At 62.7% G+C, this 41,851-nt stretch carries 42 protein-coding genes, 1 tRNA gene and 2 pseudogenes; 30 read left to right on the forward strand and 15 right to left on the reverse strand.

Going from position 1 to position 41,851, the window contains the following annotated elements; translation table 11 throughout:
• Positions 1 to 610, forward strand: a 610-nt coding sequence (locus RFN30_RS30735) for a hypothetical protein (RefSeq protein ID WP_320265753.1), incomplete at its 5' end; no start/stop codon positions are given.
• Positions 611 to 1,661: 1,051 nt separating this feature from the next.
• On the opposite strand, the gene RFN30_RS30740 is transcribed toward RFN30_RS30735, so the two are convergent.
• From RFN30_RS30740 to RFN30_RS30755, 4 genes and pseudogenes are all read right to left on the reverse strand, one after another.
• A complete protein-coding gene (locus RFN30_RS30740) occupies positions 1,662 to 1,883 on the reverse strand; it encodes a hypothetical protein (protein ID WP_320265754.1) in 222 nt (73 codons plus the stop codon).
• A gap of 143 nt (positions 1,884 to 2,026) precedes the next feature.
• Positions 2,027 to 2,251: a hypothetical protein gene (locus RFN30_RS30745; RefSeq protein ID WP_320223743.1), complete on the reverse strand. Its 225-nt coding sequence runs from the start codon at positions 2,249 to 2,251 to the stop codon at positions 2,027 to 2,029.
• A gap of 194 nt (positions 2,252 to 2,445) precedes the next feature.
• A complete protein-coding gene (locus RFN30_RS30750) occupies positions 2,446 to 2,592 on the reverse strand; it encodes a hypothetical protein (RefSeq protein ID WP_320223742.1) in 147 nt (48 codons plus the stop codon).
• Positions 2,586 to 2,815, reverse strand: a pseudogene (locus RFN30_RS30755) (IS6 family transposase); the annotation flags it as partial. The pseudogene RFN30_RS30755 and the gene RFN30_RS30750, both read right to left, overlap by 7 nt.
• 1,022 nt (positions 2,816 to 3,837) lie before the next feature.
• Between RFN30_RS30755 and RFN30_RS30760 the strand changes: the two are divergent.
• Positions 3,838 to 5,559 (forward strand): outer membrane protein, encoded by a 1,722-nt coding sequence (locus tag RFN30_RS30760; protein ID WP_320265755.1) that lies wholly within the window; start codon positions 3,838 to 3,840, stop codon positions 5,557 to 5,559.
• A gap of 112 nt (positions 5,560 to 5,671) precedes the next feature.
• Positions 5,672 to 6,061, forward strand: coding sequence for a hypothetical protein (locus tag RFN30_RS30765; protein WP_320223740.1), 390 nt, complete (start codon positions 5,672 to 5,674; stop codon positions 6,059 to 6,061).
• Between the two features lie 430 nt (positions 6,062 to 6,491).
• On the opposite strand, the pseudogene RFN30_RS30770 reads toward RFN30_RS30765, so the two are convergent.
• Positions 6,492 to 6,977 (reverse strand): annotated as a pseudogene (locus RFN30_RS30770) (DsbA family oxidoreductase).
• 125 nt (positions 6,978 to 7,102) lie between these two features.
• The gene (locus tag RFN30_RS30775) at positions 7,103 to 7,357 is read right to left on the reverse strand and encodes an NAD(P)-dependent oxidoreductase (protein ID WP_320223738.1); all 255 of its coding nucleotides are present in this window, start codon (positions 7,355 to 7,357) and stop codon (positions 7,103 to 7,105) included.
• Positions 7,358 to 7,618: 261 nt separating this feature from the next.
• Here RFN30_RS30775 and RFN30_RS30780 point away from each other — a divergent pair, with 261 nt between their 5' ends.
• The 14 genes from RFN30_RS30780 (at position 7,619) to ftsZ (ending at position 20,938) form a co-directional block, all read left to right on the forward strand.
• Entirely contained in the window at positions 7,619 to 9,649 is a 2,031-nt protein-coding gene (locus tag RFN30_RS30780) for a conjugal transfer protein TraG (RefSeq protein WP_320265756.1), read from the forward strand.
• Positions 9,650 to 9,767: 118 nt separating this feature from the next.
• Positions 9,768 to 10,181: a CopG family transcriptional regulator gene (locus tag RFN30_RS30785; RefSeq protein WP_320223736.1), complete on the forward strand. Its 414-nt coding sequence runs from the start codon at positions 9,768 to 9,770 to the stop codon at positions 10,179 to 10,181.
• Positions 10,178 to 11,146 carry a P-type conjugative transfer ATPase TrbB gene (gene trbB, locus RFN30_RS30790; protein WP_320223735.1) on the forward strand — a complete coding sequence of 323 codons (969 nt, stop codon included), beginning with the start codon at positions 10,178 to 10,180 and terminating at the stop codon, positions 11,144 to 11,146. The genes RFN30_RS30785 and trbB overlap by 4 nt, the downstream gene beginning before the upstream one ends.
• Before the next feature lie 11 nt (positions 11,147 to 11,157).
• Complete coding sequence (locus RFN30_RS30795; protein ID WP_320223734.1) at positions 11,158 to 11,469, forward strand: TrbC/VirB2 family type IV secretion system protein; 312 nt, start codon at positions 11,158 to 11,160, stop codon at positions 11,467 to 11,469.
• Positions 11,466 to 11,738, forward strand: a complete 273-nt coding sequence (locus tag RFN30_RS30800; protein WP_320223733.1) for a VirB3 family type IV secretion system protein — start codon at positions 11,466 to 11,468, stop codon at positions 11,736 to 11,738. The genes RFN30_RS30795 and RFN30_RS30800 overlap by 4 nt, the downstream gene beginning before the upstream one ends.
• A complete protein-coding gene (gene trbE, locus RFN30_RS30805) occupies positions 11,732 to 14,182 on the forward strand; it encodes a conjugal transfer protein TrbE (RefSeq protein ID WP_320265757.1) in 2,451 nt (816 codons plus the stop codon). Before RFN30_RS30800 ends, trbE begins: the two co-directional genes overlap by 7 nt.
• Positions 14,179 to 14,904 carry a P-type conjugative transfer protein TrbJ gene (gene trbJ / locus RFN30_RS30810; protein WP_320253951.1) on the forward strand — a complete coding sequence of 242 codons (726 nt, stop codon included), beginning with the start codon at positions 14,179 to 14,181 and terminating at the stop codon, positions 14,902 to 14,904. Before trbE ends, trbJ begins: the two co-directional genes overlap by 4 nt.
• Before the next feature lie 33 nt (positions 14,905 to 14,937).
• Positions 14,938 to 16,260 (forward strand): P-type conjugative transfer protein TrbL, encoded by a 1,323-nt coding sequence (trbL, locus tag RFN30_RS30815; RefSeq protein WP_320265758.1) that lies wholly within the window; start codon positions 14,938 to 14,940, stop codon positions 16,258 to 16,260.
• Positions 16,261 to 16,992, forward strand: coding sequence for a conjugal transfer protein TrbF (gene trbF / locus RFN30_RS30820; protein WP_320223729.1), 732 nt, complete (start codon positions 16,261 to 16,263; stop codon positions 16,990 to 16,992). It abuts the gene before it with no gap.
• Positions 16,982 to 18,010: a P-type conjugative transfer protein TrbG gene (gene trbG, locus RFN30_RS30825; RefSeq protein ID WP_320223728.1), complete on the forward strand. Its 1,029-nt coding sequence runs from the start codon at positions 16,982 to 16,984 to the stop codon at positions 18,008 to 18,010. The genes trbF and trbG overlap by 11 nt, the downstream gene beginning before the upstream one ends.
• Before the next feature lie 11 nt (positions 18,011 to 18,021).
• Complete coding sequence (locus tag RFN30_RS30830) at positions 18,022 to 19,269, forward strand: TraB/TrbI/VirB10 family type IV secretion system protein (RefSeq protein WP_320265759.1); 1,248 nt, start codon at positions 18,022 to 18,024, stop codon at positions 19,267 to 19,269.
• Between the two features lie 3 nt (positions 19,270 to 19,272).
• Entirely contained in the window at positions 19,273 to 19,536 is a 264-nt protein-coding gene (locus RFN30_RS30835; protein WP_320265760.1) for a DUF2274 domain-containing protein, read from the forward strand.
• 27 nt (positions 19,537 to 19,563) lie between these two features.
• Positions 19,564 to 19,842, forward strand: a complete 279-nt coding sequence (locus tag RFN30_RS30840) for a hypothetical protein (RefSeq protein ID WP_320265761.1) — start codon at positions 19,564 to 19,566, stop codon at positions 19,840 to 19,842.
• 103 nt (positions 19,843 to 19,945) lie between these two features.
• Positions 19,946 to 20,938 carry a cell division protein FtsZ gene (gene ftsZ, locus RFN30_RS30845; protein WP_320265762.1) on the forward strand — a complete coding sequence of 331 codons (993 nt, stop codon included), beginning with the start codon at positions 19,946 to 19,948 and terminating at the stop codon, positions 20,936 to 20,938.
• A 78-nt stretch (positions 20,939 to 21,016) separates the two neighbouring features.
• On the opposite strand, the gene RFN30_RS30850 is transcribed toward ftsZ, so the two are convergent.
• Positions 21,017 to 22,336 carry an integrase gene (locus tag RFN30_RS30850; RefSeq protein ID WP_320265763.1) on the reverse strand — a complete coding sequence of 440 codons (1,320 nt, stop codon included), beginning with the start codon at positions 22,334 to 22,336 and terminating at the stop codon, positions 21,017 to 21,019.
• Positions 22,337 to 22,450: 114 nt separating this feature from the next.
• Positions 22,451 to 22,540, reverse strand: a tRNA-Ser gene (locus RFN30_RS30855).
• Positions 22,541 to 22,942: 402 nt separating this feature from the next.
• Here RFN30_RS30855 and RFN30_RS30860 point away from each other — a divergent pair.
• From RFN30_RS30860 to RFN30_RS30875, 4 genes are all read left to right on the forward strand, one after another.
• Positions 22,943 to 23,644, forward strand: a complete 702-nt coding sequence (locus tag RFN30_RS30860) for a hypothetical protein (protein WP_320265764.1) — start codon at positions 22,943 to 22,945, stop codon at positions 23,642 to 23,644.
• A 219-nt stretch (positions 23,645 to 23,863) separates the two neighbouring features.
• Positions 23,864 to 24,184, forward strand: a complete 321-nt coding sequence (locus RFN30_RS30865; RefSeq protein WP_320265765.1) for a hypothetical protein — start codon at positions 23,864 to 23,866, stop codon at positions 24,182 to 24,184.
• A gap of 204 nt (positions 24,185 to 24,388) precedes the next feature.
• A complete protein-coding gene (locus tag RFN30_RS30870) occupies positions 24,389 to 25,378 on the forward strand; it encodes a BMP family lipoprotein (protein ID WP_320265766.1) in 990 nt (329 codons plus the stop codon).
• Between the two features lie 68 nt (positions 25,379 to 25,446).
• The gene (locus RFN30_RS30875; RefSeq protein ID WP_320265767.1) at positions 25,447 to 25,902 is read left to right on the forward strand and encodes a GNAT family N-acetyltransferase; all 456 of its coding nucleotides are present in this window, start codon (positions 25,447 to 25,449) and stop codon (positions 25,900 to 25,902) included.
• Here the strand turns inward: RFN30_RS30875 and RFN30_RS30880 are convergent.
• Entirely contained in the window at positions 25,897 to 26,307 is a 411-nt protein-coding gene (locus tag RFN30_RS30880) for a hypothetical protein (protein WP_320265768.1), read from the reverse strand. The genes RFN30_RS30875 and RFN30_RS30880 overlap by 6 nt on opposite strands.
• A 33-nt stretch (positions 26,308 to 26,340) precedes the next feature.
• Entirely contained in the window at positions 26,341 to 26,550 is a 210-nt protein-coding gene (locus tag RFN30_RS30885; protein ID WP_320265769.1) for a SlyX family protein, read from the reverse strand.
• A gap of 166 nt (positions 26,551 to 26,716) precedes the next feature.
• On the opposite strand from RFN30_RS30885, the gene RFN30_RS30890 reads away from it, so the two are divergent.
• From RFN30_RS30890 to deoA, 6 genes are all read left to right on the forward strand, one after another.
• Positions 26,717 to 28,249 (forward strand): ABC transporter ATP-binding protein, encoded by a 1,533-nt coding sequence (locus RFN30_RS30890; protein ID WP_320265770.1) that lies wholly within the window; start codon positions 26,717 to 26,719, stop codon positions 28,247 to 28,249.
• Positions 28,246 to 29,385, forward strand: a complete 1,140-nt coding sequence (locus RFN30_RS30895; RefSeq protein WP_320265771.1) for an ABC transporter permease — start codon at positions 28,246 to 28,248, stop codon at positions 29,383 to 29,385. The genes RFN30_RS30890 and RFN30_RS30895 overlap by 4 nt, the downstream gene beginning before the upstream one ends.
• Before the next feature lies 1 nt (position 29,386).
• A complete protein-coding gene (locus RFN30_RS30900; protein ID WP_320265772.1) occupies positions 29,387 to 30,358 on the forward strand; it encodes an ABC transporter permease in 972 nt (323 codons plus the stop codon).
• A 73-nt stretch (positions 30,359 to 30,431) separates the two neighbouring features.
• A complete protein-coding gene (gene cdd / locus RFN30_RS30905) occupies positions 30,432 to 30,824 on the forward strand; it encodes a cytidine deaminase (protein WP_320265773.1) in 393 nt (130 codons plus the stop codon).
• A complete protein-coding gene (locus RFN30_RS30910) occupies positions 30,821 to 31,627 on the forward strand; it encodes a purine-nucleoside phosphorylase (RefSeq protein ID WP_320265774.1) in 807 nt (268 codons plus the stop codon). Before cdd ends, RFN30_RS30910 begins: the two co-directional genes overlap by 4 nt.
• Positions 31,627 to 32,943, forward strand: a complete 1,317-nt coding sequence (deoA, locus tag RFN30_RS30915; protein WP_320265775.1) for a thymidine phosphorylase — start codon at positions 31,627 to 31,629, stop codon at positions 32,941 to 32,943. Before RFN30_RS30910 ends, deoA begins: the two co-directional genes overlap by 1 nt.
• 8 nt (positions 32,944 to 32,951) lie before the next feature.
• On the opposite strand, the gene RFN30_RS30920 is transcribed toward deoA, so the two are convergent.
• The 3 genes from RFN30_RS30920 to RFN30_RS30930 all read right to left on the reverse strand — a co-directional run bounded on the left by RFN30_RS30920 (position 32,952) and on the right by RFN30_RS30930 (position 35,360).
• Positions 32,952 to 33,518 carry a TIGR02281 family clan AA aspartic protease gene (locus RFN30_RS30920; RefSeq protein ID WP_320265776.1) on the reverse strand — a complete coding sequence of 189 codons (567 nt, stop codon included), beginning with the start codon at positions 33,516 to 33,518 and terminating at the stop codon, positions 32,952 to 32,954.
• A gap of 105 nt (positions 33,519 to 33,623) precedes the next feature.
• The gene (gene upp, locus RFN30_RS30925; RefSeq protein ID WP_320265777.1) at positions 33,624 to 34,253 is read right to left on the reverse strand and encodes a uracil phosphoribosyltransferase; all 630 of its coding nucleotides are present in this window, start codon (positions 34,251 to 34,253) and stop codon (positions 33,624 to 33,626) included.
• A 132-nt stretch (positions 34,254 to 34,385) separates the two neighbouring features.
• Positions 34,386 to 35,360 (reverse strand): adenosine deaminase, encoded by a 975-nt coding sequence (locus tag RFN30_RS30930; RefSeq protein WP_320265778.1) that lies wholly within the window; start codon positions 35,358 to 35,360, stop codon positions 34,386 to 34,388.
• 171 nt (positions 35,361 to 35,531) lie between these two features.
• Here RFN30_RS30930 and ubiE point away from each other — a divergent pair, with 171 nt between their 5' ends.
• The 3 genes from ubiE to coaBC all read left to right on the forward strand — a co-directional run bounded on the left by ubiE (position 35,532) and on the right by coaBC (position 39,472).
• A complete protein-coding gene (ubiE, locus tag RFN30_RS30935) occupies positions 35,532 to 36,308 on the forward strand; it encodes a bifunctional demethylmenaquinone methyltransferase/2-methoxy-6-polyprenyl-1,4-benzoquinol methylase UbiE (RefSeq protein WP_320265779.1) in 777 nt (258 codons plus the stop codon).
• Between the two features lie 42 nt (positions 36,309 to 36,350).
• Complete coding sequence (gene ubiB, locus RFN30_RS30940; RefSeq protein ID WP_320265780.1) at positions 36,351 to 37,925, forward strand: 2-polyprenylphenol 6-hydroxylase; 1,575 nt, start codon at positions 36,351 to 36,353, stop codon at positions 37,923 to 37,925.
• Positions 37,926 to 37,999: 74 nt separating this feature from the next.
• Positions 38,000 to 39,472 carry a bifunctional phosphopantothenoylcysteine decarboxylase/phosphopantothenate--cysteine ligase CoaBC gene (gene coaBC, locus RFN30_RS30945; protein WP_320265781.1) on the forward strand — a complete coding sequence of 491 codons (1,473 nt, stop codon included), beginning with the start codon at positions 38,000 to 38,002 and terminating at the stop codon, positions 39,470 to 39,472.
• Here the strand turns inward: coaBC and RFN30_RS30950 are convergent.
• Both RFN30_RS30950 and RFN30_RS30955 read right to left on the reverse strand, forming a co-directional pair.
• A complete protein-coding gene (locus RFN30_RS30950) occupies positions 39,469 to 40,953 on the reverse strand; it encodes an MFS transporter (RefSeq protein WP_320265782.1) in 1,485 nt (494 codons plus the stop codon). The two genes, coaBC and RFN30_RS30950, sit on opposite strands and share 4 nt — an antisense overlap.
• A 261-nt stretch (positions 40,954 to 41,214) precedes the next feature.
• Positions 41,215 to 41,688, reverse strand: a complete 474-nt coding sequence (locus RFN30_RS30955) for a DUF992 domain-containing protein (RefSeq protein ID WP_320265783.1) — start codon at positions 41,686 to 41,688, stop codon at positions 41,215 to 41,217.
• Positions 41,689 to 41,851: the final 163 nt, after the last annotated feature.

A 41,851-nucleotide genomic window follows, 5' to 3' on the forward strand; every position in this document is an offset into this window, starting at 1 on the left:
CGCCGGGCCGTTGCCGGCCGCAAGTTTCGCTTCGGCGCAGTTCTGGCAGGATGCGGAGCGGGTGGTCCACTCAACCGCGCAAAGTGTCGATCAGCCGCGGAGCCGCGCAGCGATTGGGCGCGCTTGCGAAGCTTCGAGTTCCATGCCGCCGCCGCGGGTCAACCTGCCCGCCACGGGATTTGGAAGCGCACCCGATGGCGTGAGCCTCCCTCACGTCGTCGCGGACGCATATCGGCCTGCGGCCAATCAACAGGGCGATCTGACCGGCGCGCGCCATACAACGCCGGCCGAGGCGTCGCACCAGGCTGCCGTCGTTCAGCAAACGCGCCGCCGCAAGCGCGGCCGCGAGCACCCGGACGAGGTGCTTTTTGCCGCCTACCGTGCCGAGGCGGCTAAAACAGCCAAGGTGGGTGAAAGCTCGATTGCTGGCGATATAGTGGCGCTGCGCAAGTTCAGCATATTTGGCTTGACGAGAACCACCAGAGCCAAATCAACGGTCGGATTGAGGACGGGCAGCTGTACGGTCTGGCGAAGGACTTTGCGGGCAACGATGCCGTACTGCTGGGCGACACCAAAGTGGCGTTGGAGCACAAAGACATCGCAATTATAGCCGTTCTGCTGCTGGGTGATACGGGTGGGCTCCAGGTGGGCTCCCAGCCGTCGTGCGAGCTGTGCCGCGGGCTGGTCGTTGAGCCGCCCGGCGGAGTCTTGACGGCACGCGGGTGCTGGTCAGGCGACTGGGGCAAAGGCGGCAGCCAGGCAGGCTGCACCTCGACAACCTGAGGCACTCCAACACCGACTCGGTCATAGGGCTGTTACACAGGAGTCGCGCTGCCGATCAGCCAAGCCTCCGATCAGTCCCGAGCCGAGCTAATGGCTTCCTTCAGAAGCAGAGAGCAATCTGACGCGGGGCGTTGAGTCTCGGTCGCTACCGTCAAGTAGATCAGCTATACGTGGGAGTGTCTGGCGCTGATCGCCGACACCTCGCTGTCGGGCCTGCGCGTCGTGCGCGAGCTCGACACCATCATCCGCTGGCCGGTGATCCTATTTGGATCGTAGTCGGTGCAAGCCAGGCGTGATGCCGCGCGATCTGGCATCCTGGGCGGATGGTGTCGATATTCCTGCTCGACGCCTATATTTGCTGAGTGAACGGCAGCGCGCTAGCCGGAGTTCCCCCCTTTGCGGCGTCCGCATAATACGCTTTTGCCTCTGCTTCGTCGGCAAAGGACCGCGTTGCGCGCGACTGGCTCGTGGCACGCTTGCGGTTCATGACGCGCCAATGGTGGAATGGTGCGAAGTGCGGGAAGCACTGAACGAGTGGCATTCGCAGAGCCCCGTCTCCACGGTACGCCTGATGCTCGTGCAGAACCTGCTGACGGCTGCGATTACGCGCGCGCCGGCCTGAGCGGAGGTAGCGCTGGCGCTCATGCGCGGACCGGACGCCGTCGCGACGGCCATGAGCCCGGAGGCGACAAAGGTTGTTGATGCCGTGGCCGCGGACGCTGCCGGCGTCGACGTCGCCAACATCAAGGCTCGGTCCTCGAATTCGTGGACGGTGAGACAGCTGCTAGTGCGGCGGACAAGATTGCGGCCAAGCTGCAGACCTCAGTCAACGAGACAAGGGCCCTGGCCCAGGCACTGGTGCCCGACGACGGTCCGGCTCATCGACCGTAAGCGACGCGAAAGATGAGGCGAGCACCGGCGAATCCGTCGGCATCGGCAAGCTCATCGAAATTTCCGACACCGACCTCGACGCGCTCGCGCGTGTCGCGCAAAGCGAGGTGGCACTCTTCGCCAGATTTGGCGATGACAGTTGCGCGGCGGACTCGCTGCCGTTGACGAGCCGCTCCGGCCGTTTCCTTCAATTGCGTTTTCTGGTTCATCCGTAAGTGAGCCGGGAATCCTGATCACCAGTTGCGCCGCGCACCATCGAAAAGTACTCGATTCAGTGCCGGCGACTTCCTTGTCGGGACGAAACGCGAAGTTGGTTCAGCAAAACCTTCAAGCATCGGCTATCGGCGCAATCTCAGTAGAACTGGCACATGCCGGCTGCGCTCGGCGTTGGTCGAGGAAGCGCGTCAATCCGCCGGGCTACTTCCCGGCCGCGACCGTCTCGTTGAGCACCGTGGCTAGATGGCAGGCCGCCGAGCGCCAGCTGCTGCACGACGACAGGCGAGAGATTGTCGAAATAGGCGTGGGCGAGGATCACCACATGCGGGTTGTCCGCCTCGGTCGACGTGCCCCTGGGCAACGCGCGATAGCGTCCTCCGCTGTTGGATGGCAGGCGGCCAGCCTAGAAACGGCGACCGGGGCGTGTCGCATCCAATGTCACACGTTCCGTCTCTGCGCGCCACCTTGAACAGTCAGCCCTGTCGAGGTTCGCTTCAGGCAGTGGCGACGGGGTACCCAGCGGCCGAGATGAGGCACGACAAAATGCCGTTTGAATTACCCGAGCTCGTGGATGGCAACGTTGGGAATGATCGCCTTGGCGATGTCGCATAGGTGCTGCTCAAGGGTGAGATAGATCACCTGACCGACGTTGGCCATTTCGCCGAACAGCCGGAAAACTTCCTCCGATCTGAGATGAGCCACTGCTTCTTGCCATTGATGGCCACCACACGTTCGTCGAGATGCCATTTGTCGCCCAGGCAGCTGGCTGACCGTCGCTTGATCTCCGGGCGAAATGCCGTCCGAATTTCTCCGCCCAGCTTCGAATGGTGTGATGCGTGACGATGATACCGCGGGTCGCCAGCATGTCCTCAACCATGCGCAGGCTGAGCGGAAGGCGAAAGTAGAGCCATACTGCGTGCGCAATGAACTCGGCGGGAAAGCGGTGGCGACGATAAGCGGATCATGAGCAACTTTCTGACATCGTCCATGTACGCACATTCTTCATCAGCCGTCAGTTAACTTTACGGGGCCTTCAGATCACCATGCTGAAGCAGAAGAAATTACCAAGGGCTCTAATCGCCTGGATGACAGTTCAGCGGCAGGACAAACCTAACAATTGTCCCACACACGACAATTGTGCGCCCTGTGGGTTGAGGCTCGTGCGCGAGAGCCATTTATCGATAAGCGACTGGACCCTATGGAACTTCCGAGTTTCTTTGAACCCCTTTACATATGTGGCACGAAAGTTGCTGTTCCTCCTTGCAGCGTGCTGACACCAGGAAGCCTGGCGTACGGCAACATGACTGGAGTGGCATCCGCCAAACCAGTTCAGGTACTCATACGGAAAAGGAATGCACCATGCAGAAGAAGATCGCAGAAACCACCACGGTCATCCGTACGACCGGCACGGTCTAAATGACCTAGCAGAGAGGCAATGCGCCACTGTCCTCAATCGAAAACGGCGAGCAATATGGTCGATTTTGTACAGTCGAATGCGTTTGCGTTGATTTCGGAGGCGGTTGGCGCCCACGCAATTACATCGGCGTGCTTTATGCGACGCTGGGCAAGCCTGGTGGCGATGCGCCGGACTATCCTGGATAGACCAGCGGATCAGATCCTGATGGGTCGACATCCGCTGTCTTTTTTGGGGCGCCGCGTCATTGGCGCGGTACCGGATCGCCGCCACATGGCCAAAATCGCAGCTTCGGGCCGATTAGGCCGAATACGCAGCCGCGTTCATGGCCAAAGCGGGCACGTCTTCTCGGCCTGCCGAACGCGATCCAATTTGTCGCCTAGATGACACATCGCCATCGAAAAGCGCTGGCAAGGCGAGTGGCTCAAGCTGGCACGGGTTTTGCCCAGCGGTTGTTGGAGCGGCGCCACGACCGCCAGCCTTGGGAGCTTCGTTGCCGATCGCGTCATGCGTCGTTTGTTTAGTGAGGTGAAATGCGATCTGGAGTTCTAATTTGGGGCGGGGCAATAGTTGCGTTCGCCGCATGCGGTGCAGCCAATTCGGCCAATCTCAACAGGATGGTCGAGCCGGGACCGGCGGTTTGGGACTGGACCGGAGGATATATTGGCGTCCACGGCGGCGGAGGCTATGGCGGCACGTCCTTCAGTGATCCTTATGGCCCATCGATTTATGGAGACGTCGTCAGCACTCCGGTGTTCATGGCCGGAGGCCAGCTCGGCTACAATTGGCAAAGAGATAGGTTGGTATTCGGCGCCGAACTCGACGCGAGCTACGCTGTCTCCGACGGCACAAACAGCTGTTTTGCCTTCTCAGGCACTGCTGTAATAGACACCTGCCATGCAGGTCCGAACTCCTTTTTCACAGCGACCGCACGTGCCGGGTACACGTTTGGCCCGCAGCGCCAAATGCTGGCCTACGTCAAGGCAGGCGTAGCTTGGCAAAACAATCGTGGCGAGATCGCCAACAACAACGAATTTTTGATGCAGGACTCCCCTGGGTTCGGACGGCACACAACACATTTCGATTATGGTCGCTTCGGTTGGAGTCTCGGAGCTGGCGTTGAGCAAGCGCTCTCGCCTGATTGGTCTGTCAAATTCGAGTACGACTATATGGGTTTTAGCGGGACGCGTTTAACGACTCCTTCGACCATACAGTACCCACCTCTTGGATTCGTCTCCACCAGCAGCAGCAATTTATCTAGTAGCTATCACGTGGGAAAGGTCGGCCTGAATTACCACTTTGGCGTCTACCCGCGATCTATGGGACGGAATGATACACTACTCTCGGACGGGGCGACAGAAGCCAAGCCTATTGTATATACAGGCGATTGGTCCTTCGAGGGTGGCTCACGGGCCTGGCTCAGCCGGGGGATATTTCAGTGGGATTACATCCTTGCGCCACCAACACTTGGGGATGAGAGCATCCCCAGCTCTAGGCTGACGTACAGGGGGTTGGACGGCATTTCGGGCGAATTTTTCGGACGCCTTGATAGCCCCTGGGGGATATTCTTGAAGGGCAACATTGGCGCCGGACGCTTCGACAAAGGACGGATGAACGACGAAGATTCGAGCATTGACAAACTCGCCTACAGCAACACCTTACACGGCCAAGCAAATGGAAAGTTCGCGTACTATACGGCTGATGCGGGCTTCAACTTTCTGCGCGGTAGCACCTATAAACTGGGTGCATTCGTCGGATGGACCTATTACGGCCAGAAGTCGGATTCGATCGGGTGCGTGCAGATCGCTTCGCCGTTCGGTCCATGCCAGGTGCCAACACAGCCTCTGATCACTGGCCGCCAAGAATCCGATTGGAATGCGCCGCGCATCGGCCTTTACGCCGAGACTATGCTGCTTGAGCGCTGGCGTGTGAGCGCAGATGTTGCTTACCTGCCGTGGACGGACTTCCGTGGTCGTGACGACCACCTTCTTCGGGCCAGACCAACTTTCTACGATCAGCGGGGGCAAGGTGGCGGGGGCGTTCAGGTCGAAGGAGCACTATCCTACTTCTTCAACAAGAATTTCAGCATCGGCATTGGTGCCCGGTACTGGGCAATGTGGACGAAGAACAACAGCAATGTTACCTATAACTGCATCTGCGATGACGTCGGCAAGATTGATAAGCAGCCTGCTCTTGCTAAGTACAGCATGGAGCGGTGGGGCACGTTCATAGAGGTCTCCTATAGGTTGGACTGAAACGTATATTTATGGCTTGAAGTCTGTTTAAACCGCTGTTGCCGCAAAGAGCACCCGATTGCGCGGTGTTGCAGCTGGGGAAGGCTTCTCCCCAAACTTGAAGAGGGGTCGCATGGGAGGCAAAACCTCAGGCCGAGTGCCAAAGACGACAGTTGGCGACCTATCGGTCGTTTCACATTGGTCAATCCTGCAATGGCAGGTGCGACGCGCCTTCGCCGCGCCTCCAGGTCACCGGCGCTGCGGATGTATCATGTTGATCCGGGGGGACGCTCCTGCTTTCGAGTTAGCGTCGAATAAATGCAGGTATCTGATCGCAGCCGTGATCTTTTCGGCGGGTTCGCAATTCGACGGGGCAGGATTGCTGCAAGCCATGCAGAACAAGTTTGCCCGTTTCAAGCAGCCTAAGCGGATATTCGTGGTCGCTGAGTTACCGCGCAACAGCATGGGCATGGTGCAAAAGAACATACTGCGCCAACGTTTCATCGACACCTTCGAAACGTGAATAGACGCGTCGACACCATCGCGTGACACTGGAATTCGGCATTTAGCCTCAAGCCATAGCGCCGCTTTCCCATTGCTACCGGCCTCCAAGTGCCGCGATCAGGTCGTCGGCAGCCGTTGCGACGGGTTCTGCTAGCAGCTAGCGGGGCCGGCAGTCTGGGGCGCGGACCGGCGTGGCTCTTCCTGCGAGCTGCGCTGGACCAAAGTGATCGATGGTGAGAATCAGTCAGCCTTTACTACGGCTATAGGTTGCGGGATCTCGCATCCGCTTCCGTGGCAGCGCCTGAAATAATGCTGGCGAGCCGATATGACTCCATCCAGGCTTGCTTCAGCGCGTCCCGGAAAGTCTTGCGACGCCTGGGCACCTGCGATGCGTATTTTTCGTCGATCATAAAGAATGGGACGCCCTTGAGGCCCAGCCGTCGCGCAGTCTATGTATCCGCCCGAACTTGGTCAGCGAATGCCTCGCCGGCGAGGACGCTACGCGCTTCTTCGGCGTTGATGCCGAGCTCCCTAGCAAGCTCGACCAGGGTATTGATATCACCCAGCGCCTTACCCTCGCTGAAGTAAGCCCTGAACAGGCGCTCCTCCATCCCCGTTTGTACGCCAAGCGCGCGTGCGAAGTGGATCAGCCGGGGTGCATCGAACGAGTTGCCTTAGGGCGCCCCATCGAAATTGTAGTCGAGTCCTTCCTGCGCGCCGAGCCGACGCATTTGATCGTTCATCGCGACAGCCTCGTTAAGACTCAAGCTGTGCCTTTCCGACAAGCTGTCGTTGAGGCTCTTGTTCGTGATGGAGGGTGCGTCAGGATCGAGCTGGTAGCTGCGCCAGATGACCTCCACCTGGTCGCGATGTTCGGACCGGGACAGCGCGTTGTCGAAGCGATGTTTGGCGATGTAGCACCTGGGGCAGGCCATATGGACCAGACCTCCACTTTCATGGCTTTCTCCATTGATCTGATTACTGGCTCCTCGCGAGCGTCCCGTAAGCGGCGAGATGAATATCAATGTTCATGCGCACGCCCATGAGCTTCCATGTCGGGTTACAAATGGTCGGCAATGCCAGGAGCGGCCCGCACAAACTCTCTGCTCGGGACTTGATCGAACCTAAACTTTGCCAGATGTCCTCTGGACAGTTTCATGCCGTAGGAACCAACCGCTAAGCCGCCATCGGCGGGACCGTCCTTGAGGAACGGAATGCGCACCAAAGTCCAGTCGAGGTCGGAGCCTGCAATCAATTCGCCGGTCGCCTTGATGTCTTCGTAGGAACTCCGTGCGATCACCTTGAAGAGCGTCACCAAAGCCTCCGACTTCAAGTCGAAGCCATCTTCTGCATCGCGGTAGCTCGCGGTCGAACCTGAATAAGCCGCAGGACATTCAGTTCGTCCATGACCGAGATCACGTTGCGGAGTCCATTCATGACTCCACACTGGAACAACCGGCCGATGACGGTTGACGGCAATACATAGCGAGTCATCGCGTCCAATCGTACGTGAGGCGCATTCGTAATTGGGCCTGGCCGCGCGATGCTACGTTGCGTTGTCCAGCGAGCCTAGCCAATGACGCCCACGAAGCTGTTAATCGGGCAGATCGCCGTCGTGTTCGCGATCGTCATTCTTGGCGTCTGGACGTCGACGCAATGGTGCGCCCACATGCTCGGCTATCAGTCGCCGCTTGGTGTGCCATGGTTCGTCGTGGCCGGCTGGCCGATCTACAAGCCGTGGAAACTGTTTGAATGGTGGTTCCACTTCGATGCCTACGCGCCCGAGATATTTGATCAGGCAGGCGCGCTGGCCGGCGCCAGCGGGTTCTTGGGCTGCGCAGCCGCGATCGCTTGCTCGCTCTGGCGCGCGCGGCAAAGAGGGCTGGTCACCACCTACGGCTCCTCGCGATGGGCCACGACGCTAGAGATCGAGAAGGCAAGGCTGTTTCTGCCGGCCGGTGTTTTCCTTGGCAAATTGAAGGATCGGTATCTTCGCCATGATGGGCCGGAGCATGTGATGGCCTTTGCTCCGACACGTTCAGGCAAGGGAGTCGGATTGGTCGTTCCGACGCTCCTTTCCTGGACTGGCTCGGCCGTCATTCATGACATCAAAGGCGAGAACTGGCAGCTCACCTCAGGCTGGCGGTCAAAGTTCTCATACTGCCTTTTGTTCAATCCGACCGATCCACGATCGGCGCGCTACAATCCGCTGCTGGAAGTGCGCAAAGGTCCAAACGAGGTCCGCGACGTTCAGAACATTGCCGACGTCTTGGTCGATCCGGAAGGTGCGCTCGAGCGACGAAATCATTGGGAGAAGACCAGCCATTCACTGTTGGTCGGCGCGATCCTACACGTGCTCTACGCCGAAGAGGAAAAGACGCTTGCACGCGTCGCCACCTTCCTGTCGGATCCCCAACGTTCGTTTGCCTCGACACTGCAGCGCATGATGACGACAAACCACCTCGGCGCGGCGAACAGGCCTCAGGTCCATCCCGTTGTAGCCTCGGCAGCACGCGAGGTGCTCAACAAGTCAGAGAACGAGCGTTCGGGCGTTCTGTCGACCGCCATGTCGTTTCTCGGTCTCTATCGCGATCCGACCGTGGCCGCGGCAACATCGGCCTGCGACTGGCGCATTGCAGACCTCATGGATGCCGAACGGCCAATGTCGCTCTATCTCGTCGTTCCGCCGTCGGACATCTCGCGCACCAAGCCGCTGGTTCGACTGGTCCTCAATCAGGTCGGCAGGCGGCTGACCGAGCGCCTGGAGGGTGATCCGAAGAAGAGCCGGAAATATCAGCTTCTCATGATGCTGGACGAATTCCCGGCGCTCGGCCGGCTCGACTTCTTCGAGACCGCACTGGCCTTCATGGCCGGTTACGGCATTCGCGCCTATCTGATCGCGCAATCCTTGAACCAGATTTCCAAGGCTTATGGCGAGAACAACGCCATTCTTGATAACTGCCATGTGCGAATTGCCTTTTCCTCCAATGACGAGCGCACGGCTAAGCGCATCTCGGATGCGCTGGGTACGGCGACGGAGCTCAGGTCCATGCGCAACTATGCCGGCCACCGGCTGGCGCCCTGGCTTTCGCACGTCATGGTGAGCCGCCAGGAGACCGCCCGACCGCTGTTGACTCCGGGAGAGGTGATGCAGCTTCCGCCGACGGACGAATTGGTGCTTGTTTCGGGGTTGTCGCCGATCCGCGCCAAGAGGCTGCGCTATTATCAGGACCAGAATTTCACGGAGCGGGTGCTTCCTGCGCCGGTATTGCGCGACGGTCCTTACGCCGACTGTCCTGCATCACGCCCGGACGATTGGACCGGACAGGTGCGCACCGTCGATCACCGTCTTGCTGCTGACGATGACAGCGTCGGCACGGCAATTGAAGACGAGGGAGGCGTTCAACAGCAACGCCATCCTGGTGTGCTGGAAGAACAGGTCGTTGTCGGCCAAGAGTCGGAAAAGGACGATCTCTTCAAGCCCGCCGACGATGATAGCGGAGCGCTCGCCGACAAGCGTGTGATGGACCGGATTTCTACCGCGGCGCGCGCTTATGGCGTCAACGAGGGCAGGGGCGACGACAAGGATATCGTGCCCGGCTTCTGAACGCCGCCCAAAGCCAAAGCGTATCTCAGCGTAGATAACGACCATAAGCAATTTCGAGCGCCCGGCCGATGCTTGTTCCTGTCGCCGGCCCAACGCTGGCCTGTCGAGAACAAGCCGCATGAAGCCACACCGCATTCGTCATCAGTTTCTGCTCGAGCCGGAGCTCAGCGAGAAACTGGACAACCTTAGCCGCGACCCCTCGACCACCAAATCCGCGGTGGTCGCAAAGGCGGTTGAGGCCTTCATCGACCGGCGCGGCGAGAATGAGCTCGACCGGCGCTATGGTGTGAGGCTCGATCGTCTTTCCCGCGACCTTGGTCATGTCAGGCGCGATGCAGAGATGATCCTGGAGAGCCTGGCGCTCTTCATCCGCTTTTCGATCACGCTCCATGCTCATACGCCGGTCCCCGACAAGGCAACGCAGGCGATTGCCCAGGAGCGTTTCGACAAATTTGTCGAGCAGGTCGGTCGGCAGATCGCATCTGGGAAACGCTCGCTCGGCAAGGAGAATAGCGGGGGAGGCGAAGGATGAGCTCTCATCCCGAAGCCGACCATCGCCGGCGCGCGATGTTGCGCACCGCAATGGGCCCGGCGATCACCGAGGCGCTGGCAGATCCGTTGGTCATCGAGGTGATGGTCAATCCTGATGGTGCGCTGCGGCTCGACCGTCTCGGAGAAGGCCGGATCGACACTGGCGTGTCCATGCACCCGTCGGAAGCGGAGCGCATCATCCGTCTGGTCGCCTCCCATGTGCGCGCCGAGGCGCATGCCGACAATCCGATTATCAGCGCCGAACTGCCGTCGGGCGAGCGCTTTGAGGGCCTGCTGCCACCGGTGGTGCTGGCGCCATGCTTTGCCATCCGCAAGCCGGCCGCAAAGCTCTACACGTTAGCCAACTATGTCGCAGACCGGATCATGCTGCAGGTGCAGGCCGATGTGCTGACGAAGGCGGTACGCGAGCGTCGCAACATCCTGGTCGCTGGCGGCACGTCATCGGGCAAGACGACCCTTGCCAATGCGCTCTTGGCCGAAGTCGCCGAATACGACGAGCGGGTAATCCTGATCGAGGATACGCGCGAATTGCAATGTGCGGCCAAGGACTGCGTTGCCTTGAGAACAAGGCGCGGCTCGGTCACCCTCGCCGATCTCGTTCGCTCGACGCTACGCCTTCGACCCGATCGCATCATCGTCGGCGAAGTCAGAGGCTCGGAAGCGCTCGACATGCTGAAGGCCTGGAACACCGGGCATCCCGGCGGCATCGCCACCGTCCACGCCAACTCGGCACGCTCTGCCCTCTATCGCATCGAGCAACTCGCTCAGGAAGCCGTCGTCACCATTCCCCGTCGCCTCATCGTCGATGCGATAGATCTGATCGTCTTCATCGCCGGGCGTGGATCCTCGCGCCGCATCGACGCGATCGCCGAGGTCACCGGTCTCGACGGCAGTGGCGACTACGCCGTCACCCAACTCACGCTTCCCCAACTCCAACAGTTCTGAAAGGCCAGTTCATGCGCAAGAAGCTTCGCTTTCTTTCGTCCGCCGCGCTCGCGTTCTGTCTTACGGCTCCAGCATACGCTGCAGGCTCTGGCATGCCGTGGGAACAGCCGCTGCAGCAGATACTGGAATCGGTGCAGGGACCGGTGGCCAAGATTGTCGCGGTGATCATCATCATCACCACCGGTCTGACCCTCGCCTTCGGCGACACGGCAGGCGGTTTCCGGCGGCTAATCCAGATCGTCTTCGGCCTGTCGATCGCCTTCGCTGCGTCGAGCTTCTTCCTCTCCTTCTTCTCCTTCGGCGGCGGGGCAGTCGTCGGATGAGCACTGGAGAGCAACATATTGAGGGCTTCGAGGTGCCGGTCCACCGGGCATTGACGGAGCCGATCCTGCTGGGCGGTGCGCCACGAGCGGTGGCAATCCTCAACGGCACGGTCGCCGCGGCGATAGGCCTTGGCTTGCAGCAGTGGATTGCTGGACTGGTGCTCTGGCTCGCTGGTCACACGCTCGCGGTCTTCGCGGCCCGCCGCGATCCGGACTTCGCCAGTGTGCTTGTCCGCCACCTTCGTCTGAGGGGGTGGCTTGCATGCTGAACCTGTCGGAATATCGCGGCAAAGCCGACCGGCTCGCCGACCATCTGCCCTGGGCTGCATTGGTGGCGCCGGGCATCGTGCTGAATAAGGACGGCAGCTTTCAACGGACGTTGCGGTTCCGCGGTCCCGATCTCGAAAGCGCGACGGAAGCCGAACTCATCGGCATTTGCGCCCGGGCGAACAATGCCCTGAGAAGGCTCGGTTCAGGCTGGGCACTGTTCTTCGAGGCCGAGCGCGTCGAAGCGCTTGGCTATCCAGCCTCGCATTTCCCCGACGCGGCCTCATGGCTGGTCGACGAAGAACGCCGCGCCGCTTTTGAGGGCAAGGTCGCGCATTTCGAAAGCCGGTATCACCTGACCGTGGTGTTCATGCCGCCGCCGGACAGCCACGCTCGGGCGGAAAGCGCGCTCGTCGATTCCCATCGTTCGCAGAGCGAAAGGGATTGGCGCCAGGAGCTGGCGCGGTTTCGAGATGAGACCAACCGCGTTCTGGATCTCCTGTCGGGCTTCATGCCCGAAGTGCGCGTTCTCGACGATGCCGAGATGTTGACCTACCTGCACGGCACCATCTCCACCCGCCGCCATGGTGTCGCGGTGCCGGAAACGCCAATCTATCTCGACGGCATTCTGGTCGATGGGCCGCTCACCGGCGGATTGGAGCCTATGCTGGGCGACCAGCATCTGCGCACGCTCACCATCCTCGGCTTCCCGAACCTCACCCGGCCGGGAATCCTCGACGCGCTCAACCACCAAGATTTTGCCTATCGCTGGATGACGCGCTTCATTCCGCTCGACAAAACGGAAAGCACCAAAACGCTGATCCGGTTGCGGCGGCAATGGTTTGCAAAGCGCAAATCGATCGTCGCGATCTTGCGCGAGGTCGTCACCAACGAACCCGTCCCGCTCGTTGACAGCGATGCCGACAACAAGGCGCTCGATGCCGACGAAGCACTTCAGGCATTAGGCGGCGATCATGTCGGCTTCGGCTATCTGACTACGACCGTGACGGTATTGGACGAGGACCGGCAAGCTGCCGCGGAAAAACTTCGCGCGGTTGAGCGCATCATTAATGGACTCGGCTTCACCACGATCCGTGAAAGCGTCAACGCGGTCGAGGCCTGGCTCGGCTCATTGCCAGGCCATGTTTATGCGAATGTTCGCCAGCCGCTCGTTCACACGCTGAACCTGGCCCATCTGATGCCGCTGTCATCTGTTTGGGCCGGCCCGACGGCAAACGAGCATCTCACAAAGGTCACAGAAGCAGAGGCTCCGCCGCTTCTCTACGCCGAGACGAGCGGGTCGACACCGTTCCGGCTTTCCACCCATGTCGACGATGTCGGCCACATGCTGATCGTTGGTCCGACTGGAGCGGGCAAGTCGGTTCTGCTTGCCCTGATTGCGCTCCAGTTCCGACGCTACGCCGGCGCGCGGGTCTATGTCTTCGACAAGGGCAATTCGGCGCGCGCGACAACACTTGCAATGGGAGGAGAGCACCACGCGCTCGGTGCGGACGGCGCGCTTGCGTTCCAGCCGCTGCGCGAAATCGGCGACCAGGCTGCCCGCAGTTGGGCGGCCGAATGGATCGCCGGCCTCATTGCCCATGAGAACGTCACCGTCACGCCAGAGGTGAAAGAGGCGGTCTGGTCGGCGCTCACCAGTCTTGCCACCGCGCCGGTTGAGGAGCGCACGCTGACCGGCCTGTCGGTCCTGCTTCAGTCCAACGCCCTGAAGTCCGCTTTGATGCCCTACACGCTCGACGGTTCCTTCGGCCGGCTGCTTGATGCCGATCATGATCGGCTGGCCTTGTCCAATGTGCAGTGTTTCGAGACCGAGGAGCTGATGCACAGCCAAGGCGCTGTGTTGCCGGTGCTCACTTATCTTTTCCATCGTTTGGAAGAGCGGTTCGACGGACGGCCGACACTGCTCATGCTCGACGAAGCTTGGGTCTATCTCGACAATCCGCTCTTTGCCGCCCGCATCCGCGAATGGCTGAAGGTGCTGCGCAAGAAGAACGTGTCGGTCATCTTCGCCACGCAGTCGCTTGCCGATATCGCCAGCTCTGCGATCGCGCCGGCAATCATTGAGAGTTGCCCGCAGCGCATTTTTCTCCCCAACGATCGTGCCGTGGAACCGCAGGCTAAGGCAGCCTACGAACGCTTCGGTCTGAACGAGCGGCAGATCGAGCTGGTCGCTCGCGCCACACCGAAGCGGCAGTACTATCTGCAATCGCGCCGTGGGAACCGACTCTTCGAGCTCGGCCTCGGCCCGATCGCGCTTGCGCTTTGCGGTGCCTCCGATCCTGCCAGCCAGACCCTAATCGATAGCGTGCTGTCCGAGCACGGGCAGAACGGCTTTGCCTCCAACTTCCTCAATGCACGCGGCCTCGACTGGGCCGCCGAGCTTCTCCGGCAATTCCCTCAACCAGATAAGGAGCAATCGTCATGATGCGGCGCCGTTTTCTCTCCGGCCTGATCACTCTTTCCCTGATCGCCAAACCGTTGGCCGACTATGTGCAGCCAGCCTATGCCCTGATTGTCTTCGATCCCTCCAACTATACGCAGAACGTGCTCTCGGCGGCGCGCGCATTGGAGCAGATCAACAATCAGATCCAGTCGCTTCAGAACCAGGCGACCATGCTGCAGAACATGGCGCGCAACCTCCAGAGCCTGGATTTCTCTTCCCTTGGCCAGCTTGCCGGTTCGCTCCAACGGATCGACGGTTTGATGGACCAGGCGAGCGGCCTGAGCTTCGATCTCGACAAGCTTCAGGACCAGTGGCGACAGCAATATCCCGAAAGCTATGACGCCACGATCAAGGTCAGCGACGTGGCGAGCGCCGCGCGTGAGCGCTGGCAGAGCGCCATGCAGGCGTTCCGCCAGACCATGGGCGTCCAGTCGCAGATCGTCGAGAATGTCCGCGGCGACGGCGACCTGCTTGCCGATCTCGTGAACCGCAGCCAAGGGGCAGCTGGCGCGCTTCAGGCAAGCCAGGCCACCAACCAGCTGATCGCGCTTTCAACCAAGCAGCAGATGCAGATCCAGACGCTGCTGGCGACGCAGTTTCGGGCTGAGGCTGAGGATGCCGCTCGCAAGGCGCAGTCGGAGGAAGCCGCCCGACAGACGACGAAGCGCTTCCTGGGGACCGGCACGGCCTATCCCGGCAACTGATCAACAGTTCATCAGGACAAGGAAGGCGGCGGCATGAACGACCTCGGGGTCATCGATCGCTTCATGGAGACTTTTATCCGCTATATCGACAGCGGGTTCGGTCTGCTTTCGGGCGACGTCGCCTTCCTCACCACCACTCTGATCGGCATCGACATCACGCTTGCCGGCCTGGCGTGGGCCTTCGGCGGCGAAGCCAACATCCTCGGGCGGCTCGTCCGCAAAGTACTCTATGTCGGCGTTTTCGCTTTCATCCTGAACAATTTCAAGAACCTCGCCGATATCATCTATCGGTCTTTTGCCGGACTCGGCATCAACGCGTCCTCCGGCAATCTCTCCGCCGACGATCTCTTGCATCCTGGGCGCATCGCCGCGACCGGCTTCGAGGGGGCCTGGCCGCTGCTTGATCAAGCGAGCCAGCTTCTTGGCTTTCCGGAAATCTTCGGCAACGCGCTCACCATCTTCGTGCTGCTCGTGGCGTGGTTCCTGGTCATCATCGCCTTCTTCATTCTTTCGATCCAGCTCTTCATCACCATCCTGGAGTTCAAGCTCACCACCCTGGCTGGCTTCGTTCTTGTGCCCTTCGCGCTCTGGAACCGGTCAGCATTTCTGGCTGAGCGTGTGCTCGGCAATGTGATCTCGTCAGGCATCAAGGTGATGGTGCTCGCCGTTATCGTCGGCATCGGCTCGACGCTCTTCGGCGAATTCGCTTCCGCTCTGCAAGGCAAGGAGCCGGATCTGGCGGCCGCCATGTCGCAGGTGCTCGGCGCACTGGCGCTGCTTGGTCTCGGCATATTCGGCCCGGGGATCGCTTCGGGCCTTGTCTCCGGCGCACCGCAGCTTGGCGCCGGCGCCGCACTCGGGACCACGGCGGCCGCTGCTGGATCAGCGCTCGTTGCCGGGGGAGCTGCCTTTGCCGGTGCGCGCATGGCAACAGGCGGCGGTCTCGCCGCGATCCGAGCCGGCACGACAATGGGTTCGGCAGCTTCCTCGGCATGGCAGTTGGGACGTGCAACCTCGGCTGAGACTGGCCTGTCCGGTGTGTCTGCCGGAATGCACGGTGTGGCGGGTGCCGTGGGCGGCGCCGCGATGCAGGCAGCACGATCTGCCGCGGGAGGGTTCGCGCGCAGCGCCGATGCCGGGCGCGAGGCCGCATGGACCGCGACCGGGGGCGCGCCGACTGCGTCAATGACAGGAAACCCATCCGGCAGGGCCGCGGATGCTGCGCCCGGCTGGGCAAGGCGCCTGCGTTCCGAACAGACCGCCCGTGCCCACCGCCACGCCGCCATGCAAGCCGTCCGTGAGGGCGACAGGCCGGGCGGTAGCGCCAATCCTTCTCTCAGCGACAAGGACGACTAGATGCTCTTCAAGCGACCCGTTCAACGTTACGGCAAGACGCCCGAGCCGGTTACTCCGTATCAGAAGGCCGCCCAGCTCTGGGACGAACGCATCGGTTCATCTCGGGTGCAGGCGCGCAACTGGCGGCTCATAGCCATTGGCTGCCTGGCGTTGGCAACGGGGCTCTCCGGCGGCCTTGTTTGGCAGTCGATGCAAAGCCGCGTTGTGCCCTATGTCGTCGAGGTCGACCGCTTCGGTGAGGCGCGCGCCGTGGCACCAGCGATCCGGGACTATGAGCCCACTGACGCTCAGATCGCCTGGCATCTCGGCCGCTTCATTCAAAATGTCCGTTCGATCTCCACCGATCCGGTGCTGGTGCGGCAGAACTGGCTGGCGGCCTACGACTTTGCCACCGACCGCGCAGCACTCTTCCTCAACGAGTACGCCAAGACGAACGACCCCTTCGGTCAGATTGGCACGCGCAGCGTGTCAGTGCAGGTGACCAGCGTGGTCAGGGCTTCCGACAGCTCGTTCCAGGTCAAATGGACCGAGCAGGTTTTTGAGCGCGGCAGCCTGGCCAGCACGATGCGATGGACGGCGATCCTGACCATCGTGATCCGACCGCCAAGCAATACCGATCAGCTCCGCAACAACCCGCTCGGCGTCTTCATCAACGCCATCGACTGGTCGCGCGAGCTCGACAGCGCCACGCCAACATCCGTTTCCCCAAAGGAGCCCGATAATGACAAATAGAGCCCGATCGTTCCGTGCCGCGCTGATCCTGTCCGCGTCGGCAGTCGTCCTCTGCGCCTGCGCGTCGAAGCCGGTGCCGCCGCCTGAGATTTCGTATGATGCTGCCGACTTCAAACCGGCGACAATCGAGAGGCCGCCGGAGAAGCTGGTCAAGATCGTCGAGGTGCCAAAGCCGCTGCCGCTGTCCGGCCAGTTGCAGCCCGACCCGGACAAAGTCGCCGAGGACAAGCGCAACCCCGAAGAACGTGTCGCCGATGCCAACAAGGCGGCGACGCAGCAACCCACCAAGTATGGCTATGTCAACGCGGTCCAGGTCTATCCCTTTACCGATGGTGCGCTCTATCAACTCTACGCCGCGCCGGAGCGCGTCACCGACATTGCCCTGCAGCCAGGCGAGAAACTGACAGCCGTGTCCGCCGGCGACACGGTGCGCTGGGTGATCGGCGACACCGTCAGCGGCACCGGTGACAACCAGCGCACGCATGTGCTGGTCAAACCCTTCGCGCCGGGGCTTAACACCAACCTGGTGATCACCACGGAACGTCGGACGTATCACCTGCAGCTACAAAGCACTGACAAGACCGCAATGGCGGCCATCTCGTGGACCTATAGCGAGGACCAGATCATCGCGCTGCGCCAGCGCAATGCTCAAGCTGAAGCTGTCACGCCGATGGCGTCGAACGTCGCACTCGAGAATATTCGCTTCCGCTATTCGATCACCGGCGACACGCCGCCCTGGAGGCCGAGGCGTGCCTTCGATGACGGCAGCAAGGTCTACATCGAATTCCCACGTCGCATCGACCAGGGCGAGGCGCCGCCGCTCTTCATCGTCGGCGCTGACGGAGGTAGCCAGCTCGTCAATTACCGCATGCGGGGCAACTACTACATCGTCGATCGTCTGTTCGCTTCGGCCGAACTGCGCCTCGGGACCAAGCAACAGCAGGTGGTGCGCATCACCAGAACCGACGGCCGGCAGCCGCCGCGGCGGATCTCGCTTTTTTCTCGTCTCGGCAGGTGAGGGGAGCGCCCATGACAGACACGTCCCATTCCACCGCTCCGCCGAAGCTTGATCCCGAGCAGCTGCAGTTGCGAGCATCGCCGCGACGCGCCGTCCGATTCAGGCGCGGCGTGATCATCGCTATCGCCGCGCTCGGATCGGGCGCCATATTCGGCGTTACCATGCTCGCGCTTCAAGGGCCGGCCTGGCGCATCAAGGGCCAGGCAGAGGACCGCTATAACACCGAGCGCAAGCCAACAGCCGAGGGGCTCGAAAACCTCCCCAAGGACTATTCCGCGATCAAGCCAAAGGTGCCTATGCTTGGACCACCACTGCCAGGCGATCTCGGCCGTCCCATCCTTGAGCGACAGCGTCAGCTCGGCGTCGCGCCGGGGCAGGAAATCTCCGCCGAGGAGCAGCGCCTTGCCCAGCAGGCGATTTCGGCGCGCGAGTCGCAAGTCATGTTCCGGATCGATAATCGATCGAAGCGGACAGATGCCAGTGAGCAAGGTGCCGAGCAGCCATTTGGGGCACTTCCGCAAGCCGGTGCCTCCCGGGCGCCAGGTTCTATTGCTCCAGCCGCGGGCGACCAGAGCAATCCATCCCCCGAAGCCTCGGCGAAGGGGGACCAGCAGCGCAAGCTCGATTTTATCAGTCAGCGGGACACAAACGGAATCTACAATCCGCATGCACTGCAGACGCCCGCTTCGCCCTATCAGTTGATGGCTGGCAGCGTGATCGCGGCAAGCCTTATCACCGGCATCAATTCCGACTTGCCCGGTTTGGTAGTTGCGCAGGTCACCGAGAATGTGCACGACACTGTCACCGGTAGCATTTTGCTGATCCCCCAAGGCTCACGCCTGATCGGCACCTATGACAGCGTCGTCGCCTTTGGGCAAAAACGCGCCCTGCTGGTCTGGCAGCGCATTCTGCTGCCCGACGGCTCCTCCATCGAAATCGACAATCTGCCCGCCACAGACACCGCCGGCTACGCAGGGCTTGAGGACAAGGTTGATTTCCACACCTGGCAGCTGATCAAGGGAGTTGCGCTGGCCACATTGCTGGGTGTCGGCACCGAGTTGAGTTTTGGTGAAAACGAAAGCGACCTGGTCAAGGCGATCCGGGAATCCACTCAACAAAACGTCAGTCAAGCCGGCCAGCGCATCACCGAAAAGAACCTTAACATTCAGCCGACAATCACGGTGCGCCCCGGCTGGCCGCTCCGCGTCATCGTGCAGAAGGATCTCGTGCTTCGGCCCTATCCAAGCTCGCAGGAGTAGGTGATGTCAAATCTGAAGCTGGGAAAGCTCCCTGACCGAACACCTTCGAAAATCACCATCACCATCAGCGCGGACCTGAGCCAAGCCCTTAAGGACTATGCGACACTATACCGTCAAACCTACGGCGAGTCCGAGGCAGTAGCTGAGCTCATTCCGTTCATGCTGGTCGAGTTCCTGGAGGGCGACCGAGCTTTCGCGAAGGCCAGAAGGGAAGGCTTCCCAGCCACAGAAAAGTCGCGACGCCTGCCGGGTTCCGGTTCCGAGTAGTCGAAGCCGAGATAGGTCAAACCGGCCATGCGGCGCTCCGCAGCATTTCCCAGTTCTCCACCACCTCTGGCGGAACTGGAGCGGTTTCTCGCTGTCGCCGCCTATTTGGTCGTTCGTCATGGCGAAGCCTACACCCCGACCTTCGAACGGCTAGAGCAAGAGCTTGAGGAGATGCGACGGCGGCTCGGAAACCAAGACCGGGCTCGGCGCGTGCTGGCGGAACTGATGCAGAAAGGCGCCGAATATGAGGACGCTAGGACGCCTGATCGTCTTCAGCTCGACCTTGAAGTCAGGCGCCTCCTCTGATTCCCTGATCGTGGTTGGGATCGCCTGATTCGCCTGCTCGCTGACCTGGCTCCGTGTGGTGCGCTCGGCAGTGTAGCCGGCGCTTTTGTAGGGAGAAACCTCAATGCAAGCCAAGCCGGAAATCCTCGAGATGAGGCCTAAGATTACCGTCATTGGGGTCGGCGGCGCCGGCGGAAACGCCGTCAACAACATGATCGCCGAAGGCCTGCAAGGCGTCGAGTTCGTCGTCGCCAACACTGATGCCCAGGCGCTCACCATGTCAAAAGCGTCTCGATTGATCCAGTTGGGTGCGCATGTCACCCAAGGCCTCGGCGCCGGGTCTTTGCCTCATGTCGGAATTGCCGCCGCCGAGGAATCGCTCGACGAGATAATGGGCCAGCTGATGGGAACGCATATGTGTTTCATCACCGCCGGAATGGGCGGCGGCACGGGCACCGGTGCTGCGCCCGTGATTGCGCGTGCCGCGCGCGATGCCGGCATTTTGACAGTGGCCGTCGTCACCAAGCCTTTCGTCTTCGAAGGGAAGCGTAGGACACAGGCTGCTGAGGACGGGATCGAGCGCCTTCGTGAAAGCGCTGACACGGTGATCGTCATCCCGAACCAGAACCTGTTCAGGGTCGCCGACGCCAGGACCACGTTTGCCGACGCGTTTGCCATGGCCGACCGTGTTCTCTACGCGGGCGTCGGCTGCATCACTGATCTCGTGGTGAAAGAAGGCCTGATCAACCTTGACTTTGCCGACGTGAAGTCGGTGATGCGTGACATGGGCCGCGCGATGATGGGAACCGGCGAGGCTTCCGGAGAGGGCCGGGCAAGGGGGGCAGCCGAGGCCGCAATCGCCAATCCGCTCCTTGATGAGGCCTCCATGACCGGCGCCAGGGGGCTGCTCGTATCGATCTGCGGCGGGATGGACATGACGCTGTTCGAGGTCGACGAGGCAGCGACACGGATACGGGAAGAAGTCGATGCGGACGCCAACATTATCGTCGGCGCCATCTTCGACCACGCATTAGCAGGGAAGTTCCGGGTGTCGGTCGTCGCAACGGGCCTGCGTAACGACACAAACGTCGTACAGCTTGAGCAAAGGATCGCCTGAGACGAAGCGATTTCCGCGACAGTGGAATGCCGCGAGCCTAAGCGCTCCCGTTGGGCGGTCCCGAGAGAACGGGCGCCGCTAGCCTTTTGGCGGCTTGAAAGCAATCTTTTGAAGCCACTCGTGCTTCTGCATCAGGGACGGTCCGGCGCCATACTTCGGCCGGATCCATTTGTGCCCCATCAGGGAAGCGGTCACCTTCTCCGGCGCCTCGACAGCCGTTAGCCGGTCCTCGAAAGTGTGTCTCAGACTATAGAGGCTATGCTCCGAGGTAGGCAGCAGCTTCTTTTTGCCAAGCACTTTGTTGACGAGCGCCGACAGCGAAGCCGCCTTATCGCGGTATCGCGGAAAGCCATTCGGATGCAGCTTCATCACGTCAAGCGCACAGCCGACCAGGGGGATATCGCGTGCGGAATGATCGGTCTTCAGACGGCGGCCATTGGGGCGCACCTGGACGTGCGGAATTTCGTGGTCGAGGTGGATAGTCTCTGCGGTGAGATTAGCCGCTTCGGAAAGCCTCAGTCCGGTATCGGCAATTAGATAGACAAGGTGGCGGGCCTCGTCATTCAGCCCGTCAAGCGCCCCTTCGGCGAGAATCTTTTCCTGCACGAACTGCTCGCTGAACGCTGCGCGCTGGGCTGCGACGGCCCCGGAAAGGCGAAGGTGGTGGAAAACTGGCTCCAGTTTGAGCTGGTGCGTGAGGTCGACAACACGCAGCATCTTGGAGATGTGGCCGATGTCCTTATTGGCCGTGCCGATGTCGAGGCCCCCTCCAACGACGCGCTTCTGCCACCATTCACGGAAGGCAACCGCATCCTCTCGCGTCATGCGAGCGATCTCCTTATCGCCGATGACGCCGATCAAGTTTGCGATCGCCCGCTTCTTGGGATTCCGCCACTTCTTTATCTGGTTTGGAGACATCGCCAGCAGGTTCTGTTGCTCGATCGCCTCGAACTCCTTGAGGAGCCCGCTCAGGCGCAGTGCCGGCCGCTGCACGCCGCCCATGACCGCCGCGACGTCCGCTGCGTTGTCGATGGCATTTCTATCGAGAAGCAGCTTCATGCGGGCTATGAGTTCGTCCAGCGGCCCCGCCGCCAGCTCCTCATTGGTTCGATAAGCCAGCCCGAACGATCGTGCGCGCTTCCTCGCTGCCTCGAAACGCAGAGCTGCCTCTGCGGACTGGCCGTCACCCAGTTTGCGCCAATAAGTCTCGAGCTCCGCGCCGAGACTTCGCACCGCATCGCGAGCCCTTACACCACGCGGATCGTCAGCAACTGCCACCCCGGTTGAAATGCGCACCAAGCCGCGGCGGTCGAACGACGCAAATTCCTTAGGCACCCGGCGCACGAGATACCAGATACCATCCCGCTTATGCGGGCGTGGCGCTGTAGATCGCCGCATTAGCTCACTCTAATGTTACACAGTTTGTTACACAGAATGAGATATGTTTCGATATCTGGCGGTCAAGGGCCGCAAGGAAGTTTTTGAAAACTAATGGTTTTTATGGAAGATAGCTGGCGGAGAGAGCGGGATTCGAACCCGCGTTACGGTTTCCCGTAAACACACTTTCCAGGCGTGCGCCTTCAACCACTCGGCCACCTCTCCGTCCTTGCACTGCGCGCCGGCCGGTTTTGCCGCGCGGGTTGGGGAGATGCGCCTCCCTCGGGAAGTCCTCGACGGACTATTTGGGGTGCCTTCAACCGGCGGGCAACCCTTTCCCAGCACCTCTAGCCGTCTAGGCAAAACAGGCGCGGGGCTCATCTAGTCGATCCTAAAGCGAATGCCAAGTCATTCCGTGGCTTTTGCCGTGGATGGCGTGGAAGCTCCCCGGCGCGGCCTGCCATGCACCTGAATGATGTGCACAGGCTGGCCGCCGCGGTTTCCCGCGCTTGACTTCGGCCGTGGCCGCCTGTCGACTGCCGAAGACGTTTGTTTTCTGTGCAGTTCCGGACGGAAAACCACCACTTCCCGGAATTGCCTGGGCTTTGCGAGGGGCATTGTCCTGACATGGCATCGATCAACCAGCAGCCCGCGGGCCGGCCCGATAGCGGGCTCTCCTTCATTCCGGTGGCGTGGCTGATCATCGTCATGGGGCTTTCGGCGTATGGCCTGATCTCGAACTGGCGGCTGATCGGCGACTTCAACCTGCCGCAAAGCGTGTTCTTCCTGATCTATGGCGGGCTGGCCGGCGGCGTCGTGACCATTCTGTGGGGGCTTTACCTGCTCGGCCTCGCCTTCAACCGCTCGGCGCGTTTCCCGCGTCACTACACCATCTGGCAGGTCGCTATCATCCTGTGGCTCGTCGTGCGCCAGGCCTATACGCTCCTGGTGCCCGACTTCGTTTTCTCGGCCGAAGCGCTGAGCTTTACCGCAGCCGAGATCGCCATCGGCCTGCTTTGCATCTATCTTCTGCGGCACGGCGCCGGCGCGGAGAGCGTCTATGCCAATGCCGAGACCGAACGCCCGCCGCTCCTGGTCTCGCTCGTTGCCGCGCTGCTCGGCATCATCCTTGGCGGCGCCATCGGCGCCTGCACCGGATTCTTTGCCGGGTCGCTGATCGCCGACGCCACCCATATGAGCTGCTTCGAGGGCGCCTGCGGGTTCTTCGCCGCTTTCATCGGCCTCGCGGGCCTGATCGTCGGAGCCATCGCCGGCGGAATCTTCGCCATCTGGCGGGTTAACCGGCGCAAACCGGCAAGAACAGCCTGAGCAATTCCAGGAAAAGTGCGCAGCGGTTTTCCGTCCGGAATTGCGAAAAACAAAAAAGCGAGCAATTCCAGGAAAAGCGCGTCGCGGTTTTCCGTTCGGAATTGCGTCAAAACAAATAGATAGAGCAGCTCAAAATCGCGTGTCGCGATTGCGTGGCGGTTGCGCACGCTCTATGTCGGTTGCGGGGCAAACGGGAGCTTTTCCCGGGGAGTGCGTTGGATGTTGCGTTTCATCTTTCGGCTGGCGGCCATGATTGCATTGTCGGTTTCCGTGATCATGGCGGTGATCGACACCACGCGCTCGGTGGCGGCGTCGGCGCTGGTCATGACGCCGCTCAACGCGAGCTGGCTGGCGGTATCGCCCGACACCCGCGCGGCCTTCGAGACCTATGTGCGCGCCAAAGCCAGTCCGCTGGTCTGGGACGGCGCCGTTGCCTGGGTGCTCGGCCAGCCAGGGTTCGCCGTGTTCGCCGTGTTGGCGTTCCTGCTCTACGCTATCGGCTACCGGCGGCGTCGCCACGAATTCGCCCCGACCAACTGACGCACGCGTTTCGCTCCGCTCGAAACAAGTCGGCCTGGACGCTTTTTCCAACAGGTCAAAATTCCACGTGAATTTTGTTTCGGGCCGTGCCAGATTGGCCGCGAGCGGGAGGGGCAAACACTTCCTGCCTGACGTCGCAGGCCTGCCGGAGAACCGGGCAGGCAGGCGGTGCAAACGGAAAATAACCGACAGGGTGTGGATCACATGAAACGTATCGTTCTCGGCCTTCTGGCCGCAACCGCAATGGTTCTTCCGGCCTTCGCCGCGGATGTCCAGCCGGCCATCCTCTACGATCTCGGCGGCAAGTTCGACAAATCCTTCAACGAGGCTGCCTATCACGGCGCGGAGAAGTTCAAGACCGAAACCGGCGTGGCTTATGTCGAATTCGAGGTTTCCAACGCCTCGCAGCGCGAGCAGGCGCTGCGCCGCTTCGCCGAGGACGGCCGCAACCCGATCGTCATGGCGGGCTTTGCCTGGGAAGACGCGCTGAAAGCGGTCGCGAAAGATTATCCCGACCTGAATTTCGCCATCATCGACGATGCCGTCGACCTGCCCAATGTCCGCTCGCTGGTATTCAAGGAGAATGAAGGCTCCTACCTCGTCGGCATCCTGGCGGCGATGGCTTCCAAGTCCAAGAAGGTCGGCTTCGTCGGCGGCATGGACATCCCGCTGATCCGCAAGTTCGAATGCGGCTATGTCGGCGGCGCCAAGTCGGCCGGCGCGACCGACGTCATCCAGAACATGACCGGCGACACGCCGGCCGCCTGGAACGACCCGACCAAGGGCGGCGAGATCGCCAAGACGCAGATCGACCAGGGCGCCGACGTGGTCTATGCCGCCGCCGGCGGCACCGGCGTCGGCGTGCTGCAGGCCGCGGCGGATGCCGGCAAGCTCGGCATCGGCGTCGATTCCAACCAGAACGGCCTGCAGCCCGGCAAGGTGCTGACCTCGATGATGAAGCGCGTGGACGTCGCCGTCTACAACGCCTTCATGGACGGCAAGAACGGCACGTTCAAGGGCGGCGTCCAGAATCTGGGCCTCAAGGAAGGCGGCGTCGACTACGCCATGGACGACAACAACAAGGCGCTGGTCACCGACGACATGAAGGCGGCGGTTGAAAAGGCCAAGGCCGACATCATTGCCGGCAAGGTCCAGGTGCACGACTACACCGCGGACAACAATTGCCCGTATTGATCGGCAGTTGAACCAGCATTCATCGACCGCCGGGCCTTCGCCCGGCGGTTTCTTTTTGGATGAGCATCATGCAGCCGACAATCGAAGCCATGGCGGAAGGCGACGTCGAGGCCGTTGCAAGGCTGCGCCTGGCCGCTTTCTTCGAGGGATCCGGCCGAACGCTCGCAGAGGATATCACCGCGCTGCGCGGACTGATCGCCGGCGACGGCTTCGAGGCGGCCTTCGTCGCCGGCTTCGGCGGCTCGCCCATCGGCAGCTGCCTGTTCGTCCGCAACGAGATCGACCCGGCGCATGATCTGACGCCTTGGCTCGCCGGGCTGGTCGTTGACGAACGTTACCGGGGCCGGGGTGTTGGCGCGGCGCTTTTGAGGGCCGTAGAGGCCCATGCGGCATCCGTCGGCGTGAGCAAGCTCTATCTCTACACCTGGCAGGCGCGACGATTCTATGAAGCGCTCGGCTGGACCGCGGTCGAGGCCTTCGAGCAGGACGGCGAGCCGATGCTTCTGATGGCGCGATCTCTATAATGTGCCGGCGAGATAGCCGAGCGCGAACGCCGCCAGCAGCGCCATCGCGATGACAAATCCAAGCCGGCCGCCCAGGGAATGCAGGCCGACGCCATAGGGTTTGCGCTCGATCTTATTGATAACAACGGGTGGCGGCTTCGCCTCGCTCTCGCCCAGTCCGGCAAGCCGCATCTGCGGCAGCTCGCCGAGGCGTTGCGCGACCAGTTTCCAGCGATTGTCTGCCGCTCCACCGGCGGACGCTCCCGCCGGATCCAGCGCACGCATGCGTTCGGCGAGCCGCAGCACCGCGTCGCGAAAGGCGGGGTCGATCTCGAGGTCGCGCTCGGCACGCGCCCGTTCCCTTTTGTCCATCAGGCCGAAGACATAGTCGCCGGCCCTCGCGATGCGGTCTCCTTCACTGGCCATGACCGTTCTCCCCCATGGCTCGCCAATGCCCGCTCAATAGTGCGGCGGCTTGGTCACCGGCGTATCGGGAGCAGTCTGCTCCTCCAAAGCCAGGAACCGGTCGGTGAGGGCGGCAAGCTTGCGTTCCATGCGCTCGATCACCTTCCACTGCTCGGCGATCTGGCCGGACAGTTCCTCGATGGTCTTTTCCTGCTCGGCGGCGCGGATTTCCAGCGTTGTCAGCCGGTCGTCAGGTTTGGTCATTCAAAACCAGGTCTCTGTGAATGTGAAGCTCTCGGCCACCTTCGAAATTGACAAGCCCGCGGGGATTTGTCGAGAGTGAATGGCGTTCCGGCCAATTGGCACAGGCGGGGCATCGTGCTAGGCATTTTGACCAAGCGATAAAAAAATAACGAGTGGGACAGGCTGCATGGCGCAAGCCGCAATCGAACTCATAGGCATCAACAAGAGTTTTGGCGCCGTGCGCGCCAACCGCGACATCAACCTGGAAGTCGCGCGCGGCACCATCCACGGCATCGTCGGCGAGAACGGCGCCGGCAAGTCGACGCTGATGTCGATCCTCTATGGCTTCTACCAGGCCGACAGCGGCGAAATCCGTGTCGGCGGCAAGCCAGTGTCGATCAGCACCTCCAACGACGCGATCGCGCTCGGCATCGGCATGGTGCACCAGCATTTCATGCTGGTCGACAATTTCACGGTTCTGGAGAACGTCATCCTCGGCGCCGAGAACGACGCGCTCCTGAAAAGCAGCATCGCCAAGGCGCGTTCGGAGCTCGAGCGGCTGGAGCGCGAATACGGCCTCGAGGTCGATCCCGACGCCATCATCGAGGAATTGCCCGTCGGCCTGCAGCAGCGCGTCGAGATCCTCAAGGCGCTCTATCGCGGCGCAGAGATCCTGATCCTCGACGAGCCGACCGGGGTCTTGACGCCGGCCGAGGCCGATCACCTGTTCCGCATCCTCAAGCAATTGAAGGAGCAGGGAAAAACGATCGTCTTGATCACGCACAAGCTGCGCGAGATCATGGCGATCACCGACACGGTCTCGGTGATGCGCCAGGGAACCATGGTGGCCACCAGGGTGACAAAGGAAACCACGGTCGGCGAACTGGCCGAGTTGATGGTCGGCCGGCGCGTGCTCCTGCGGGTCGAGAAGGGCCAGTCGGAAGCCGGCGCGATAAAGCTCTCGGTCAAGAACCTGACGGTGAAGGATTCTCGCCGCGTCACCATGGTCGACGACGTCTCCTTCGACGTGCGCGGCGGCGAGATCGTCGGCATCGCCGGCGTGGCCGGCAACGGCCAGTCGGAGCTGCTCGAGGCGATCTCCGGCATCCGGCACGCCGTCTCCGGCGAGGTCATGCTCGAAGGCAAGCCGGTCGATCTGACAGGCAAGGCCGACCCCGGCGAATTGCGCGACCGCGGTCTCGCCCATGTGCCGGAGGACCGCCACCATGTCGGGCTGGTGCTCGCCTTCGAGGAAAACGAGAATTCGATCCTCGGCTATCACGACGACGAGCGCTATCTGAAAGGACCCTTCCTCAAGGTCGATGCCATCATGGCGGACGCCAAGGACAAGATCGAGAAATACGACATCCGTCCCGGCAATCCGCGGCTCAAGACCGCCAATTTCTCCGGCGGCAACCAGCAGAAGATCGTGCTGGCCAGGGAGATGGAGCAGGATCCCGGCGTGCTGATCGTCGGCCAGCCGACCCGCGGCGTCGATGTCGGCGCCATCGAATTCATCCACAAGCGGCTGATCGCCATGCGCGACCAGGGCAAGGCGGTGCTGGTGGTGTCGGTCGAGCTCGACGAGATCCGCTCGCTCTCCGACCGCATCCTGGTGATGTTTGCCGGCCGCATCGTCGGCGAGCGCGGGCCGGACGCGACCGAAGGCGAGCTTGGCCTCCTTATGGCCGGTGTCGAACACCAGGAGGCCGCCGAATGAGCACGCCTTATGCCAAGCTGCCGGCCTGGGCCGATTATGGCCTGATCCCGCTGATCAATCTCTCGGTGGCCTTCATCGTCGCCGGCTTCGTCGTCATGCTGGTCGGCGAAAATCCGTTCCGCGCCGCCGTCATCCTGGTCGAAGGCGCCTTCGGCAAGGGCACGGGCATCGCCTTCACCCTGTTCTACGCCACCACCTTCATCTTCACCGGGCTGTCGGTGGCGGTGGCGGCGCATTGCAGCCTGTTCAACATCGGCACCGAGGGCCAGGCCTATATCGGCGGCCTCGGCATCGCGCTCGTTTGTCTCAGCTTCGACAGCGTGCTGCCCTGGTGGGCGATCTTTCCGATGGCGATCGTCGCCGCGGCGGTGTTCGGCGCGGCCTGGGGCTTCATTCCCGCCTATCTGCAGGCCAAGCGCGGCTCGCACATCGTCATCACCACCATCATGTTCAACTTCATCGCCGCCTCGGTGATGGTCTATCTGCTGGTCGGTGCGCTGAAGCCGGCTGGATCGCAGGCGCCGCAGACACGCAATTTCCTCCCCGGCGCGGAATTGCCGAAGCTCAACTGGATCATCGAATTGTTCGGCGCCAAGATCCGCTCGGCGCCGCTCAACATCTGCTTCCTGCTGGCGCTGGTAATGGCGCTCCTGGTCTGGCTGCTGATCTGGCGCACCAAGCTCGGCTACGAGATGCGCACCTATGGCCACAGCCCGAAGGCGGCGCGCTATGCCGGCATTTCGGAAACCCGCATCATCCTCACCGCGATGATGATCTCGGGCGCGCTGGCCGGCATGATGGCGCTCAACCCGGTGATGGGCGACCAGCACAATGTGGCGATCGATTTCGTCTCGGGCGCCGGTTATGTCGGCATCGCGGTCGCGCTGATGGGCAGGCTGCATCCGGTCGGCATCGTGCTGGCGGCGATCCTGTTCGGCATGCTCTACCAGGGCGGCGCCGAGCTTGCCTTCGAGATGCCGGCGATCAGCCGCGACATGATCGTCATCATCCAAGGCCTGGTCATCCTCTTCGCCGGCGCGCTGGAGCATATGTTCAGGCCCTATATCCAGGCACTGTTCGCCTCGTTCAGCCCGAAATCGGTGGGCATGCAGGCGGTCAACGGGAAGGGGGCCTGAGATGGACGTCTTCAACGCAATCGTCCAGGTCCTGGACTCCACCATCCGCCTCTCGGTGCCGCTGCTGCTTGCCTGTCTCGCCGGCCTTTATTCCGAGCGGGCCGGCATCTTCGACATCGGTCTGGAAGGCAAGATGCTGGTCGGCGCTTTCGCCGGCGCCGCCGCGGCCTCGGTCTTCCATTCGGCCTTCATCGGCCTCGGAATGGCGATCCTGATCTCGGTCTCCTTCGCCATGGTGCACGGCTTCGCCTCGATCACGCATCGCGGCAACCAGATCGTCTCCGGCGTCGCCATCAACTTCGTCGCCGCAGGCTCGACCATCATCCTTGGCCAGGCCTGGTTCCAGCAGGGCGGCCGCACGCCGGCACTGCAGCCGGGCGAGCGCTTCGAGGCGATCGTCTGGCCCGGCGCCGAAGCCGTCCGCGACGTGCCGATCCTCGGGCCGATCTATGCCGAGCTGATCTCAGGCCATTCGATCCTGGTCTATTTCGCCTTCGCGATGGTGCCGTTCACCTGGTGGGTTCTGTTCCGCACCCGCTTCGGGCTCAGGATGCGCGCCGTGGGCGAAAACCCGGCCGCCGTCGATACCGCCGGCATCTCGGTCGCCTGGCTGCGCTACCGGGCGCTGATCTGCACCGGCGTCCTTACCGGCGTCGCCGGCGCCTATCTGTCGATGGTGCAGAATGGCGGCTTCGTGAAGGATATGACCGCAGGCAAGGGCTATATCGCGCTTGCGGCGCTGATCTTCGCCAAATGGAAGCCGGTCAACGCCATGTTCGCCTGCCTTTTGTTCGGCTTCCTCGACGCGGCGGCGATCCGGCTGCAAGGCTCGCCGCTGCCCATCATAGGAAAGGTGCCGGTGCAGTTCATGCAGGCGCTGCCCTATGTGCTCACCGTCATCCTGCTCGCCGGCTTCATCGGCAAGGCGATCCCGCCGCGCGCCGGCGGCGTGCCCTACGTCAAGGAGCGCTGAGGCCTGGACTGCACAAGGGTTCGGCGACTTAGGCAACCGGCTTTTGAACAAGATCGTGGGAGAGAAGAAGAAAATGTCGCATGATCTGTTCGAAGCGGCGAAGACGGCGATGGCCAAGGCCTATGCGCCCTATTCCAAGTTTCCCGTCGGTGCCGCGCTGCGCACCGAGGACGGGCGCGTCTTCACCGGCGCCAATATCGAGGTGGCGTCCTATCCCGAAGGCTGGTGCGCCGAGACCACTGCGCTCGGCCACTACATCATGGGCGGCGGCGGCAGGATCACCGAGATCGCGGTGATCGCCGAGCGCATGGCCAAATGCTCGCCCTGCGGCGGCTGCCGGCAGCGGCTGGCGGAATTCTGCCGGCCGGAGACAAAGCTCTATCTTTGCGACAATACAGGCGTCGTCGAGACGGTCACCATGGGCGACATGCTGCCTTACGGCTTCAGGGGCGATATCTTGAAATGAAGGAAGCGCTGGATCATCTCGTCGAGAAACTGGACGGGCTGGCCCCGACTGCCGCGCTTGTGCTGGGCTCCGGCCTCGGCGGGCTGGTCGACCAGGTCGAGGGCGCAAGGCGCATCTCCTATGCCGAGCTGCCAGGCTTCCCCCGAAGCGGCGTTTCCGGCCATGCCGGCGAGGTCGTCGCCGGGCATTTCGCCGGCACGCCGGTGCTGATGCTCTCCGGCCGCGCGCATTACTACGAGCACGGCAACGCCGCCGCGATGCGCCCGGCGCTGGAGGTGCTTGCCGGCATCGGCATCTCACATCTCATCCTCACCAACGCCGCCGGCTCGGTCGATCCAGAGATGGGGCCAGGCTCCGTGATGATGATCACCGACCACATCAACTTCTCCGGCTCCAACCCATTGATCGGCGAGCCGAGCGACCGCCGCTTCGTCGGCCTCACAGAGGCCTATGATGCCGGCCTGCGCAAGGCGATCGAAAAGGCGGCGAAGGAGACCGGCACGGCGCTGCTCAAAGGCGTCTACATGTGGTTCTCCGGACCATGCTTCGAAACGCCGGCTGAGATCCGCATGGCGCGCATCATGGGCGCCAATGCGGTCGGCATGTCGACCGTGCCGGAAGTCATCCTGGCCCGCTTCCTCGGCCTCAAGGTCGCCGCGTGCTCGGTCATCACCAATCTGGCGGCCGGCATGACCGGGGCGGAACTCTCGCACCAGGAAACCAAGGACATGGCGCCGGTCGGCGGCGCGCGGCTGGCGACGATCCTGCGGCGAGTCTTCGAAGAAGGCTTGCCGGAAAGCTGATGCTCCCCCAGGAAATCATCCGCCGCAAGCGCGACGGCCACAAGCTCTCGGCAACCGAGATTTCGGCCTTCATCGAAGGGATAACAGCCGGCACGCTGTCGGAGGGCCAGATCGGCGCCTTCGCAATGGCCGTGTTCCTCAAAGGCATGAGCCGCGAGGAAGCTGTGGCGCTGACGCTCGCCATGCGCGATTCCGGCGATGTGCTCGACTGGTCCGACCTGCCGGGCCCGGTTACCGACAAGCATTCGACGGGCGGCGTCGGCGACAACGTCTCGCTGATGCTTGCGCCGATCGTCGCCGCCTGCGGCGCCTATGTGCCGATGATCTCCGGACGCGGCCTTGGCCATACCGGCGGCACGCTCGACAAAATGGATGCCATCCCCGGCTACACCAGCCAGCCGGACGTGGCGCGCCTGCGCAAAACGGTGCTCGAGACCGGTTGCGCCGTCATCGGCCAGACCGCCGATTTCGCGCCCGCCGACCGCCGGCTCTACGCGATCCGCGACGTGACCGGGACGGTCGAGTCGGTGCCGCTGATCACCGCCTCGATCCTGTCGAAGAAGCTTGCGGCGGGCTTGGACTCGCTGGTGCTCGACGTCAAGGTCGGCAACGGTGCCTTCATGGAGAAGTCGCGCGAAGCTGTCGCCCTGGCGAACAGCTTGGTCGAGGTCGCCAACGGCGCGGGCCTTAAGGCCTCGGCGCTGGTGACAGGCATGAACGAGCCGCTGGCCTCGGCCGCCGGCAATGCGGTGGAAGTGCGCAACGCCGTCGACTTCCTCACCGGCCGGTTCCGCGACCGGCGGCTGGAGGACGTCACGCTGGCGCTCGCCGCCGAGATGCTGCAATCGGCGGGAATTGTCTCGTCCAACCAGGACGGGATCAGGCGTGCCGCCGAGACGCTGGCCGGCGGCCGCGCGGCGGCCGTGTTCGCGCGCATGGTGACGGCGCTCGGCGGTCCCGCCGACTTCATCGAGAACCCGGAAAAGTATCTTCCCAAAGCGGCGGTGGAATTGCCGGTTGAAGCGGCGGAGGACGGTTTTGTCACGGGGATCGCGACGCGCGATATCGGGCTCGCCGTCGTCGCGCTGGGCGGCGGGCGCACGCGTCCGGACGACAGAATAGATCATGCTGTGGGTTTGACCAGGCTGTTGCCGATCGGTGCCGAAGTAGACGCGGGCGAGGCGCTGGCGCTGGTCCACGCGCGGACCGAGGCTGCCGCCGAGGCTGCTGCCGCCGCGGTGCGCTCCGCCTACACGATCGGCACCTCGAAGCCGTCCGCCGAAAAGACCGTGCTCAGGCGGATACTGCCTCTGTAATATCGCGCCTATTGGACGAGCAGCAGCGCGCCGTTCTGGACTTCGTATTTCTGCAGCCGCTGCAGGAAGCTCATGCCGATCAGATTGGTTTGCAGCGCCCGGTCGTCGAGCACCACCGCCTGGACGTTGTCGACGGAAATCTTGCCGATCTGCAGACGGTCGACAGTGACCACCGCGGCCTTGATGGCGCCGTTCGCCGTATTCACCTGTTGATTGAAGTCCGACTGATTGAGCGAGATGCCGATCCGGCGCGCGGTCGATATGTTGATCGCGACCAGCGTGGCGCCGGTGTCGATCATGCCGTCGATCTGGCGGCCGTTGAGCTTGAAGGCGGAGGTGAAATGGCCGCGCTGGTCGGCATTGACCAGCACCTGGCGGCCGAGCGGCAGCGGCGGCGCCGGCTTGGCTGGAACCGAAGCGAGATTGACGTCCGGCCGAGCCTCCGGGGTCGCCGGCTTCGAGGCAACCGCCGATCTCAGCAGGGTTTCGACCATCTGCGGATTCGACTGATAGACGATCGGGATCGATGCCGAGCTTCCGACAAAGATGCCGAGGAGGAGAAGCTTGCGCAGCATGGATCGACCTTCGTGAAGGTTCGATCGTTAAGCCGATATGGTGTTTTCAGTTTTAACGCGCGCCGGAACCACGGCGTTTCGTAAACGATCGGTTAAGAAAAGCGCTCACTTGGTCCCGTACATGCGGTCGCCGGCGTCGCCGAGGCCGGGCATGATGTAGCCCTTGTCGTTCAGCTGGCGGTCGATCGAGGCGGTGAAGATCGGGACATCGGGGTGCGCCTTGGTGAAGCGCTCGATGCCTTCGGGCGCCGCGAGCAGGCAGAGGAAGCGGATGTTGGTGGCACCGCGCCCCTTCAGCTTGTCGATCGCGGCAATCGCGGAATTGGCGGTCGCGAGCATCGGATCGACGACGATCACCAACCGGTCGGCAAGGTCGCTCGGGGCCTTGAAGAAATATTCGATCGCCTCCAGCGTCTCGTGGTCGCGGTAGAGGCCGATATGGGCGACGCGCGCCGCCGGCACCAGGTCGAGCAGGCCTTCAAGCAGGCCGTTGCCGGCCCGCAGCACGGAGGCGAAGACCAGTTTCTTGCCCTCCAGCGTCGGCGCCTCCATTTCCTCGATCGGCGTCTCGATAGTGGTTGTGGTCAGCTCGAGGTTGCGGGTGACCTCGTAGCACAGAAGCAGCGAGATCTCGCGCAGCAGCCGCCGGAAGCCGGCCGTCGAGGTCTCCTTCTTGCGCATGATGGTCAGCTTGTGCTGGACAAGGGGGTGGTCGACGACGGTGACGCCCTGCATGGTCTTCTCCAGTGAATGGCGAATAGTGAATAGTAAATGCTGAATAGTGAATAGCGAGCGGGTTTGCGAGTCCCGACGGGTCGATGATTGCCGTTGACGGGCCGAAACTCCGGCAAACCATCCATTCACCATTCACCGGCCTTTGGCGTCGAGTCTGCTCAACAGCATTGCTTTGGTCTTCCGGTCGACGAAGGCTGCCTCGATGGCCGTCCTGGTGACGGCGGTCAGCGCCTTGTCGTCCATCGCGAAATGTTCGGCGGCGAAATCGTATTCGCGCTTCAGCGAGGTCCAGAAATAGGGCGGGTCGTCGGAATTGAGCGTTACTTTGCAGCCGGCCGCGCGCAAGGCTGGGAAGGGGTGGTCGGCGAAACTGTCGAACACGTTGAGCGCGATGTTGGAGCCGGGGCAGCATTCCAGCACCACGCCTTGGTCGGCAATACGCCGCACGAGGTCGGGGTTTTCGATGGCGCGCACGCCGTGGCCGATGCGGGACGGGCGGATATGGTCGAGCGCTGCCTTGACACTTTCCCAGCCCATCAGCTCGCCGGCATGGATGGTGACGCCGAGGCCTGCCTCGCGAGCGATCTCGAAAGCGCGCACATAATCCTCGAAATCGCCGATCCGCTCGTCGCCGGCGACGCCGAAGCCGGTGACCAGCGGATGGCCGCAGCGCGCCGCGAAGCGCGCGGCCTGCTCGATTGCCTCGACACCGGCATGGCGAACGCCGGTGACGATCATGCGTCCCTCGATGCCGGTCCTTGCCTTGGCGCGGGCCATGCCTTCGCCCAGCGCATCCGTGTAGGCCTTGGGCGACAGTCCGGCCTTCTTGGCGTGATCCGGCGAGGTGAATATCTCGGAATAGATCGCGCCGTCGCGGGCGAGGCTGGTCAGGTAATGATCGGTCAGCCGGGCATAGTCCTCCTCGGTGCGGAAAAGGTCGGAGGCGAAGTCGTAGGCGGCGAGGAAAGAGGAGAAATCATGCCAGACGAAGGAGCCGTCCTGGATGTAGGGCGAGGGGTCCTTGCCGTATTTGCGGGCCTGGCTGACGACAAGGTCGGGCGCCGCCGCCCCTTCGATATGGCAGTGCAACTCGGCTTTCAAAATCATGCGGCCATCCCGTGCGGTATTTTTTTGTCGTGGCGCCGATTCCGGGCGGAAAATCATGGCAGACTCTTCCCGAAGCCGTTTTGAAAGCGCGGCCGAAAACCGCGCCTTGGACAATAGCGCCGGCCCCATCGATCGGCTATGGTCCCGCCGGTTTTATGGCGGATCAAAATAATGTCAGTTGAGAGAACCACGGCCGCGGGCGGCATGGAAACCTCCTACGGTTTCAGGAAGGTAGGGGCAGGCGACAAGCAGTCCCTCGTCAACGACGTGTTCCACAAGGTGGCCAACCGATACGACCTCATGAACGATCTGATGTCGGGCGGGTTGCACCGGCTGTGGAAGGACGCGATGGTCGCCTGGCTCCATCCGCCGAAGCGGCAGGGCTGGAAGGTGCTCGATGTCGCCGGCGGCACGGGCGATATCGCCTTCCGCATCGTCGAAGCCAGCCACCGCAACGCGCATGCGACGGTGCTCGACATCAACGGCTCGATGCTTGAGGTCGGCCGCGACCGTGCCGAGAAGAAAGGTCTTTCAGAAAACACCGATTTCGTCGAGGCCAATGCCGAGGCGCTGCCGTTCGAGGACAATACGTTTGACGCCTATACGATCGCGTTCGGTATCCGCAACGTGCCACGCATCGATGTGGCGCTGAGCGAAGCCTTTCGCGTGCTGAAGCGCGGCGGGCGGTTCCTTTGCCTGGAGTTTTCCGAGGTCGACATGCCGCTGCTCGACAAGGTTTACGAAGCCTGGTCGTTCAACGCCATCCCTAAAATCGGCAGGGCGGTGACCGGCGACGGCGAGCCCTATTCCTACCTGGTGGAATCGATCCGCAAATTCCCCAACCAGCAGAATTTCGCTTCCATGATCACCCGCGCGGGCTTCGATCGGGTCACTTTCCGCAACTATTCGGGCGGCATCGCTGCACTTCATTCGGGCTGGAAGCTTTGAGGTCGGAACCCTTGAGGCAGGCCAGGCGATGAGCAGCGTCCGATGACCACGGTTGGCGCCGCTTTCCGGCTCGCCAGGGCCGGCTGGGTGCTGGTCCGCGAGGGTGTCGTCGCGGCGCTGCCCGGCGAAGAGCTCTCCGGCATGCCGAAGCTCGGCTGGCAGCTGGCGCGGCTGCTGACGCGCCGCCGCGCGCGAGCCTACGAGCGCGGCGACCGGCTGGCGAAGGCGGTGGTGCGGCTCGGCCCGTCCTACGTGAAGCTCGGCCAGTTCCTGGCGACACGGCCCGATGTGGTCGGCAACGACATGGCGGTCGATCTTGCCCTGCTGCAGGACAAGATGCACACCTTCCCGAAGGCCGCGGCGATCGCGGCGATCGAAGCCTCGCTCGGCCGCAAGATCGGCGATCTCTATGCAAGCTTCGGCGAGCCGGTGGCGGCCGCTTCGATCGCCCAGGTGCACGGCGCTGAAGTCGTTCGAGACGGGAAGGCCTCGCGGGTGGCGGTGAAGGTGATCCGGCCCGGCGTACGCCATCATTTCTTCCAGGATCTCGAGAGTTATTTCCTCGCCGCGCGCCTGCAGGAGAAGTACATCCCGTCGTCGCGCCGGCTGCGGCCGGTCGAGGTGACCCAGACGCTGGCACAGACCACCAAGGTCGAAATGGACATGCGGCTCGAGGCGGCCGCGTTTTCCGAGCTCGCTGAAAATACCAAGGACGATTCCGGCTTTCGCGTGCCCACGGTCGACTGGGAACGGACCGGCCGCGACGTGATCACCATGGAGTGGATCGACGGCATCAAGATGAACGATCTGGCCGGTCTTGCCGCCGCCGGCCACGACCTCAAGGCGATTGCCGCCAACCTGATCCAGTCGTTCCTCAGGCACACGCTGCGCGACGGCTTCTTTCATGCCGACATGCATCCAGGTAACCTGTTCGTCGAGCCGGACGGAACCATCGTCGCCGTCGACCTCGGCATTGCCGGCAGGCTCGGCAAGAAGGAGCGGCGATTCTTGGCCGAAATCCTCTACGGCTTCATCGTGCGCGACTATCACCGCGTCGCCGAGGTGCATTTCGAGGCCGGCTACGTGCCGCGCCAGCACAATGTCTCGGCCTTCGCACAGGCGATCCGGGCCATCGGCGAGCCAATCCACGGCCAGTCGGCCGACACGATCTCGATGGCCAAGCTTCTGACGCTGCTGTTCGAGGTCACCGACCTCTTCGACATGGCGACGCGGACCGAGCTGGTGCTTTTGCAAAAGACCATGGTAGTGGTCGAAGGCGTCGCCCGAACGCTCGATCCGGCCTTCAACATGTGGAAGACGTCGGAACCGGTGGTCAGCGACTGGATCGCCGGCAATCTCGGCCCGCGCGGCATGCTGTCCGACGCGCGCGACGCCGGCAAAGCCCTGATCTCATTGGCGAGACAGGCGCCGGACATCGCCACCCGCACCGAGCGACTATCGCGCGAAATCGACCTGATGGCCGAACACGGCCTGCGCTTCGACGAGGCGACCGCGCATGCCATCGGCAAGGCCGAGGCGCGCCATACTCGCTCCGGCCGCGTCGCGCTGTGGGTCATCGCGCTGACGCTGGCTTATATCGCCTGGCGGATTTTCTGACCGCCACCCCGCCTTGCCGCAGTTTGATTGCATTGCTATCATTGCTAGCGACGGTTTGAGGCAGGTGCAATCAGATGGCCAGCATCACGATCCGCAACCTTGACGACGAGGTCAAGGACCTTCTGCGCCAGCTGGCAGCCGAAAATGGCTGCTCGATGGAGGAGCAGGCGCGGGCGATGATCCGCGCAGCGGTTGAAGGCCGGGCAGGACAGGCCGACCGCATCGACCAGATCGAGAAGACGCTGCGCGCGTTGACCGGCTCCGAGCGACAAACGGCGCCCGTCTCCGCAGGGTCCGGCAAGCCATCAGTTCGGGGAACGCTTTCCGGCAAGCGCATCCTGCTCATCATCGGCGGCGGCATTGCCGCCTACAAGGCGCTCGACCTGATCCGGCGCCTGCGCGAGCGCGGCGCTTCGGTTCGGGTGGTGATGACGGCCGCAGCGCAGGAATTCGTCACCACGCTCTCAGCGGGCGCGCTTTCGGCCGACCATGTCTTCACCGAACTGTTCGACCGCAATGACGAGCACGACGTCGGCCATATAAGGCTGTCGCGCGAGGCCGACCTTCTGGTCGTGGCGCCGGCTACCGCCGACCTGATGGCGAAGCTCGCCAACGGCCATGCCAACGACCTTGCCTCGACAGTGCTGCTCGCAACCGACAAGAAGGTGCTGATGGCGCCGGCGATGAATCCGAGAATGTGGTCGCATCCGGCGACGCGCCGCAACCGGGCGACCCTGTTGAAGGACGGCATCGCCTTCGTCGGCCCCGCCAAGGGCGAGATGGCGGAAAGCAACGAGGCCGGCGAAGGCCGCATGGCTGAGCCGCTGGAGATCGTGGCCGCGATCGAGGCGATGCTCGACGAAAGGCCGAAGCCGCTTGCCGGCCGCAGGATCATCGTCACCTCGGGGCCGACGCATGAGCCGATCGACCCGGTGCGCTACATCGCCAATCGCTCGTCCGGCAAACAGGGCCATGCGATCGCGGCAGCGCTTGCTAAGCTCGGGGCCGACGTCCGGCTGGTGTCCGGCCCTGTCAATATCGCCGATCCAGCCGGTGTTGCGACCACACATGTCGAAACCGCGGTCGAGATGAAGGAAGCGGTCGAGAGCCTTCTGCCGGCGGACGCGGCGGTGTTCGTCGCCGCGGTTGCCGACTGGCGGACCGCGAATGCTTCCGGCGAGAAAATCAAGAAGGTGGCGGGCGAGGGGCCGCCGTCGCTCAAGATGGTCGAGAATCCCGACATCCTCGCCGGGGTCGGCCATCACAGCCGGCGGCCGGGCCTCGTCGTCGGCTTCGCCGCCGAGACACAGGACCTCATCGGCAACGCCGAGGCCAAGCTCAGGAAGAAAGGCGCCGATCTCATCGTCGCCAACGATGTCTCGCATGAGAGCGGGATCGGCCCATCGGGCGTGATGGGTGGCGACCGCAACAAGGTGCGCATCGTCTCCAAGTCCGGCGTCGAGGAGTGGCCGGAAATGGGCAAGGACGAGGTCGCGGCACGGCTCGCCGCCTTGATTGCCGAGCGGCTGGCGACAATTGTCGTCTAGCCGGTCGCTTGCTGCGGCCGGAGAGCCGGCAACGCAATCCGCAGCGCGGCGATGCAGCCCAGGATGCCAAGCGGCACGAAGGCGAGGAACAGCCAGCCGGCGACGCCCGCGGCCGCGTCACGATTGAGGCCCTCCGAGAAGCCGCTGGCATTGGCGACGATGCCGGCAAGCGCCGCGCCCACCGCGTAGCCGATGCGCTGCATGGTCGGCACGGCGGCCGAGGCGATCGTCTGCTCGCCCTCGCGGGCTGAGGCGACGATGACGCGCGTCAGGAACGGCCAGCAGACACCGAAACCGCCGCCCTGCAGCAGCGCACAGAGCAGGATCAGCGGGATCGAGCCTGCGGGGATGGTGTAGGCGAAACCGGCGAGACCGGAGGCGATCATCAGCGCGCCAACGACGATGATCAACCGCTCGCGTTCGAGCGGCGCATTGGCAATGAGGATCGACAGGATCGACCAGGCGATCGATTCGGCGGCGATGATGTAGCCGGTGATCAGGATCGGAATGCCGTGCAGCGTGGTCAAAAGCAGCGGCCCGTAAATGGTGAAGGTGCAGGTGGCCACGGAAAAGGCCGCGACCATCGTCATGCCTGAGCCAAGCGGCGAGCGCCATGAGAACAAGGGGGACGGGAAGAGGCGCGAGCGCGGCCTGAGGGCATCGATGCGGAAGAACAGCGCCAGGCCGACCAGGCCGAGGAGGAGCAGCAGCGACGAGCGCAGCAGGGCAATGTCGATGCCGGCGGCGGCGATCAGCACGACGGCGATCGCGAGACAGGCGAGCGCTGGATAGGGGAAGGGTGGCGCCGTGCCGCTGCCCGCCTGCGGCTTCGTCGCTATGGGCGTGTTCAGCATGATGAAGCTCGCCAGCGCCATCGCCGCGCCACCGACCGTGAAGACCCCGAAAGCCCAGCGCCACGACAGGTACTCGGTCACGAGCGCGCCGAGCATCGGACCGCTGAAGGCGGCGATGCCCCAGATCGCCGAGATGATGCCGAAGAGCTGCGGCCAGATGTTGCGCGGAAACAGCCGCTCGACCGAAACGAAGGCGAGCGACACGAGCGCGCCGCCGCCAAGCCCTTCGATCAGACGTCCTGCGAGAAAGAAGGGCATCGAAGACGCCGTGGCGCAGATCAGCGCGCCGGTCGCGTAGAGCAGGGCGGCGACCATCATGTTGGAGCGCAGCGCGACATAGCTCACCAGCCGGCCGGCCGCGGCGCCGGCGACAATCGCGCCAAGCTCGTAGATCGCCAGCGACCAGCCGACCAGCTGCACGCCCGCCAGCTCGCCGACCATGGCCGGCATCACCGTCGCCACCATCGTCTCATTGGTGGCATGCAGCAGGATGCCCAGGCTGACGAAGCAGAAGCGCGCCAGGTCGCCGCTCGCCCACAGCGCCTGCCAATTCACCTTCTTGCTGGCCACCTTGCTGCCGCCTGCTGCCGTCACGTCGAGCTCCTGCTTGTTTTTGCGCAACCTCATCCGCATTGCGAACAAGGTTCTATTTGTTTGAGCATGATCTCTTCCGAAAACCGGATTCCACTTTTCGGGATCACGCTCCAGATCCAGTTCGGCAGCGCTTGTAGAACCTCAAGCGCGGTTGAGCTCAAGAGGCTTTTTCGCGTATTTCGCGAGGTGGGCGACCCAGGATTTGCGCTGTCGGCATCCGCCCCCCAAAAAGCACTCGGCCCGGAACAGCTGTTCCGGGCCGAGTGTGGTGCAACGGATATGGAAGCCGAAGCTTCACTTGTAGGAGTGGACGAGATCCAGCGAGGCCACCGCGACGGCCAGGTTGACGCCGGTCTGCGCCTGGACGCTCAGCGGCTCCAGCATGAAGGCGCCGTTCAGGCCGCCAACCAGGAGGTTGGCGCCGCCGCCGGTCACGACGCTCGCCTCGGCGTTGACGCCGTAATAGCTGCCGGCGAGGTCGCCCGCGTCATGGTGGCGGGTGGCGGCGAGAACCGCCCAGACGAGCTGGCCCTGATGCGTCTGGCCGACATCGACGCCCAGCTTGGAGATCATGCCCGTGTAAATCTCGGACGGACCGTGGTGGTAGGGGCGGAAGACGCAGGACACGCCCTTGTTGGAAGTGATGACGTAACCGACGCCACCGTCGATGGTGCAATCAAGCGTGCCGAGCCGGAGCGTGCCGGCGCTGACGGGAAAAGCGAGGACCGTGGTTGAAAGCGCGGCGGCACAGGCAAGTTTCTTGATCATCGGAAAGGTCCTTTCGCAAAAAATTGGCCCCGGTTAACGGTCGAGGTGCATCGAGCGTTCCGTCGAAAACTTGGCGCGAGCATGGCAAGCATTAGAGTCTTTCACGTTTTGACGGAAGCGTATCCGGCGTTTGCGAAGTAGTTCATGCATTCGGCTGCCTCGA

Source organism: Mesorhizobium dulcispinae (assembly GCF_033977345.1).
GTDB lineage: Bacteria > Pseudomonadota > Alphaproteobacteria > Rhizobiales > Rhizobiaceae > Mesorhizobium > Mesorhizobium dulcispinae.

What these genes read in the sequence shown, in the direction of transcription:
- RFN30_RS30760 (WP_320265755.1), top strand. Translation starts at nt 3,838, where the DNA reads ATGCGATCTGGAGTTCTAATTTGGGGCGGGGCAATAGTTGCGTTCGCC.
- RFN30_RS30830 (WP_320265759.1), top strand. Translation starts at nt 18,022, where the DNA reads ATGACAGACACGTCCCATTCCACCGCTCCGCCGAAGCTTGATCCCGAG.
- RFN30_RS30880 (WP_320265768.1), bottom strand. Translation starts at nt 26,307, where the DNA reads ATGGCCAGTGAAGGAGACCGCATCGCGAGGGCCGGCGACTATGTCTTC.
- RFN30_RS30800 (WP_320223733.1), top strand. Translation starts at nt 11,466, where the DNA reads ATGAGCACTGGAGAGCAACATATTGAGGGCTTCGAGGTGCCGGTCCAC.
- RFN30_RS30955 (WP_320265783.1), bottom strand. Translation starts at nt 41,688, where the DNA reads ATGATCAAGAAACTTGCCTGTGCCGCCGCGCTTTCAACCACGGTCCTC.
- upp (WP_320265777.1), bottom strand. Translation starts at nt 34,253, where the DNA reads ATGCAGGGCGTCACCGTCGTCGACCACCCCCTTGTCCAGCACAAGCTG.
- deoA (WP_320265775.1), top strand. Translation starts at nt 31,627, where the DNA reads ATGCTCCCCCAGGAAATCATCCGCCGCAAGCGCGACGGCCACAAGCTC.
- trbG (WP_320223728.1), top strand. Translation starts at nt 16,982, where the DNA reads ATGACAAATAGAGCCCGATCGTTCCGTGCCGCGCTGATCCTGTCCGCG.
- trbE (WP_320265757.1), top strand. Translation starts at nt 11,732, where the DNA reads ATGCTGAACCTGTCGGAATATCGCGGCAAAGCCGACCGGCTCGCCGAC.
- RFN30_RS30765 (WP_320223740.1), top strand. Translation starts at nt 5,672, where the DNA reads ATGGGAGGCAAAACCTCAGGCCGAGTGCCAAAGACGACAGTTGGCGAC.
- ftsZ (WP_320265762.1), top strand. Translation starts at nt 19,946, where the DNA reads ATGCAAGCCAAGCCGGAAATCCTCGAGATGAGGCCTAAGATTACCGTC.
- trbJ (WP_320253951.1), top strand. Translation starts at nt 14,179, where the DNA reads ATGATGCGGCGCCGTTTTCTCTCCGGCCTGATCACTCTTTCCCTGATC.
- trbB (WP_320223735.1), top strand. Translation starts at nt 10,178, where the DNA reads ATGAGCTCTCATCCCGAAGCCGACCATCGCCGGCGCGCGATGTTGCGC.
- RFN30_RS30870 (WP_320265766.1), top strand. Translation starts at nt 24,389, where the DNA reads ATGAAACGTATCGTTCTCGGCCTTCTGGCCGCAACCGCAATGGTTCTT.
- trbF (WP_320223729.1), top strand. Translation starts at nt 16,261, where the DNA reads ATGCTCTTCAAGCGACCCGTTCAACGTTACGGCAAGACGCCCGAGCCG.
- RFN30_RS30950 (WP_320265782.1), bottom strand. Translation starts at nt 40,953, where the DNA reads ATGAGGTTGCGCAAAAACAAGCAGGAGCTCGACGTGACGGCAGCAGGC.
- ubiE (WP_320265779.1), top strand. Translation starts at nt 35,532, where the DNA reads ATGTCAGTTGAGAGAACCACGGCCGCGGGCGGCATGGAAACCTCCTAC.
- RFN30_RS30780 (WP_320265756.1), top strand. Translation starts at nt 7,619, where the DNA reads ATGACGCCCACGAAGCTGTTAATCGGGCAGATCGCCGTCGTGTTCGCG.
- RFN30_RS30910 (WP_320265774.1), top strand. Translation starts at nt 30,821, where the DNA reads ATGAAGGAAGCGCTGGATCATCTCGTCGAGAAACTGGACGGGCTGGCC.
- RFN30_RS30885 (WP_320265769.1), bottom strand. Translation starts at nt 26,550, where the DNA reads ATGACCAAACCTGACGACCGGCTGACAACGCTGGAAATCCGCGCCGCC.
- RFN30_RS30895 (WP_320265771.1), top strand. Translation starts at nt 28,246, where the DNA reads ATGAGCACGCCTTATGCCAAGCTGCCGGCCTGGGCCGATTATGGCCTG.
- RFN30_RS30860 (WP_320265764.1), top strand. Translation starts at nt 22,943, where the DNA reads ATGGCATCGATCAACCAGCAGCCCGCGGGCCGGCCCGATAGCGGGCTC.
- RFN30_RS30785 (WP_320223736.1), top strand. Translation starts at nt 9,768, where the DNA reads ATGAAGCCACACCGCATTCGTCATCAGTTTCTGCTCGAGCCGGAGCTC.
- RFN30_RS30930 (WP_320265778.1), bottom strand. Translation starts at nt 35,360, where the DNA reads ATGATTTTGAAAGCCGAGTTGCACTGCCATATCGAAGGGGCGGCGGCG.
- cdd (WP_320265773.1), top strand. Translation starts at nt 30,432, where the DNA reads ATGTCGCATGATCTGTTCGAAGCGGCGAAGACGGCGATGGCCAAGGCC.
- trbL (WP_320265758.1), top strand. Translation starts at nt 14,938, where the DNA reads ATGAACGACCTCGGGGTCATCGATCGCTTCATGGAGACTTTTATCCGC.
- coaBC (WP_320265781.1), top strand. Translation starts at nt 38,000, where the DNA reads ATGGCCAGCATCACGATCCGCAACCTTGACGACGAGGTCAAGGACCTT.
- RFN30_RS30840 (WP_320265761.1), top strand. Translation starts at nt 19,564, where the DNA reads ATGCGGCGCTCCGCAGCATTTCCCAGTTCTCCACCACCTCTGGCGGAA.
- RFN30_RS30865 (WP_320265765.1), top strand. Translation starts at nt 23,864, where the DNA reads ATGTTGCGTTTCATCTTTCGGCTGGCGGCCATGATTGCATTGTCGGTT.
- RFN30_RS30740 (WP_320265754.1), bottom strand. Translation starts at nt 1,883, where the DNA reads ATGAACCAGAAAACGCAATTGAAGGAAACGGCCGGAGCGGCTCGTCAA.
- RFN30_RS30890 (WP_320265770.1), top strand. Translation starts at nt 26,717, where the DNA reads ATGGCGCAAGCCGCAATCGAACTCATAGGCATCAACAAGAGTTTTGGC.
- RFN30_RS30835 (WP_320265760.1), top strand. Translation starts at nt 19,273, where the DNA reads ATGTCAAATCTGAAGCTGGGAAAGCTCCCTGACCGAACACCTTCGAAA.
- ubiB (WP_320265780.1), top strand. Translation starts at nt 36,351, where the DNA reads ATGACCACGGTTGGCGCCGCTTTCCGGCTCGCCAGGGCCGGCTGGGTG.
- RFN30_RS30795 (WP_320223734.1), top strand. Translation starts at nt 11,158, where the DNA reads ATGCGCAAGAAGCTTCGCTTTCTTTCGTCCGCCGCGCTCGCGTTCTGT.
- RFN30_RS30850 (WP_320265763.1), bottom strand. Translation starts at nt 22,336, where the DNA reads ATGCGGCGATCTACAGCGCCACGCCCGCATAAGCGGGATGGTATCTGG.
- RFN30_RS30900 (WP_320265772.1), top strand. Translation starts at nt 29,387, where the DNA reads ATGGACGTCTTCAACGCAATCGTCCAGGTCCTGGACTCCACCATCCGC.
- RFN30_RS30875 (WP_320265767.1), top strand. Translation starts at nt 25,447, where the DNA reads ATGCAGCCGACAATCGAAGCCATGGCGGAAGGCGACGTCGAGGCCGTT.
- RFN30_RS30920 (WP_320265776.1), bottom strand. Translation starts at nt 33,518, where the DNA reads ATGCTGCGCAAGCTTCTCCTCCTCGGCATCTTTGTCGGAAGCTCGGCA.